Source organism: Streptomyces sp. NPDC014801, from assembly GCF_043082085.1.
Lineage (GTDB): Bacteria > Actinomycetota > Actinomycetes > Streptomycetales > Streptomycetaceae > Streptomyces.
In genome coordinates this window covers 111815-169104 of the sequence record NZ_JBIBXG010000016.1, presented here as the reverse complement: position 1 = coordinate 169104, position 57290 = coordinate 111815, and the positions used below count along the sequence as shown (strand labels likewise).

Sequence of the window (57290 nt, the reverse complement as noted above, 5' to 3'; positions counted from 1 at the left end):
CCGATGGCCAGGCGGAGGCCCAGGTCCACCGCCTCGGAACCGGAGTTGACCAGGAACACGGTGTCCAGCGGATCGGGAAGCAGCCCGGCGAGACGTTCGGTGAACTCCACCACCGAGGCGTAGTGGAACCGGGAGTTGGTGTTGAGCCGCCGCAGTTGCCGGGAGACCGCCTGCTCGACTCGCGGGTGCGCGTGGCCCAGCGGGGTGACGTTGTTGACGATGTCGAGGTACGAGCGGCCGTCGGTGGACACGAGATGGTGGCGCCAGCCTCGTTCGATACGCGGAGGGTCGGCGTAGTAGTGCCCCTGCACGGTGGCGAACGCGGCGGCGCGCCGCTCCAGCAGGTCGTTCGCGCGCGTACGGCCGGAGCCGGCCGGGAGGCCGAGAAGCGGGGCCGGGTCCGCGGTGAGCGGGAGCCAGCCGGCCGCGTACTCGGGCCGGACCAGGCGCGGGGCGGGCGGGCCGTCGGCGGCGCGCAGCGCGACATGGACCGGGGTGCCGGAGTCGAGGTGGACGAGGTCCTCACCCGCCCGCACCGACGCCCCGGTGCCGACCACGGGCTTGACGGAGAGAGGGAAGGACAGCGTCAACGTCCCTGCACCGTAGGTGAGTTCCACGCGGCCCGGCTCCGCCGCGAGCACCCTGCCCGCGGCGGGCGCCTGCACCACGGCGTCGCGGCCGAGCCAGAGGTCGATGCCGGTGGGCACTGTCGCGGGGGACACCGCCGACAGCGCGGGCGTACGGCTGAGCCGGGCATGGGCGTACCGGGTGGCCACCGCGGCCGCTCCGTCCGCGAGCGCGGAGGCCGCCAGCCGGTCCTCGACACCGGCTTCCAGCCAGGCCCCGCCGTCCATGGCGTCGTCGTCGGCGGACAGGTCGAGGAGCGCGATGTCACCGGCGGCGAGGTCCCGCACGAGGGGGCGTACGGGTGCCTCGGCGGCCGCGGGCGCGTCGGCCAGGCCGGTCGCGTCCCGCAGCAGGTGGGTCATCACCGGCAGGGGCAGCGAGGTGGCCTGTTCGAAGATGCGCCATTCGCGGTCGAGGGCGGCCGTGGCGTAGGCGTTGTCCTCGTCGACGGCGGCCTGCTGCCGCCCGCTCACCACCAGGACGGCGGCGCGCAGGACCACCAGCGGCCACAGCGCCTCCACCTCCTCGGGGGAGAGCGGCCGTATCGCATGGAAGGCGCGGACGGCCGGCAGCACGTGGTGCGGCTCGATGCCGTCGTGGTGCAGCATCGAGGACAGGGACACGGCCAGTTCGGCGACCGCCCAGCTCGTGGTCACGTCCCCGAAGTCGATGACCCCGTCCGGCAACGGCGGACGGGTGCCGGGCCGGCAGATCATGTTGTCGTCGGTGAGATCCAGGTGCACGGCCTGCAGCGGCAGCGCGGCGGCGACCTGCTGGACCCGCCTCCAGGCCTCGTCCGTCGCGGCCTGGACGGCGCTGCGCCGGTCGGGCTCGGCGACGTGCTCCGCGAGCTTGGCGACGACGCGATCGGCGTGCTGGGGGTCCCACTGGAGCACCCGGTCGAGGCCCGGGTGCCGGAAGTCCCGCAGGGCGATGCTGACGTCTCCGACGAGGGTGCCCATGGCCGCCACCGTGCCGGGGGAGAGGTGCCGTGGGCCCGAGAGCGTACCGCCGGGCAGATGGCGCAGCAGGCGGGCGACGGCCGGACCGTTCCCGGTGTCCACCACCGCGCGACGCGGGGAACCGTCGGGGCGGCGCAGGACGGTGGCGACGCGCAGGTCGGGGCGGGCCGAGGCGATCAGGTCGGCCGCGGCGTCCTGGGCTTCGACCTCGACCGTGCCGAAGGCCGGGTTGGCGACCTTCAGGATCGCCGTGGGCGTCCCGTCGTCGGCAGTCAGCAGGAAGTTGGCGTCCTGCTGGCTGCCGAGCGACTGCGCGCGGGCGGCGACGTGGAGGTGGCCGGCAGCGATGACCTCCGCCTCGGCCGGTGTCACACGGGGCGCGGGAAGGGCTTCCTCGGCGAAGAAGTCGAGGGTGCGGTACTCGTCGGGCAGCATGCGGGTTCCTAAGGATCTGTGAGCGAGGGAGCTGTGAGGTTCGGATGCCTCAGTCGACGTGCCACAGGAAGCGGTGCGTGTGGATCCCGAAGTAGGGGAAGCTCTCCACGGACGCGACACCCTCGATCGGCCGCACGACGTCGTTGATGAAGTCCAGAAGCTCCCGGGGCCGGGCGCACACCACTTCCGTGAAGAGGTCGAAGCCGCCGGCCGTCAGGACGGTGTACACGACCTCGTCGTGACGGGACAGCTCTTCGGCGACCGCCCGGGGGTCCCCGTCGATGCGCAGGCCCAGAAGTGCCATCGACTGCTGGCCCATGGTCATCGGGTCGGTCACGCCGACGACCTGGACCGCCTTGCTGTCGATCAGCCGCTGCAGCCGGAGCCTGGCGGCCGAGGGCGACAATCCCACCTTCGGGCCCAGCTCGGCGTACGGGATCCGGCCGTCGACCTGTAGTTCCCGCAGGATCGCCCGGTCGGTGTCGTCCATGCAGCGCCTCTCTCTCCTCCGCGAACAGCAGAGTCCACACGTGTTTCCAGCACAATGCCGGACTGGGACGATCGAATCAAGCGCCAGAGCGATCGAATCAAGCGTCGGGATGATCGAATCGCGAAGGTGCTGGAAGTGGATCGGTGGCGAGAGGTGACAAGAACGGGGAGGCCCGCCGGGTGGCGTTCCCGGCGGGCCGGTCGCACCGGGCGGTCACTCACCCGGTGCCAGGGTGCGCGCCAGCAGACGGGCGGCTTCCTCGATCAGGTGGTTGTCGACAGGGGCGTCGGCCGCGGGCTTCGAGGTCAGCACCGCGAGCACGAGGGGCGTGCCCTTCGTCGTCCAGGCGACGCCGACGTCGTGCGCGCTCGCGTAGGCGCCCGTGCCGGTCTTGTCCGCGACCGTCCAGCCGCCCGGCAGCCCCGCGCGGAAGCGTTCGCCGCTCGTGGTGTTGCCCTTCAGCCACGTCACCAGCTGGTGGCGTCCCGCGTCGGACAGCCCGTCGGCCAGCATCAGACGGGCATAGCTGCGGCCGAGCGCGGCCGGAGTGGTGGTGTCGCGCGGGTCGCCGGGCACGGCCGAGTTCAGGTCGGTCTCCCAGCGGTCGAGCCGGCTCACCCGGTCCCCGATCGACCGCAGGAACGCGGTGAGCCCCGCCGGACCGCCGATCTGACGCAACAGCAGATTCCCCGCCGTGTTGTCGCTGTACTGGATCGCCGCCGCGCACAGCTCGCCGACCGTCATCCCGGTCCGCACGTGCTGCTCGGTCCACGGGGAGTTCGGCAGCAGATCGGCAGCGGGATAGGCGATCACCCGGTCCAGCGGCGCACAGTGGCCGTGGTCGCGCAACACCGCCGCGGCGGCGAGCGTCTTGAACGTGGAGCACATCGCGAACGGCTCGTCGGCGCGGTGGGCGACGAACCGGCCGGTGCGGGTGTTGGCGGCGTACACACCGAGCCGGGCGCCGTAGCGCTCCTCCAGATCGCTCAGCCGGCCCTCGGCGTCGCGCAGCCGGGCCGGTCGCGCCTGGGCACCGCCCGCGGTCACCAGCGGGGCGAGCGCGGCGGCCGAGACGACGGCACCGGCCTTGAGCAGGCGGCGCCGCGGCGGAGTGAGGTGGCTGGTCATGGCAGGAATCTCCCGTGGTCCGTCGGATGCGTGCAGGTGGTGCCCGATCGGCCGGCCGGCTCGACGGGGACAGCGAAACAGCTGGAGACCTGCCATGTCCAAGAGGAAACCTTGCACGTCTCATAACGCATTGATATGAAACGGCGGTGGACCTGCTGGCACATCTGGAGGCGTACGTCGCCGCCGTCGAGGAGGAGAGCTTCTCCCGCGCGGCCGACCGGCTCGGCATCGCCCAGCCCCTGCTGAGCCGCCGGATCAAGACCCTGGAGGAACACTTCGGCGGGCGGCTCTTCGACCGCTCGCGCCGGCAGGTGACGACCACCGGTCTCGGCCTGCACCTGCTGCCGTACGCCCAGGACGTCCTGGAGGGCGCCCAGCGGCTGCGGCGCGCGGCGCGTGCCTCCCGGCGGTCCGCGGTGCGCCGGCTCGGCGTGCCCGCGGACTGCGACCCGGCGGCGCTCGCCCGCGTCCTGCGCGCGGGCGCCGAGCACGGCACCCCTCTCGCCGTACACGAGCTGCCGCCCGAGGCGCGGACGGCGGGCCTGGCCGACGGGTCGCTGGAGTACGCGCTGCTGCGGACGCCTCCCGAGGGGGCCGCCCTGCGGGTACCGCTCGGCCTCGCGACCACCCCGGAAACGGACGGCGTGCCGTACCCGGGCCGTCCGAAGGAGCGCCCGGTGCACCGGGACGAGCCGCCTGTCTGCCCGGACGAGTCACCTGCCCGCCGGGACGAGCCATCCGTCCACGCGATGGCGCGGCCCTTCCACCTGGAGGACCTGCGACCCCGGCGGGGACGCGGTGCGCCCCGTCCCGCGCCGCCCCTGCTGGTGCTGACGGAGGATCAGGCGCCCGAGCCGCTGGACCGGCTGGAGCGCGCGGTGGCCCGGGCCGGGCTGCCCGAGACCCTCGTACGGCCCGCCGCGTCGACGGCTGCCGCGCTCGCCGAGGCTCTCGCGGGGACGGCCGTCCTGCTGTGCGCCGCACCCTTCGCGCGTCGGCACGGCGCCGCCTGGGCACCCCTCGCCGACACCTCGCTGCACCGGGGCTACGACCTGCGCGCGGCGCGGCGCAGTCGGCGCCCGGGGCACGTACCGGACTGGCTGGCCGCCGCGCTGGCCGGTTCGGTCGGAGCCGCGCCGACCGCACCGGCCCAGGCCGGGGAAGCGGGCGAAGACGCACGGATCCGGCTGGCGGCCCGCGGATGAGCACACGCGACACCCACCGGCCGGCCCATGTCCTCGGCGGCGGCGCCCTGCGCGAGGTGGCCGAGACGATCGCCTCGGACTGGGCGGAGGCCGGGATCCGCGGGTCGTTCCTCGCCCGCTGCCTCGACACCGGCGACCAGCTCGGCTTCGACGCCGACGAGCCCGTACCGCTCGCCTCGGTGGCCAAGGTGCCGCTCGCCCTGGTCGTACTGGACCGGATCGCCACCGGCCGGCTGGACGCGGCGCGGCCCGTGCGCGTCGACCCGGACACCGGCAGCGTCGGGCCGACCGGGCTGTCCGCGTTCCGCCACCCGGCCACGGTGGCCGTGGGCGACCTGCTCCTGCTGATGCTCTCCGTGAGCGACAACGCGGCCGCCGACGCCCTCTTCGACCTCGTCCCGCCCGACGAGGTCGACGCCCGCCTGCGGGCATGGGACTGCGGCGACATCCGCATACGGCACCGCGTCCAGCGCATGTACGAGTGCGCGGCCGGCGTCTCCGGCAACGACTTCACCCTGGCCCTCGAACTGGCCGTGCGCGACGAGCGGTCCGGCCGCCACACCATCGAGACGCTGGACCCGGCACACGCCAACGCCGGCACCGCCGCAGCCCTGGTCGACCTGCTCGGCCGGGTGTGGCGGGACACGATCGCGCACCCCGAGGCGACCGCCGAACTGCGCCGGCTGCTCGGACTCCAGCTGTTCACGCAGCGCATCGCCGGAGACCTGCGCACGGACACCATCCGGGTCAGCGGGAAGACGGGCACGTTCCTGCACCTGCGGCACGACATCGGCGTGGTGGAGGCCGAGTCCGGGCACCGGGTGGCCATGGCCGCACTCACCCGCTCCCGGCGCCGCGCCCGGCAGGCCCCGGACGTCGACCTCGCCATCGCGACCGCGGCACGCAGGGCCTTCGAGACACTGCGCGGCTGAAACCGGGCCCCGTCACGCCGTCCGCACCGGCCGCCGCCAGGTGAACGGGGCCCGCTGAGCCGGACCCTCCACCTGCCGCCGCCCGGTGAACGGGCGGAATCCGCGGGCCCGTTCACCGGCACCGGCGTGGACGGGCCGACCTCCCGGGCCGGTGCACGGCAACCAACCGCCCTCATTCATCCTCTCTACATACAGTCGGGCCGATCTTCCCGACAGAAATCACGTGCGGCACGAGCGGCACGACAGCACGGCAGTTGTAGGGAGACCGGCACGGTGAAGCGGTACGACAAGCGGGGCAGGCGCTGCGCGGCGCTGGCGGGTGCGGTGGTGGCGGCCCTGGCCGTGGGCGGGTGCGACGCGGGCGGGGACACCGGAGCCCGCTCGTCCGCCGCGCCCGTGCAGCCCACCGCCACCGCCGGCACGACCGCCGCCGCGCGCGCCGCCGAAGCCACGCTCTGGCGCAAGTGGGGTCTGACCCCGTTGCCCTCGGCCCCGCAGCCCCCCGCCGACAAACCCGTGAAGCTCTCCGCCTCCGGCCCGGTTCCGGTCCTCACCCACATACCGACGCCGCAGCGGGTCGTCTTCATCACCATCGACGACGGGCAGGAGAAGGACCCCCGGTTCGTCGAGATGATGCGGGACCTGAAGGTCCCCTTCACGATGTTCCTGACGAACGACGCCATCAAGTCCGACTACGGGTACTTCAAGCAGCTGCAGGCGCTCGGCAACCACGTCCAGAACCACACGCTGCACCACCCGCAGATGAACGCGGTCCCGCAGGCCCGCCAGAAGGAGGAGGTCTGCGGCAACCAGAAGATCCTCACCCGGGAGTACGGCACGGCACCGCTGCTGTTCCGGCCGCCGTACGGCGCGTACAACACCGGCACCAAGACGGCCGTGGCGGAGTGCGGGCCCAAGGCGATCGTCTGGTGGCGGGAGTCCATGCAGATCCACAACATGACCTACCAGGACCCGGGCAAGAAGCTGCGCCCCGGGGACATCATCCTGGCCCACTTCCGCGGTCCCTCGGAGCTCAAGGGCGCCACGATGACGCAGATGTTCGCCGACCTGCTCAAGCACATACAGGAGCAGGGCTTCGCCGTGGCCCGTCTGGAAGACTACATCCAGCCCCCGACGGAGCACTGACCCGCCGGCAGGGCCGACGGGCCTGTGCTCCCTGCGCGCCGGTCACTGCGTCTGGTGGCGGTGCAGCCGTCCGTGGTTGCGCCACCAGGCGACCTTCCCGTCGGGTCCGCGCACGAAGTCGGAGCGGGTGCCGACCGGTCGGCCGTCGGGGTCGAGGTCCAGCGCGAACCCGGGCCGGTAGAAGGCGACTTGGACCTCGCTGGTCTGGTCCTGGACGGAGTCCTCCTCCTCGGAGGAGGCCCCCGGCACGTCGGCCGGTCCCTTGACCGTCTGGGTGCCGCGCAGCCGTCCGTCGTGCCGGGCCAGTTCGATGACGGCGTCCTCGACGGCGCCCTTGTCGTTGATCCGCTGGGCCAGGTAACGGCCCTCGTAGGGGGCCAGCTCCTGGCCGCTCAACGCCTCTTCCGTGGCCGGCAGGTTGGTCACGCCCGCGTACCGGCTCAGGGCCCAGTCGTCGGTGAACAGCTCGTCCCTCAGCCGCGTCCCGCCTTCCGAGTTGGTCAGCAGGGTCAGGGCGAAGCCCCGGCTGGGAACCATCAGGAAGCCCGAGATCTGGCCCGGCCAGGTCCCGCCGTGCTGCACGATCCGTCGCCCTTGGGCCGTCGGGCGCAGCATCCAGGTGACGCCCATGCCGTCGAGTTCCACGACCAGCGTGCCGCCGGGGCCGGGCCTGGAGCGCATCTGCTCCAGCGACGCCCTGCTCAGCAGGCGGGAGCCGTCGGGCGCCGTACCGTCTCCGAGGTGGAAGCGGGCCCAGCTCAGCTGGTCGCGCACGCTGGAGATCAGGCCGCCGGTCGGCGCGAGGCTGCGTGGCTGGGGCCAGAAGGACGGCTCCAGTACGGCCTTGCCGTCGACGACGCTGTGCGAGGCCGCGACGTTGAAGCCCACGATCTCGTCACTGGAGAAGCGGCTGTGGTCGAGCCCCAGCGGATCGATGACGAGGTCGCGCACCGCCGCCTCGTAGGTCGTGCCCGTCACCACCTCGATGATCCGGCCGGCCACGCACAGGGCCGCGTTGTTGTAGGCGAACACCTCGCCCGGGGGCGTGAGTTGGGGAAGGCGGGCCATGGACGCCACGAAACGCGCCAGCGCGTCGTCGCCGGGGCCGAAGTCCTCGTAGTCGTCGCCCAGCCACCCGGCGCTGTGGTTGAGCAGCTGCCGCACGGTCACCTGCGCCGACGCGGAGGGGTCGGCCACCGAGAAGCCGGGGAGGTAGCGGCGCACCGGGGCGTCCAGCTCGACGTCGCCCCGCTCGACCAGCCGCATCATGGCCGTACCGGTGAAGGTCTTGGTGGTCGAGCCGACCCGGAAGACGGTGTCGCCGTCGACGGGGACCGGATGGTCGACGTTGGTGACCCCGTACCCCTTGACGTACTCCTGGCCGTTCAGCAGCACGCCCACCGCCGCCCCGGGAATCGCGTACGCCCGCATGCCCTCCTGGATCTTGGCGTCGAGGGCGCTGAACAGCGAGTTCCCGGTGTCGCCGGTGCCGCCGCCGTGGACGGCGGAGGCCGGGGACGCGGCCGCGCCCGGCGCCTGGCCCAGCGAGACGGCCGCGCAGCCGACGGCCGCCGACGCGCTCAGGAATCCGCGGCGGGACCACCGCGTGCGACCGGGCAGTCCGGGAGGCGCGTGGAGGTCGGTGGCGGAGCCGGCCGCCGGCAGGTCCTCATTCACCGTTACCGGCTCCCTCACTGCCGACCACGAACGGCACCGGCTTGACGGAGCTCACGCACGCCGTGTCGGGGTTGTCCGGATGGTCGAAGAAGGAGGTGATCACCTTGGCCCCGCACGGCTGGTCGAACGTCCCGTGGGCGACACCGGCCAGGGTCACCACGGTGGAACGGGAGAGCGTGCGGGCCACGTACTGCCCCCACTGCTCGCCGGTCTGGGCGTCGAAACTCCCGGAGATGGCAAGGGTGGGAATGCTGCTCCGCGTGACCGCCCGCACCGAGTCTGGTGCCTTCGGGACGTTCCAGGCCTGGCAGGCCTGCCGCAGGAACGGCAGCTGGGGCGCCTGGGCCAGGACCGAGCGGGGGAGCTCGGGGAAGGCCTGCTGCCCCTTGGCGAGCTGCTCCTCGGGGGTCTCGAACGGCACCCATTCGCTGCACCACACGCTCAGCGACAACCCGTGGGCGAACATGCCCTGCGAGCCGGGGAGCCAGGCGGCCGCCCACTGCTCGGCGATGCGCTCGGGGTGGCCGTGGGCCAGCTCGTCCACGGCCTGCGGGAAGGTCGCGGGGGCGTGACTGGCACGGACCATCCAGTTCAGCAGCGCCCCGCCGTCGAGGACCACCTTCACCTTCCCGACCTGCTCGACCGTCACCTGCGTGGTGACCGGATGGGCCTCCAGTCGGCGCACCATGCGCAGGTAGGTGGCGCCGATGTCGGGGTAGCGCTGCCGGCAGGACGCCTGGGCCGCGCAGGCGTTCACGATGTTGTCGAACGCCTCCCGCATGCTGCTCCACGTCCACCCGGGTGTCGCCACGGACGGCGGTACGACGCCGTCGACGGTCACGGAGCGGACGCCTTCGGGGAACAGGCGCATGTAGGTCAGCGCGAGTTGCGTGCCGTAGGAATGCGAGAGGGCGTTCCACTCCCGGATGCCCAGGGCCTTGCGCAGATCCGCCACGTCGGCTGCGTTCTCGCTGGTGTTGTAGGCGGCCGGGTCGATTCCCCGGGCCGTCAGGCGCTCATGGCAGCGTGCCGCCGCCTGGGCGTACAGGTCTCCGGTGGAGGGGGCGTCGTAGAGGAGGTGGACGCGTTCCCCGTAGAACCGGTCGATCTCGGGGCAGGTCAGCGGCTGCTGGGAGGAGAACGTGCCGCGCTGGGAGAGGACGATCAGATCACGGTCGCGGTTCAGTCCGGCCTCGGTGAGCTCCGCTATGTTCCCCAGGGCGTCCGCGCCGGGCCCGCCGGCGAAGAACACGATCGGATCGGGGTGCGGCCTCGGCGACGACGAGCGGACGAGCGCGACGGCCAGCCGAAGGGTCCGCGATGACGGGTGGGCCCGGTTCTCCGGTACGACGAGGTAGCCGCAGCGGGTGTTCTTCAGTTCCCCGTAAGTGGTCGGGCACGGGGCGGGCTCGAACCGCGACGGCGTCCGCGTCTGCGCCGTCGAAGGCTGGGGCAGGGCGAGCACGGTCCCCGGGAAGATCCAGTGCCCCCGGTCGCTGGAGGCGTATCCGTGCCGGCGGGCCGCGTCCTCGATGGTCTTCTCGTTGAGGGCGTAGACGCTGTCCCACCGCAGAGCGCTGCCGAGGGTCTGCCGGGCGATGTCCCACAGCGTGTTCCCGCCGGCGACGGTGTGCGCGGCGGTCTGCGAACGGGCGGGCACGGCCGTCCGCACCGGCGACGGGACGGGCTGTGAGCGGCCGAGCCGCGGGGAGTCGCCCTCCCTCGCCGCGGGCTTCTGACGGGTGGTGGCCACACCGGACGTGCCGTGGGCCGGGGCCGCGCTCAGCACCGTCAGGCCGGCCAGGAACATGGCGGCGGCGGCAGCCGTGCCGCGGTTGCGTATGGGCATGTCGTCCTTCCGAACCGGTACCGGGGGCAACGCACCGGCACCGATCGCACTCGTCACCGAATGACGGGGGTCGTCAGACGCCATGCTGCGAAGACCGCTCGTGCCCCGCACTCCAGCAGGACCAATGGGGTCACGCACGCGCCCGCGGGCAGCGACGGGTGCCCTCGGCGAGCGGGTCCGCGAAGCCCGTCGCCCGCCGGTGGAAGGTCAGCTCCCGTGCCGAGGCGGTGGCGGGGTCCCCGTGGACGGCAGGGCACGGGCGAGTTGGGTACGGGAGCGGATGCCGAGCTTGCGGTAGATGCGGCTGAGCATCGCCTCCACCGTCTTGACGGAGAGGAAGAGCCGGGCCGCCGCCTCCCGGTTCGACGCGCCTTCCGCGACGAGGTCGGCCAGGCGCCGCTCGGTCTCGGTGAGCTCGCCGACGGCCGCGGCGGTGCCGGCGGCGGTGTCGCGGGCGGCGCCGTGCAACCGGTTCAGCAGGTCCTCGACGAGGTGGAGCCAGGGGCGGGCCTGGGCGTCGTGGAAGAGGGTGCGGGCCTCCTGCCAGGCGGAGCGGGCGGCGGCCGGGCGGCGGCGGCGCCGTTCGAGGCGGCCGAGCGAGACGAGGGTGCGGCCGTGGTCCAGCACCAGGCCGAGCGCGGCGAAGTGGGCGGCGGCCTCGCCGAGGAGGGCGACGGCGGTGTCCGTCTCACCGCGATGTGCGGCGCACAGGGCGCGCGCCCGCGTGGCCGCCGCACCCAGGCCACCGGAGAGCATCTGCGGGTCGTGGCACTTTTCGAGCAGTTCGTCGAGGACACGTGTGCCGTCGTCCGGCGCGCCGTCGGCGGCCAGGGCCTCGGCGAGTTCGGGCTGCCAGGGCAGGACGCGCGGGTCGCCGACCTGCCGGCCGGTCTCCAGACGGCCGAGTTCGCGCAGGCTCTCGACGGCGGCGCGGGGGTCGCCCCCGATCCGCTGGGCCACCCCGAGGGCGAAGAGGTTGCGCGAGACGAAGAGCGCGTCCTGCTCGTCGCGGGAGGTCGCGAGGCCCTGGCGTGCGTAGGCGCGGGCCTGGCGGAAGCTGCCGCCCGCGGCCTGGGCGACGGACGCGCTGAACCAGGCGGGCCCCAGGGAGAGCCCGGCCGCCGTACACAGGGAGATGACGCGCTCGCTCCACTCGACGGCCTTGGCGGCCGGGCCGGAGCGGGCCGACACCTCGGCGAGCGTGCGCAGGATCTGCTCCAGGTCCTCGGTGTCGCCGCTGTGCTCGGCGACGGCCAGCAACTCGACGAGCCGTTCCCGCGCCTCCTGCAGACGGTCGTCGTGCACGGCGAACCAGGCGGCCAGGTACTCGGGGGAGGCCCGGACACCGATGTCCTCGACGGGTACGCCCAACGCGAGGGCGCGACCGAGGGTGTCGGTGGCCGCGGGATCGCCGGCGATGCGCTGCGTGCGGGCGAGCTGGGTCAGCGCGGTGGCTCTCATCCGCCGGTCGCCCGCCTGCTCGGCGAACTCGACCGCCGCCGTCGCGGCGTCCCGGGCGGTCGCCGCGCCCAGGCCGCAGATATTGGCCCTGATCGCCGCCCTCAGCTCCACCTGGGCCTGGAGCGCCGGATCCCCCTGGGCCGCCTGGCGGGCGCGCGCCAGGACGTCGTCGAGCTCGCCGAGGGCCTGCCCGCCGACGTCGAGGACGGCGAGCAGGGCGGCGACGCGTTCCCCGGTTCCGGGGCGGGCGGCGGTGATCGCGTGGTGGACGCGGTGGGCGACCCCCGCACGCCCGCCGGCGACGGCGTCGGTGGCGGCGACCGCCAGCCGGCGCAGCCGCTCGGCGCGGTGGCGGGCGGGGGTGTGCTCGGCCGCCAGGAGCAACAGCTCCGCCGCCAGGTCGCGCTCGCCGTTCGACCGGGCCAGGGCGCCGGCCTGCTCCGCCTCCGCGGCGGCGGTCTCGTCGGGTGCGTCGAGGGCGAGGACGCGGTGCCGGGCGGCCTGAACGGGGTCGTCGAGGGCTGCGGCGAGTGTCTCGTGGAGGCGTCGCAGGTCGTCGTGGGCGCAGTCGGCGAGGGCGGCTTCGCGCAGCAGACCGGCGGTGAACACGGGGGCTCCGTCCGCGGCCCTGGTCAGGATGCCCGCGTTCTCGGCCTGGACGAGATGGTCGTCGACGTCCGGGTCGCCGGAGCAGCGCCGCAGCAGAGCGGGGGCGGGCGTGTCGGCGAGCGCCGCGAGGCGCAGCGCCCGGACCGCCGGGGCGGTGACCTCCTGGAACCAATGGGTGGCCGCGCGGGTGGCGAGAGGGTGGACGGCGAGACCGTCCGGGCGGCCGGCGAGATCGGTCAGCAACGCCTGGGTGAGCGCCGGGTTGCCGCCGGTGAGCTGGTGGACGTGCGGGGCGGACCGTACCGGAAGGGAGTGGGCGTCGAGGAGGCCGGCCGTCTGGTCGACGCTCAGGCCGGTGAGCGGCAGCACGGGCGCGTGGTGGCCGCACACGCGCCAGGCGGTGCGGGGGGCCGTGGCCGAGCGTTCGGCGGCGACGAGGTGCAGCGACTGAGGGCCCAGGACGTGGGCCTGGTGGGACAGGGCGTCGACGCTGGCGGGGTCCAGCCACTGGAGGTCGTCGATCAGCAGCAGGACGCTCCCCGTGCGGACGAGGCCGGCGAACAGGGCGGTCAGGGCCGTCCCCACCGCGGCCGGGTCGAGGGGCCGCTCGGGCGCGTTCCACGGCAGCAGACGCTCCAGGTGGATGCGCGGCTGCTCGGCGACGCCGTCCAGCGTGCCGGGCTCCAGCAGGGCGAGCAGGTGGCCGAGGCCGCTGAAGGACCGGCCCGCCCAGTCCCGGTGCGTGTTCAGGAACAGGGTCCGCTGCCCGCGGTCGGCGGCCGCGCGGGCGAGCTTTCGGAGCACGGTGGACTTGCCGCCTCCCCACGGACCGAGGACCACGGCCCGGCCGGACTCGCCCAGGGCCTGGTGCAGCTGATCGCCCGCTTCGGTGAGGGTGGGGGCCTCGATCCTCACCGGGATGCCCGGGCCCGTTCTGTGATCAGGGTCCACCCGACCGACAGTAAGCGGCCACCCGGCCGCGCACAATGCTCGGTACCTGGTCACCGCGGTCCCCGCGAGGGGCTTCGGCGACGACGAGGGTTTCCCCCGATGCCCCTGCGGGCGGCCGCTGATGAGCATGGGCGCATGACGATCAGCCGATGCCAGGCACCACAGGAGTCGACGTGATCACCACCGAGCACCCCACTCCCGTCGCCGCCGACCGCGTCCAGCACGGTGACGCCTCCCCGGCAGCCACCCGAGCGGCGGCGCTGTGCGCCCTGCCGGTGACGCCTCGCAGCGTCCCGGCCGTCCGGCGCTTCGTGCGCGGCGCCGTCCGGTCGTGGGCGGTACCGGCCGATACGGAGGACACGTTGCTCCTGGTCGTCAGCGAGCTGGTCACCAACGTGGTGCTGCACAGCACCAGTGCCGAGGTGACGGTGCTGGTGTCGTTCGACGGGGTTGTCCTGACCGCCGAGGTCAAGGACCAGGGCCGCTGGCTGACCCGTCGTACGCCCCGGCGGGTGGCCGAGGACGACGACGCCGCCTTCGGCCGGGGCCTGGCGCTGGTCACCGCCTGCACGAGCTGGTGGGCCACGGACGTCACGGCCGACGGCACCCGGGTCGTCGCCCACTGCCCCGTCGCGGGGGCGGCACCTGAGAATCCGACTCCTGAAGTCTTCGCACGAGCACGGGCGTTCGTCGACGCCCGTGCTTCGACGTCTCTCCGCGCTCCGTCCACGCGACGCGACGAGTGATCACCCGCGGAGCACGTTCCGCGACCGGCGACGGCGCGGGCTCGCAACACCCCAGCTGCGACTCGCCCGTCGATGCCCCACGCCCCCTTCGGACACCTCTGGTCCGTCACGCAGAACACCGCCCGGCCTCCAGTGAGTTGCTCCCCCAAGGATGGATGATCTTGCCCGGATCCACTGAAGAGAAGCTCTCCGTCTCCGCCCCGCGCCGTGCGGGGACGGTGGCGTCCGCTCACCGTCCGCACGCCGGAGGCCCCATGCCGACGCGAGCCGTGTCCGCAGCGGCGGCGGCAGCCCGGCAGTGGGCGTCGCTCGAAACCCTGCGGGCACAGGCACTGTCGACGGTGGCGAGCGCCCTGGAGACCGCCCGGGCGGAACTCATCGCGATCGCCGCAGCCGAGACCCGTGTCGCCAGACCGCAACTGGAGCGCGAACTGACGCGCACGACACTCCACCTGTCGCTCCACGCGAACCAGATCCTGTCCGGTGGGCGCGTCGACGGCCCGGTCGGCACACAGCAAGAGCACCAGCCGACCGCGGAGGGGCCGGTCCTGGTCTTCGCCTCGGACGAGGTTCCGTTCGCCTTCGGCGTGGCAGGCGCGCACACGGCCTCGGCCTGGGCGGCCGGCTGTCCCGTGGTGGCCGTGGCGCACCCCTCCCACCCCCGTCTGTCCCGTCGCACCGCACAGGTCGTCGCGCGGGCACTGGAGACAGCAGGTGCACCCGAGGGCGCGTTCGCGCTCGTCGAGAACAGGGCGCAGGGAAGGGAGATGCTGCGCCACCCCGCGTTCCGGGCCGCCGCGTTCACCGGCTCGACGGTGGAGACCAAGGCGCTGGCCCGGGTCGCCGCCGAAGGCCTCGGACCCCGGGTGGTGCACGGCGAACTGGGCAGCGTGGACGCGACCGTGGTCACTCCGGCCGAGGCGGAAACCCGTGTCTGGGAGGTCGCCGAGAATTTCGCGGCGTCGCTCAGCCGCGGCGTGGGGCGCTACAGCGCCGACCCCAGCCTGGTGTGCGTTCCGGCACGTCACCGCATCGTCTACGAGATCGCCTGGCGGGTACGCAGCCTGCCCCCGGCCCAGGGGCTGGACGCTGCGACGGCCCAGGGGTTCCTGCGGGAAGTCACGGAACTCGCCAGGCGCACCGGCGCGCTCAGGCTTCTGTGGTCTCCCGACGTCACGCCCCTGGCGCCCCGGCTGCTCGTCCTCCACGGGGCCAAGCTCACCTCGAGCCTGTCCCGGATGGCGAGGGAGGCCTTCGGGCCCCTGGGGCTGGTCGTGCTCTACGAGAGGTGGGAGGACGTGAAGGAGATGGTGCCCGACCTGCCGGACCTCACCACGGGGCTGTACGCGCAACCGTGCCGATCGCGGTGAGCCCGGCTGTCGTGACGTGCCAGGCAGACAAGCGGCTCGCCGAGGACGGGCCGCCGCCTACAGGGCACGAGCCCCGAGAGGAAGCCTGTTCGAGGCGCATTCACTCGTTCATGTGAATCGGCCGAACGCGTGACCGTGGGACCTTCTGCCCTGGGTAACGTGCCGGCTCGACCGGCCAGGGCGCGCCGGACCGGACCAGGACAGGGGGATACGGGGATGACGGGGAGTCCTTCGGACCACAACGGCGGGCTGTCGCGACGCAGGCTGCTCGCGTCGTCGGCGGCCGCGGGCGGCGCGGTCTGGTTGCTGCGCGGGCTGGTCCGCCCGGGAAGCGCCTACGCGGCCTCGGCACCGCCGCCCGGTTTCCCGGCCGGGATCGACCTCCATCAGCGCGCCTACGAGAACTGGGCCGGCGAGATCCGTACCGACCAGCTGTGGACCTGCGTGCCGCGTGATCCGCAGGAGGTGCTGGCCGTCGTCAACTGGGCCTACGGCGCGGGCTGGACGGTCCGCGCGCAAGGGCACCGGCACGGCTGGGCTCCCCTCACGGTGGCCGACGGCACCCCCGCCGCGGCCAAGGTCGTCCTGCTGGACACCACCGCACACCTCACCGCGATGTCGCTGGAGCAGCAGGCCGCCGACGGGTCGGCCGCGATCCGGGCGCAGGCCGGTGCCTCGCTGGAGACGCTGCTCGCGTTCGCCGGCGCGGCCGGATACGGAGTCGCCTCCGCGCCCGCGCCCGGCGATCTCACGGTCGGCGGCGCGCTCGCCGTCGGCGCGCACGGCACGGCCGTCCCCGCCGTCGGCGAGAGCCTTACGCCGGGCCACGGCCACGGCTCACTGAGCAACCTGGTCACCGAACTGACCGCGGTCGTCTGGGACGAGACCGCCGGCCGCTACGCCCTGCGCACGTTCGGCCGGGCCGAGCCCGACTGCGCCGCGCTGCTCACCCACCTCGGCCGCTCACTGGTCACCGAGGCCGTCGTGCGGGTGGGCAGCGACCAGAACCTGCGCTGCCAGTCCTTCCTGGACATCCCCGCCACCGAGCTGTTCGCCGCACCCGGTGCCCCGGCCGGCACGCGGACCCTCGCCGGCTATGTGGACCGCACCGGCCGGGTGGAGGCGATCTGGTTCGCCTTCACCGACCGCCCCTGGCTGAAGGTCTGGAGCGTCGCCCCGCAGCGGCCGCTCGCCGCCCGCGCCGTCGACGAGCCGTACAACTACCCGTTCTCCGACTCCCTCCCGGAACCCGTGGCACGACTGGCCGGGGACCTGGTCTCCGGGGCGTGGGCGAGCGCGCCGCTCTTCGGGCGGGTCCAGTACCTGCTGGCCAAGGTCGCGCTGACGGGCGACATCACCGACGTCCTGCTCTCGGGGAGCGCCGTGCGGGACGTGCTGACCGGCGACGTCCTCACCCACCTGCTGGCGGGCGGCCTGCGCTCGGACCTGTGGGGCGCCTCCCGCAACCTGCTGCAGTACGTACGGCCCACCACACTGCGCGAGACCGCCAACGGCTACGCCGTCCTCACCCGCCGGGCCGATCTGCAGTGGGTGGTCAGCCGGTTCACGGACTTCTACCGCACGCTGCTCGCGCAGTACGCGGCGCGCGGCGAGTACCCGGTCAACGGCCAGGTGGAGATCCGCGTGACGGGACTGGAGGACCCGTCCGTGTGCGGGGTCCCCGGCGCCCGGCCCCCGCTGCTGTCCGCTCTGCGGCCACGGCCCGACCGGCCGGACGTCGACACCGCGGTCTGGATCGACGTTCTCTCCCTGCCGTCCACCCCCGCCCTGCACCGCTTCTACCGCGACCTCGAGCAGTTCCTGCTGTCGCTGGACGGTGACCGCGCGACGGTGCGCGTGGAGTGGTCCAAGGGCTGGGCCTACAGCGACACCGCCGCATGGTCCGACTCCGACGTCCTCACCCGCGCCGTCCCCGCGAGCCACCGCGCCGGCGGCGGCCCCGGCTGGGACGAGGCGGTCACCACGCTCGACCGCCTGGACCCCCACCACGTACTGTCCAGCCCGTTCCTCGACGCGTTGCTGCGCTGAGCGAGGCAGGGGGCTCGACGCCCCGTCAGGCTTTGCGGCCCCCGTCCACCGGTGAACGTGGTCGACGGCTCAGATGCGGTACCCGAGGTGGATGTGGTCGTGATGGGTGGCGTCCGTGAAGTACTGACCCAGGGCTCCGCCGCTCAGCTGGACGGGGCCGCCGACGTTGTAGGAGCCTCCGGCCGCCGCGTCCCGCATGAAGGAGGCGAGCAGGCTGCGGGGCGTGGAGGGGTCGACCACGGCGCGGCCGTCGATCTGCCAGACGTCGAAGGCCCGGCCTTTGGGGTGGTCGCTGGGGCGGGAGGTGCCGAAGACGTCCAGCGGATGGCCGGAACGGATCACGCTCACATACATCCGGTACTTCTCCGCCAGGTGCAGCATCGCCTCGAGGACACCGACGTGGATGTGCCCACTGCGCACGTCGGCCCGCGCGGCAGGCGGGAGCTGAATGCGGGCGTCGTCCAGCACTCTTCGCGCGGCTACGGGCAGGGAGGACGTCGCGGCGCCCGGGCGGGCGGGGTGTAGGGCGGTGACCGTCCACCGCGGCCGTGCGCGGCTGAGCCGTACGTCCACCGTGGTACCGCCCGCCGTGACGACGCCTTCCCGGCGTGTCCACTGCCGGCAGACGACCAGAACGCTCGCGGTGTCCGCCAGGATGCCGCCGTACTGCGCGTCCACCACCTGCACCGTGGCCTCGTCGGCAGGAGCCAGCAGCGGCCCCGCCTGGCCGGCGAGGTCCGGCGGCAGTCCGAGGGCCGACACCCGGCGCCGTGCCGCGCTGATGCCCTGCTGCCCGGGGCGCCAGCTGCCGAGAGCCTCGACGAGTTGTACGGCACGCAGCTTGACCTGGGGCTCCACGTCCCCCTGGCTGGGCCGCCAGGCCGTCGTGCGGGGGAGGGGGCGGGGGCTTCCGGGCGAGGCACCGATCGCCGGCACCGGCGGCGATCCCGGCGTCCGTGTGCTGGAGACAGCCGAGGGCGTGCCGCGAGTACGAGCACCGGAGCATCCCACGACGCCGGCCGCCAGTCCACCCGCGGCCAGCAGTACCGCCCTGCGATCCACCGAGGGCGACGGCTGCGGGTCGTGTGCCATCCGCTGTTTCCCTGATCCGAAGACGTCCCGCGACGCGGTCACCGTCACCCTACGTCCCGTCGGCCTCCGCCGCAGGTGCAGACGCAGGGGCCGGGCCCGTGACGTCGGGCCCGGCCCCTGCGCTCGGCCTGCTCAGGAATTCACGATGCGCCGGACGTTGTCGAGTGAGCCGCAGCCGGCCTTCAGCTGACGCTCGCGCTCCGCAAGGAATGCCGCTCCCAGTTCCTCGCGCCGCTCCATGGCCACGTTCTCGCGCGCGCCGTTGAGAATGGTGCGCTCCTCCTCGTCGGCGTGGTGGGTGACGGCCTTCACCAGCTCCTCCAGCTTGGAGTCCCACTCCTCGGAGCCGACCTCCTCGACCTCCAGGAGGTCCAGCAGAGCCTGGTTGCCCTCGTCGTGCTCGTCCTCGCCGTGCTCGACCTCTTCGTCGTCGATGTTCTTGTACCTCTTGAGGGCCGGATAGACCTTGGCCTCCTCGGCCAGCGCGTGGGCGATCAGCAGGTCCGCGAACTCCTGGAGCGCGGCCGCCCGGTCGGCTTCGACGCTGCGCATCTGGTGGAACAGCTCCTCCATGCGCCGGTGGTCCTGGAGGATGAGCTCGACGACGTCCTGGGTCTCGGCCATTGTGGGGCACCACTTTCGTGCGAATTGATCGGATGCCTCTACCGCATACCCTGACGGCCCGCATTGATGACTTCTTTGTTTTCCGGCGTGGCCTGGCAAACAAAGGAACTGCCGACGAATGCATGTCGCATTGCAGGGCAGACGGAGGTCAGGAGGTTGATAACTATGGTTCCGCTTTTGCTTGTCCTGCTTCTTGCGCTCATCCTTTTCGGCGCCGGCTTCGCCGTGAAGATTCTCTGGTGGGTGGCCCTGATCGTCCTCGCGGTGTGGCTGCTCGGCTTCGTCATGCGCTCCACCAACGCCGGCGGCGGCCGTGGCCGCTGGTACCGATGGTGACCTGACGAACGCACCCCTTCCTCGAGGCCCGGCCGTGACCACGGCCGGGCCTCGAACTGCGCTCCGCCAGACACCGCGAAAGCAGCCGGGACACATGCATCTGCGAGACGCCGACCGACGCGGCGATCAGCTGCTGGGTCTGGTCGTGGAAGAAGCGCAGCACCACGATCCGGCGCTCCCGCTCGGGGAACTGCTTCAACGCGTCGATCAGCGCGACGCGCTCGGCGGCGGTCTCGATCCCGTGATCCCGCCCTCCCATCCCATCGCAGAGCGCGGGCACCGGACGCCTGTTCCAGAGCTTGTCGAGCGGGGTCATGCGGACCTCTGCAAGGGCCAGCTTCCTGGGGCGTCAGAGCATGGGTCCCCCATTCGTTTAGCCTATGCAAACTTCACCCCCTCGCCACATTTCGCCGTCGTACGGATGCGCCCGATGGCGCACCGCTCCCGCAGGTGTGCGCTACGCCGATGTTTACGCCGAGGTCATGGGGGCTATCCCGTTGTGCGTTCGTCACCGAGGCCGACGCGTCGGCGCACCTGGAGGGCGCTCATGTCGAAGTCGCATCCGACCGTGGGGCAGGAGGAGGGCGAGGAGGGCGCCGTCCATGGCCGGCCGCGGGTGAGCGTGGGGGAGAGGATCCGGGACTACCTGACCACGACCGACCACAAGAAGATCGGCAACCTCTACCTGGTCACGTCCTTCGGTTTCTTCCTCGTCGCCGGCCTGATGGCGATGCTGATGCGTGCCGAACTCGCCCGGCCGGGTCTGCAGATCGTCAGCGAGCAGCAGTACAACGAACTGTTCACCATCCACGGCACGATCATGATGCTGCTGTTCGCGACACCCACCTTCACCGGCTTCGCCAACGCCGTCATGCCGTTGCAGATCGGCGCCCCCGACGTCGCCTTCCCCCGGCTCAACGCGCTGACCTACTGGCTGTTCCTCTTCGGCGGACTCACCGTCCTGTCCGGCTTCCTGGTGAGCTCGGGACCCGCGCCCTTCGGCTGGTTCGCCTACTCCCCCCTGAACGACTCGGTGCACAGCCCGGGCCAGGGCGGTGACCTGTGGGCCATGGGGCTGGTCCTGTCCGGGGTCAGCACGACGCTCGGGGCCGTCAACTTCATCGCGACGATCGTCTGCCTGCGCTGCCCGGGCATGACGATGTTCCGGATGCCGATCTTCACCTGGAACGTGCTGTTCACGTCCATCCTGGTGCTGCTGGCTTTCCCCGTCCTGACGGCTGCCCTGCTGGCCCTGGTCGCCGACCGCCGTTACGGCGCGCACATCTTCGACTCGGCCACCGGCGGGGCACTGCTGTGGCAGCACCTGTTCTGGTGGTTCGGCCATCCCGAGGTCTACATCGTCGCGCTGCCGTTCTTCGGTGTCGTCACCGAGATCATCCCGGTCTTCAGCCGCAAACCGGTCTTCGGCTACGTGGGCATGGTCGGCGCCACCATCGCGATCACCATGCTGTCCGCCACCGTGTGGGCCCACCACATGTTCGCCACAGGCGCGGTGCTGCTGCCGTTCTTCTCCCTCATGTCCTTCCTGATCGCGGTGCCCACGGGCGTGAAGTTCTTCAACTGGATCGGCACCATGTGGCACGGCAGCCTCTCCTTCGAGACCCCCATGCTGTGGTCGCTCGGATTCATGGTCACCTTCCTGCTGGGCGGGCTCAGCGGTGTCCTGATCGCGTCCCCCGCGCTGGACTTCCATCTGACCGACAGCTACTTCATCGTCGCCCACCTGCACTACGTGCTCTTCGGGACGGTCGTCTTCGCCATGTTCGGCGGCTTCTACTTCTGGTGGCCCAAACTGACCGGCCGCCTGCTCGACGAACGCCTCGGAAAGATCCACTTCTGGACCCTGTTCGTCGGCTTCCAGACCACGTTCCTCGTCCAGCACTGGCTGGGGGAGAGCGGGATGCCGCGCCGTTACGCGGACTACCTGCCGGCCGACGGGTTCACCGCCCTGAACACGGTGTCCTCGATCGGTGCCTTCCTGCTGGGGCTGTCCACGCTGCCGTTCCTCTACAACATCTGGAAGACCGCCCGGTACGCGCCGAAAGTCGAGGTGGACGACCCGTGGGGGTACGGCCGCTCCCTGGAGTGGGCCACCTCCTGCCCGCCGCCCCGGCACAACTTCACGGCACTGCCCCGGGTCCGTTCCGACTCACCCGCCTTCGACCTGCACCACCCGGAGCTCCGCAAGGAACTGGCCCCGCAGGCCCACGGAACCGTCGAACCGACCCCCGACACGCTAGGGACGCAGAGCGAATGAAGCACGAGGCCTATCTCTTCGCCGGTGTGGCCGGCTTCTTCCTGGTCACCGACATCGCCTACGCCTGGGCCGCGCGTGAGCCCGCCGGCATCGCGGCGCTCACCGTGTCCTTCCTGATGGCGTCGGTGATCGCCTTCTTCTCCTTCATCAACTACCGCCGCAAGGGCATGCGCCCCGAGGACCGCCCGAAGGCGCACATCCAGGAGCGCAGCGGGCGCGTGGACTTCTTCCCGCCGCACAGCCGGCACCCCGTGGTGACCGCCGTCGGCGCCACCGTCGTCGCCAACGGCCTCGTCTACGGCGTATGGCTGATCCTCATGGGCCTGGGCATTCTCGGGCTCGGCGTGTTCGGCATGGTCTTCCAGTACAACGGCCGGGAGAGCGGCTGAGGGCCGAGCCCCGCCGCGTGCCGAGAGAGCCACCGACGACCGAGGCCCGCCCCGCCGGACGGGCCTCACGCATCCCTTGGCCGACCGTCTCGGGCTCCCGTCGGCGTCAGTCGGACTCCTCGTCGTGGCCGATGCCGCCCGACACCGGGTCGGCGGTCCGGCCGGTGGCCTGCAGGCGCTCCTCCGCCGTCGCCGGCATGTCCACGCGATCGCGGTAGTACCAGGAGCTGAGCGCGGCCTGCATCCGGCTGCGCAGCGGCGCCCCGGCACCCGGGTGCTCGAGCGGCCGCGGGACGTCGCGCACCAGCGCCTTGTATCGCTGCTCCCGGTCGACGGGCCGGTGGGACTCGCTCATGCCGCCCGCGAGGTCCTGGAACACCTCCCCGGTCTCCTCACCCTCCGTCAGCAGCTGGCGTCCGTGGCGCTGCAGGGCGAGACACACCCGCTTGGTCACCAGATGGGACACCACCGGCAGGACGAACAACGAGACGCGGAAGATCCAGGTCAGCGTGTTGACGGAGACGTTGAACCATACGGTCATGACGTCGTTGCCCCCCGCCATGAGCAGCACCGCATAGGCGGCGACCGCGGCCACCCCGAGCCCCGTGCGCGTCGGCTTGTCGCGGGGACGGTCGCACAGGTGGTGTTCCACCATGTCCCCGGTGACCCAGCGCTCGAAGAAGGGATACGCGTACAGGATCGTGAACACCAGGGCCGGCAGGACCACGGCGGGCAGGAAGACGTTCCACATGAAGGTGTGCCCGGCGACGTTCCACTCGACGCCGGGCATCAGCCGCAGCGCTCCCTCCAGGAACCCCACGTACCAGTCCGGCTGGGCGTCGGTGGAGACCTGGTCGGGCCGGTAGGGGCCGAAGAGCCAGACCGGGTTGATCTGCGCGACCGCCCCGAGCACCGCGGTGACGCCGGAGACCATCAGCGCCAGTCCCGTCGACTTGGCGACGAACGTGGGGAACATCGGCTGGCCGACGACGTTGCGGTTGGTCTTCCCAAGGCCCGCCCACTGGGTGTGCTTGAGGTAGACCACCAAGATCAGGTGCACGGTGATCAGGGCGATCAGCACGCCCGGGACGAACAGCACGTGCAGGATGTACAACCGGCGCACGATCGCCGTACCGGGGAAGGAACCGCCCCAGAACAGGAAGCTCAGATAGGTGCCGACGACGGGGATCGACAGCACGATCGAGTTGGCGGTGCGCATGCCCGTCCCGGACAGCAGGTCGTCCGGCAGGGAGTAGCCGCAGAAGCCCTCCAGCAGCGCCAGCAGGAACAGGGTCACCCCGATCACCCAGTTCAGTTCCCGGGGCCTGCGGAAGGCGCCCGTGAAGAACACCCTGAGCATGTGGACGCCGATGGCCACCACGAAGATGAGCGCCGCCCAGTGGTGCATCTGGCGGATCAGCAGACCGCCGCGCACGTCGAAGCTGAGCTGCAGCGTCGTGTCGTACGCCTTCGACACCAGCAGGCCCTGCAACGGCTCGTAGGAACCCGTGTAGGGGGCCTCGGCGAGACTCGGGTCGAAGTACAGGGTCAGAAACGACCCGGTGAGCACCAGGACGAGGAAGCTGTAGAGCGCGATCTCCCCGAGGAGGAACGACCAGTGGTCCGGGAACGCCTTGCGCAGCAACTGGGCGGCGAGCTCCGAGACCGGCGAGCGCCGGTCGACCGCGACGTACGCCCGGAAGGCCACCTGCCGTTCCCTTGCCTTCACCCTCTGCCTGCGTCGCCGTAGCAGCACGCCGCACCACGCTCCTCGGTCGGGCCTTCGTCCGCGCCGCACGGCCCGCGGGTCGTAGCTCAATCCGAGCTCGCACGGCGGGCGCACGAATACCCCACCCCCGCGTTTCTCAACCGGGGGCGTCCGGCGGGCACGGGCCACCAGGGGGAATGAAACGGCCGGCTGCCGGGAACCAGTGCCGGGCGCCGGCTGTCCTCGGCGCGAGTGCGGCCGCTGCCCGGGCACCAGCCGGCCGCCGGAACGCACGGACGCCTTCGAGGAGCCTTGAGTGGTCAGCGACAGCGGCATCATCGGCGAGCTCGCGAGGGACCACCACCGGATCCAGGGCCTGCTGGACCGGACACGGTCCGCGCCGCCCGGGAGCGAGGAGCGCACCTCGCTCGTCGAGGAGGCCGGCAAGCGCCTGGTGCGCCATCTGGTGGTCGAGAAGGAGTATCTGCATCCGCTGCTGCGCCGCCACGTGCTGGACGGCGAGGAGTGGGAAGGGAATCTGCTCGCCGTCGACCGCAGCATCGAGGAGACGCTGAAGTCCCTCGAACAGGTGCCGCCGTCCGGTGAACGCCATACGGAGCTGCTGCTGACGCTGATGGCGGACGTCACCCGGCACGTCGTGGAGCAGGAGCAGCGGGTGTTCCCGCGGCTGCAGGCCTTGAGCCCGGCGGCCGAGCTGCGGGACGCGGGCAGCGAGGCGCGCGAGGCCGAGGCGGTCGCGCCCACCCGGCCGCGGCCCGAGGCACCCGACTCACCGGCCCTGACCCGGCTCACCTCGTCCGTCTGGGGGCCGTGGGACCGACTGCGCGACCGGCTGAGCCGCCGCGGCCTGCTGTGACGAAGCCCAATTCGTCGGCCCGGGCCCCGGACAGGCCGACTACGCCGAGGCCCGGCGCAGTACGCCGTGGCCCGGGTGGAAGGGTCGTATGGCGCACCTTGATCCCCCGCTCGACGACACGCCGCCGGCCGACGTCTGAGGGTGTCAGGTGCCCGGTTGGGCGCCCGGTGTGCGGGAGCCGATGGCGCCCGGTGTTCGGGAACCGGTGGCGCCCGGCTTCGCCGGCGCCCATGGCGGCCTGGCCGAGGCGTCGGCGGGGTCGGGCTCGGCGAGCGTCAGCCCCCAGACGTCGTCCTCGCCGATACGGGCCTCGATCTCCTTGATCTGCCCGGTCCTGTCGAAGTACAGCACGACGACCTGCCGTACGGAGCCCTCGTCGTAGAAGTCGGCCGTCACCTCGCCCTTGGCCGCCGTGCCGAACGACTTGACCCAGTTGCGGGCCGTGACGTCGGCGTCCTTGCCGTCGACGCCCAGCGCGGCCAGCCCTTCGGCGTCCCCGTCCGCGAGCCGCCACACGGCCTTCTGCACGGTCTCCAGACTTCCCGCGGAGGGGTAGCCGACGACGTGCAGAGGCTGGTGGTTGGCGTAATCGCTCCGATAGTCGTGGGACTCGTCCGCCGCGCAGCCCGCGAGAAGCCCGCCCAGAACGGCCGTCGCGGCGATGCCGACAGGTCTCGCCTTGCGCACCCATACGCGGACGGGGCTGGCGCCGACTTGGTCGGCACCGCCGACCGGCGGAAGCGGCCCAGTGGGCGACATGGCTGCGCAGGACCAGGGGGACGACGTCATGGGCTCACCTTAAGGACAGACCTGGTGAAGAGCCGCCGCCCGCCGCCGTCACCGGTGCCCTGGCAGCGCTGCGCAGCTGACAACCGTGCAGGCGGGGTCGACGTCGGCGGCGCGCTGGCCCTCACTTGTGGGTGAACACGCACGCGATCCGGGTGTCCGGGTTGCTGCTCAAGCCCACGATCGCGCCGCCGTCCGCCCGGTTCACGCGGGCGTGTGCCCCCGCGAAGCCGCGCGAGGTGAGGAAGACGCCCAGGGCCGCGATGCACTCCTCGACCTTGCCGGTCGCCGGATCGAGGACCGGCTCGGTGCGCGGGGTCACCCGCTCCTGCACCAGGTAACCGCGCTCGGCGGCCGTCTTCAGTGCCTCCCGCCAGGCGGCGTCGGAGCACTCCCAGCCGGCGATGGTGTCCAGGCCTCCGTGGCCCGCGCCCGGTTTGAGGATCAGCTCCTCGCGGCGCTCCTGGCACTCCGTCAGGAGAGCCGCCGGGGTCGCCGGGCCCAGCGTGCGGCTCCACGGCAGCACCCGTTCCACCAACTGGCGCTCCGCGTCGGTGAACACGTGCGCCGAGCGCGGGTCGGACAACATGGCGAGGGCGTTCTTGTGCGCGTACAAGCCGCTCTCCAGCGTGGTGAACAGCACCGTCCGCCCCGCGTCGTGCGCGCGGAACAACTGCTCGGCGACCTCCGGGCCCGCCGGGTCGTCGAGCAGCTGGCTCGCGCCGAAGTTGCGCAGCACCAGGTCGAGGGGCGCGCCGTGCAGGGTCAGCTTTCCGTCGGAACGGGTGCGCAGTTCGCCCACCTCGCCGATCCGCAGGTCGAGGCCCTGCATCGCCATCGCCTCCCGCATCGACCGCATCAGCGGCCCGTACGCGGCGACGCCCCCGTGCCCCTCGATCAAGCCGATCACCGGCTCACCCGCACCGCCCGACAGCACCGGCCTGGCCCGCTCACGCAGATCCTCCGCGAGCCGCGCGGCCGTGTCGACATACTCCAGGCCGTGCGCGGCGGCGAAGGCGGAGAACTCCGGGACGCCGAGCAGCGCGGCATTGCACACGGCCATGTCCAGGCCGCCGATCTCGCTGCCGATGTTGAACTCCAGGAGCCGGTAGCCCCGTCCGTCGTGGTACGCGTCGGCGCGGGCCAGCTGCGCCGGGCGTCCGTCCGCCGAGCGGCGCAGCAGGGCCGCGTGCCGGGGCGGGAGCCCGAGGGCGGCCGTGTACCGCTTCAGGTCCCCGTCGAACAGGCGGACCGGCAGCGAGACGAGGAGCGCGAACAGGCTCTCCAAGTCGCGCGCGAACGCGGCGGTTTCCTCCGCCTCCACGAACCACGGCTGGTGCAGCAGATGCCTGCCCCAGGCGCCGCCGTACACGGGCGGCAGCACGGCCCGCGCGACCACGTCCCGCAGCCCCTGGTTCCCGTTCCGGCACTCGTCCACGTATATGCGGCTCAGCTGAGTCATGGGATCAGTCGATCACGGACCACCGCCCGAGCGGGAGGCCCACGGAACGGGGCGAAGCCCGGAGGGGGAGACAACACCTTGCCTCCCCCTGCCGGCCCCGGGCCGAAGTGGACCTCCCGGCGACGCGTCCGGCGGTAAAGGAACGGCGAGCCGCTCGTCGCGGCTCGCCGTGGGACGGGGTCAAGGACGGCGACCGGTCACGGGAACTGGACCACCTTGGACGGGACGGTGTTCGTGCCCGAGGTGGGCGCGCCGGTGTCGTTGACGACGTGGGCGTACTGGCCCATGCCGCCGAGGGAGATCACCAGCAGGTCGTGCAGCTTGATCCCGCTTTTGACCGGCACCTGGAAGCCGTGGGCCTGCACGATCGAGGGGTCGGCCGTGTAGTTGCAGTAGCTGCCGAGGCCCCATGCCTCGTGGGTGTTGACGGTGTCGGCGACCTTGTAGGCCGCGTAGCCGACGATGCCGTCGTGGGTGATGGCGGCGGCGTTCGGGGCGTCGTAGGCCTTCTCGTTCTGGAAGAAGATCGTGCGGCCGCGCTCTCCGCTCCAGTAGACGTCGTACTTGTTGAAGTGCTCGACGAAGAGCCCGGTGGCGAGGACGTCGTTGCCGTTGACGCGCAGGCCGTAGTCGGCACGGTTGGTGTCCCAGCCGACGCCGCTGCCGTGGTCGGCCCGCCAGATCCAGGTGTGGTCGATCACGGTGTTGTTGCTGTTGACCACCACGGAGTTGGTGGCGAGGCCGGGGCCGGCGCCGCCGATGCGGATGAACACGTCCTGCATGGTGGTCGGGTTGGCGGAGTGGTCGGCGGTGGAGCCGGGGGTGCCGATGCGCAGCAGCGTGTCGGAGTTGACCGGGCCCGCGTCGATGAGGAACCCAGCGAGCTTCACGCCGTCGACGTCGGCCACGTGCAGGGCGTCGATGCCGTTGTCCGGGACGAGGGTGGCGAGCCCGAGACCGAGGACGACGGTGTTCGCGCGGGTGACGTCGATGGTCTGGTCGAGGTGGTAGACGCCGGGGGTGAACAGGAGGTTGAGGCCTTGCGCGAGGGCCGCGTTGATGGTCGCCGCGGTCGCGCCCGGCTTGACGACGTAGAACTGGTCCAGCGGGAGCGAGGTCCCCGCGTTCGCCGGCCAGGAGACCCCGCGGGCGTTGGTGCGCTTGGCCGGGACGAACACCTTGTAGGCGGAGCCGTCCAGGTAGAGGAAGGGCTTCTCGCGCGAGACCGGCGTGGTGTCCAGGGTGGTGTACGGGCCGCTGTCGAAGTTGGTGGCCGGGGCGCCCTGGACGCCGGTGAAGGTCATGTTCCACACGCCGTTGGTCCAGCCGCCGACCGAGCTGTCCCGGGTGTACCACTGCTGCTGGGAGTACGGGCCGACCGTGCCGTCGATCTTCGAGTCGGCGATGTAACCGCCGGAGGCCCAGCCGTAGCCGTTCGGCGCCAGGTTGAGACCGCCCTTGACGTGGATGCGGCGGAACGGGGCGGCCTGCGCCACGGCCCAGCGGTCGGTGCCGTTGGACGGTGTGATGGCGAGGTTCTCCGCCGAGCGCCAGAAGTTCTGGGTGGCGTTGCCGTTGAACCAGCCGGCGTCGACGGTCACGTCACCGTTGATCTGCGTGTCGTCGGGGTTGAGGCCGAGGCCGGAGATGGAGGTGTAGAAGCCGATCTGGGCGTTGATGCCGTTGTAGGTGCCCGGCTTGAGCAGGAACTGGTAGCGGCCGGTGCCGAACTGGTTCGACTCCTGCTTGGCGAAGACGTCGTCGAACTTCTGCTGCAGGTCGGGCGTCGAGGGATCGACGACGATGACGTTCGGGCCGAGGTCGCCGCCGCCCTGGACGGGCGGGACGCCGGTGGTGCCGGTGTGCACCGCGACCTCCCACAGGGAGTATCCGTAGCCGGTGCCGCGTGCGGTGCCGAGGATCCGTACGTACCGGCCGGAGCCGCTGACGTCGTAGGACGCCGTGCCGCCGCTCGCGCCGGTGACACTCTTGAGCGTGTTCCAGCTCTGTCCGTCGGCGGAGGCCTGGATCTGGAAGTCCTTGCCGTAGGCGGCTTCCCAGTTCAGGTCCACCTTGCACAGGTCCTGCACCGAGCCGAGATCGACCTGGAGCCACTGCGGGTCGGCCGGCTGGCTGGACCAGCGGGTGGAGGTGCTGCCGTCGAAGGCGGCCGAGGCGGGGGTCCCGGCATTCTCGGTGGAGGACGCCGAAGCAGGCTTGCCCTGGGCCGCGTTGGCCGTGCCGCAACCCGGCTGCGTGCCGTTCGGGGAGCCGAACACCTGGAACTCCCACAGGGAGTAGCCGTACGGGGTCGCGCGGTGCACGCCGAGCATGCGCACATAACGGCCCTGGCCGGACACGGCCAGCGTGTCGAGGCCTCCGTCCCCTCCGGTGACGGATTTCAGGTCGGTCCAGGTGCCGCCGTCCTGGGAGATCTGGACCTTGTAGTCCTTGCCGTAGGCCGCCTCCCAGTTGAGTACGACCTGGGTGACCGAGGCCGTGGCGCCGAGGTCGACCTGGAGCCACTGGTCGTCGGTGGCGGCCGAGGACCAGCGCGTCGCCGTGTTGCCGTCGACCGCGTAGGCGGCGGGCGTGCCGCCGTTCTCCTGGGACGACGCGGTGACCGTCTTCCCTTGGGACAGGGGCGTCTCGGCGGCGGAGGCCGCGGTGGAGGCGGCGAGGGGCAGGGCGCACAGCGAAGCCGTGGTGGCGAGCGCGACGCCCAGGGATCTGAGTCTCATACGGGTCCCTGCGGGGTGGGGGTGGACGGGGACGGCGACGGGGGCGGTGCCCGCGTGCGCCGAGGCACGCGAACACTGCGGCGAGGCCCGCCGCGTGCTTAGTTCAAGACTTGAGTTAACTAGTGATTTCCGTCGGGTGACAAGCCCCTGTCACGTAAAGGCCGTTGACCTCGCGGACTTGGTCCCGCTGTGCGCGGCACCCGACGGTGCGTCACCTCGGCTGATGCAGGCGGTCGGTTCAGGACTTGAATCAAGACGGAAGAAAAATGGCACGGGCTTCTTGACCGCCCCCTGCCCGCGCGGCATGGTTCGGAGAGCGCTCTCCCACGCCGTCTCCCCGTGCCCCGGCAGCCGTTGCCGGCCGCCCGACGGGGTTCCACCGCGACCGGGACCACCGGAGCCGGCGAAACACACGCCCCCCGCAGCCGCCGTAGTTCCTCCGGCGAACACACCGTCAGGAGCACCCGTGCCCAGACAGTCCGTCACCGCGCCACCACCCGGCCGACGCGCCGGTGGAGCCCTGCTCGCCCTCGGAGCCCTCCTCGCCTCGTCCCTGGCCACCCTCGCGCTCGCCCCGAACGCCCACGCCGCCGACACCCTGCTGTCCCAGGGCCGGCCCGCCACCGCCTCCTCCCAGGAAGGCGACGGCTACGCGGCCGCCGCGGCGGTGGACGGAAACCTCACCACCACCCGCTGGGCCAGCCAATGGAGCGACCAGCAGTGGATCCAGGTCGACCTGGGCCAACAGGCCGCTGTCAGCCGTGTGGTGCTGACCTGGGAGGCCGCCTACGGCAAGGACTACGCGATCCAGACGTCCGACAACGGCACCGACTGGCGCACCCTGAAGACGGTCACCGGCAGCGACGGCGGAACCGACGACCTCTCCGTGTCCGGGACCGGCCGCTACGTGCGCATGCAGGGCATCACCCGGTCCGGCGGATACGGCTACTCGCTCTGGGAGTTCCAGGTGTACGGCTCCACCGGCGACACCACCCCACCGCCGCCCGGCGGTCCCGTCAAGGTCGAGGGCGCCCGGGGCGACTGGCGGCTCACCGTGGGTGGGCAGCCGTACACCGTCAAGGGCGTGACCTGGGGCCCGGCCGCCTCCGCAGGGCCGACCTACCTGCCGGACGTGAAGGCCATGGGCGCCAACACGATCCGCACCTGGGGCACCGACGCCTCCACCAAGCCGCTGCTGGACAGCGCCGCCGCCAACGGCATCCGCGTCATCAACGGCTTCTGGCTCCAACCGGGCGGCGGGCCCGGTGCCGGTGGCTGCGTCGACTACGTCACCGACTCCACGTACAAGACCAACGCGCTCAATGAGTTCGCCAAGTGGGTGGACACCTACAAGAGTCACCCGGCGACGCTGATGTGGAACGTCGGCAACGAGTCCGTGCTCGGACTCCAGAACTGTTACGGCGGCGCCCAGTTGGAGGCGGAGCGCAACGCCTACACGAGCTTCGTCAACGACGTCGCCAAGAAGATCCACAGCATCGACCCCGACCACCCGGTGACCTCCACCGACGCGTGGACCGGCGCCTGGCCCTACTACCAGCGCAACGCGCCCGACCTGGACCTGTACGCCGTGAACTCGTACAGCAACGTCTGCAAGGTCCGCCAGGACTGGATCGACGGCGGCTACACCAAGCCGTACATCATCACCGAGACGGGCCCGGCGGGGGAGTGGGAGGTCCCGAACGACGTCAACGGCGTCCCCGACGAGCCGACCGACGTGCAGAAGGCCGACGGCTACACCAAGGCGTGGAACTGCGTCACCGCGCACCAGGGTGTGGCCCTGGGCGCCACCCTCTTCCACTACGGCACCGAACACGACTTCGGCGGCGTCTGGTTCAACCTCCTGCCCGACGGGCTGAAACGGCTGTCGTACTACGCGGTCAAGCGGGCCTACACCGGCTCGGCCGCCGTCGGCAACACGCCCCCGGTGCTCAGCAACATGACCGTCAGTCCCGCCTCCTCGGCCCCGGCGGGCGGCGAGTTCACCGTGCACGCCGACGTACGCGACCCCGACGGCGACCCGGTGACGTACAAGGTCTTCCTCAGCGGCAACTACGCGAGCGGCGACAAGGCGCTCGTACCCGTGCAGTGGCGCTCCACCGGCACCGGTACCTTCGCCGTCACCGCCCCGCAGAAGCTCGGCGTGTGGAAGGTGTACGTCCAGGCCGAGGACGGGCACGGCAACGCCGGCATCGAGACCAAGTCGGTCAGGGTGGTCGCCCCGCCGGTGAACGGCGCGAACCTGGCGCTGAACCGCCCCGTCACCGCCTCCTCCTTCCAGCCGTCCTACGGCGACTGCCCCTGCACCCCCGAACTGGCCGTCGACGGCCGCACCGACACCCGCTGGGCCAGCGACTGGAGCGACCCCCAGTGGATCCAGGTCGACCTCGGCGCGGCCAAGGCGCTGCGCACCCTGCAGCTGGTCTGGGACCCGGCGTACGGCAAGGCGTACACGGTGCAGGTCTCCGACGACGGCGCCACCTGGCGCTCGGTGTACTCCACCACGACCGGTGACGGAGACGTGGACACCATCGGGCTTGCGGCCACGGCCCGTTACGTCCGTCTGCAGCTCACGGCGCGCGGCACCGGCTGGGGCTACTCGCTGCACGAGATCGGCCTCTACGGCTGACGGGCGGCGTCCGGTGGCGGCGATCCCCGTATCCGGCCTCGGCGCCACCGGACCCGGTCCGTCCCCGCCGCGCGGCGCCCGGGAACGCCACGCGGCCCCCACCCCCTCCCACCCCTCCTCACGGACAGGAGATCCCATGAGATCGAGTCCACGCCGGCTTCCCGCACTCCTCCTCGGCACCGCACTCGTCGCCACGGTCCTCGGCGCCGGCACCATCGCCTCGGCCACCACCGCGCAGTCCGGCCGGGATGCCACCGCGGCCGCGTCCGCCGCTCACACGGGGCACACCATGGCGGTGTCCACCCAGGCGTCCGGCGACGACCCGGACGGCGACGGCTACATCCCGGCGGTCCCCCAGGTCACCGGCGTCACGCCGTCCACGGCCACACCGCCCTCGCGGTACTTCCACGAGTTCCAGGCCAACTGCTCGGTCACCCACACCGCACCCGACGACCCGATCGTCTACCCCGGCCAGCCCGGCAAGTCCCACGACCACACCTTCATGGGCAACACCTCGACCGACGCCAACAGCACCACCGCGTCCCTCACCGGCGGCGCCACCACCTGCAAGGCGCCCGCCGACGCCTCGGGCTACTGGATGCCGTCGCTGTACAACGGCGACCGCAAGATCCTGCCGATAGGTCCCCAGACGATCTACTACAAGGCCGGCGTCACCGACTACACCAGCGTGCGCCCCTTCCCCAAGGGTCTGCGGTTCGTGGTGGGCAACCCGATGCAGAGCGCCGACGAGTTCCGCCACCACCGCGGCTTCGTCGAGGGCTGGGAGTGCGGCGACAGCTACTTCAACGTCGACTTCCCCGCCACCTGCCCGAACCGCCCCGACGTCCAGCTCAACATCCGGTTCCAGGCGCCCAGTTGCTGGGACGGGAAGTACCTCGACACGCCGGACCACAAGAGCCACATGGCGTACCCGGTGGTCAAGCCCGGCACCAACGACAACATGTGCCCGGCCGACCATCCGGTCGCGGTGCCGATGATCGAGTTCAAGATGGCGTTCCCGGTCAACGGCGACATGTCCCAGGTGCGCCTGGCCAGCGGCCGCGGCTACTCCTTCCACTACGACTTCTTCAACGCCTGGGAGGACCGCACGCTCAAGGCCCTGGTCGACCACTGCATCGTGGGCGGCCTGCAGTGCGACGCCCGCGGCTACGACCAGACCCATCCGGAGGCCGGCGCCGCTCTGAACAGCGACTACCGGCTGCCCTGAGCGTGGGCGCGCCCGCTGGAGGGACCCGGCCCTTCCCTGGGAACAGGCGGGGGCCGGGTCCCGTCGAAGCCGCCGGCGCGACGCAGGCTGCCGTGGCGACACGTCACACCGTGCGGACCCTCAGGCCGAGTTCCGTGTGACGAGCTCGGGGGCGAAGACGACGGACGCGGGCTCGATGCGCTCACCACGGATGTGCTCGTCCAGGAGACGGGCCATCTCCTCGGCCATCCGCTCCACCGGCTGCCGGACCGAGGTCAGCGGCGGCTCGCAGGTCACGGCGGCCCCGCTGTCGTCGAAGCCGACCACGGCGACGTCCTCGGGAACCCGCTTCCCCCGCTGCCGGAGCAGCCGGCAGGCGCCCTCAGCCATGAGGTCGTTGGCGGCGAAGACACCGTCGACGTCGGGGTGCCGAGCCAGGAGCGCGGCCATGGCCTCGGCGCCGCTGGTGAGGGTGAAGCATCCTTCGGCGAGAAGCACGTCCGTCACGCCCGCCTCGGCCAGAGCCTCACGGAAACCAGCGAGTCGTTCACGGCTCGCGGGAACGGCCAGCGGCCCGGTGATCGTGGCCGGCCTGCGGCAACCGCGGGTCAGCAGACGCCGGGCCGCGAGCCGCCCACCGGCCCGGTGATCGAGATCGACATGGCTCAGCGGAACCGGCCGTCCCGGACGGGCGAACAACACGGCGGGCAGCTCGGCCTCGGCCAGAAGAGCGGGCAGCGGATCGTCGGGATGCGTGGAGACGACCAGCGCACCATCGGCCCGGCCCTGCCGCAGGTAGCTCAGCACCTCCTGCCGGTCCTGTGCCGACTCGGCGAACATCAGCACCGGATGCATCGAGCGCGGCCGCAGGAAGCCCACGACCCCGCCGACCACCCGGCCGAAGAAGGGGTCGGTGAAGACCCGGGCGGCGAAGTCGTTCCGGGCGTCGTCGTCCGTCGCGTCTCCCACCCCCGAGATCACCAGGGCGACCGTCTCGGCCCGCCGGATCACCAGCGATCGGGCCGCCCGGTTGGGGGCGTATCCGGTCAGTTCGATCGCCCGGTGCACGACCTCCCGAAGTGCAGGGTCGACATTGCGCACGCCGTTGACGACGCGGGAAACCGTCGCTCGCGACACCCCCGCCGCACGGGCGACGTCCTCCAGCGTCGGCGTCTGCCTGCTCATGCCCGCACCCTAACCGCCCCTGAAATCACCGCCTAGAGTGCGTGGAACCCGTCCCCCGGCACACGCCGGTGCGCCCGACGGCCCTGGGAGACGGCACACGTCAACGGTGATCAGGCGGTCCCCGCCGACCGGGTCGTGCCCTGGTCGGCACTGCCTGCCCGAAAGGCCTGGAAGGCTGTCCAGCCCGCCCGGGAATCGTCCGCGAGCAGCTCGCCGGTCGAGCAGTCGAACGGGCGGCAGCCGAGGACTCGGGACATGCGGAAGATCACGGGAAGCACGTCGTCCCCGCCGCCCCGGACGTGAAGCATGACCGACTCGACGGGGTCGTCCTCGCCGATGCCGAGTTCGATCACCCAGGTCGGACCAAGCACTTCGCCCCAAGTGGGATCGGTCAGGTCGATCTCACTCACGGCTGACCTGAGTGCCTCGTGGACGCTGGACCGGCTTCCGATGGGAGGCGGCTCATGCCCTGCGGGAAGGTCGTCGATCGACACGATGTCCGCAGGCAGCGGCAGCAGAAGTACGTCCCAGCTCATGGCACTCCAACCCGAGATTCGCGACAAGGCTATCCGCCAGCACTGACGGTCCCTCCACGGCGAGTTGCCGGTCATCAGGTGTCACTACGCTGCGCGGTGGCCGCGGTCGGCTTGTCTACTGCCGCCCTCGGCCACCGCAGCTGGAGCCGTCGTGGTCGCCCTCGCAGCGGGGTCAAGCCATCGACGACGGGCGGATGTTCTGGTTGAGGCGGAACAGGTTCGTCGGGTCGTAGGCGTCCTTGACCCGCACGAGCCGTTCGTGCACCGCCCCGGGGTACGACGCCCGCACCCGGTCCTCGGACGCGTCCCCGGTGAAGTTGACGTACATCGCTCCCTGGCCGTGGGCGGCGATCTCGTCGCGGGTCTGGCGGGCCCAGGCGACGTGGGCGTCGAAGTCCGCGGCGGCGGGGGAGCGCGCGATCACGTTGACCAGCACGCTCGCGTCACGCTGGCTGAACGCCGAGGCGTCCGCGGGCACACGGGCGAACGCCCCGCCCAACTGGTGCATGTGCAGTTCACTGAACGGCGTGGGAGTCGTCATGTGGCGTCGCAGCACGGCGTCGAGCGTCGCGTCGGTCGGCTCGACGAAGGCCGACGTGAAGTAGTTGTGGGCGCCGGCCGTCCACAGCGGGTCGAGCAGGGACTGCATGCCGATGTACGGCATCGGTCCCATGAGGTCGGCGATGGGCGCGCCCAGCGTCCGCAGCCGCGTGACGGCCGCCTCGCCACTCGCCGGCTCGCCCGCGTACATGCCGGCCAGCACCACGACACGGGTGCCGTGGACCTCCGGCGGCAGGAACGGCAGCGGTGGCGCCGTGGTCAGATTGATCAGCGTCGTCAGTTCGTCCGGCGCGTCCGCGAGGAGCTCACGCCAGCCGGTGATCACCTGCCGGGCCTGTGCCAGGGGGTAGACGATCAGACCGGCCAGGACCTGCGGCCCGACCGGGTGCAGCTGGTATTCGAGCGAGGTCACCACGCCGAAGTTCCCGCCGCCGCCCCGCAGGGCCCAGAACAGCTCGGAGTGCTCCTGCGCGTCCGCGCGCACCACCCGCCCGTCCGCGGTGACGACCTCCGCCGCCACGAGGTTGTCGGAGGCCAGGCCGTGACGGCGCAGCAGCCAGCCCACGCCGCCGCCGAGGGTGAATCCGGAGATCCCGGTGGAGGACACCAGCCCCCCGGTGGTGGCGAGGCCGAAGGCCTGCGTCTCGTGGTCGAGGTCCCCCCAGGTCATGCCGGCCTGGGCGACCACCCGCCGCTGCCGGGGACGGACCACGGCACCCTTCATCGCGGACAGGTCGATGACGATGCCGTCGTCGCAGGTCGAGAACCCGGCGATGCTGTGCGCGCCGCCGCGCACGGCGACCAGCAGGTCCTGGCTGCGGGCGAACTCGACCGCGCGCAGCACATCGGCGGTCCCGGCGCACCGCACGACGAGCGCCGGGTGCTTGTCGTGCGCGCCGTTCCAGACGGCGCGGGCCTGGTCGTAGTCCGGGTCGCCGGGGCGGACCACCGTGCCGCGCAGACCGGCCTGAAGTTCGGCGACGGTGGCGTCCCCCAGGATTCCCCTTGCCGTGTCGATCGACATGATCGGCTCCCTTGGTGTGAGTGTGCACCGACGCTCAGGACGCTAGAAGCCGGCTCTTAGCACTCACTCAGCAGCCGCTTTGCGGCCCGCCGCCGGCACCCGGCACCGCACGCCGCAGTGCGCTCGGCCCGCGGGCATCGCCGAGCCGGGTGAAGAGGGCATCGGCCGAAGCCGCCTCCCTCCTCGCCGCCTCCGTCTCACCGGCGCTCGACAGCGCGTGCGCCAGCATGAGGGCGACCCATCCGGCGGCGGGCGGCGACCCGGGGACGTGCTCCAGCTGCCGGGCCCGTACGAGCAGGTCACGCGCTCGGTCCGCGCGTCCGCCGGCCCGTGCGACGAGGGCGAGGTGCAGCAGGCTGTTGGCCATGCCCGGGATGTCGTCGGTCTCCTCGAAACCGGCCAGCACGCGGGCGATCGTCGCCTGCGCGCCGTCGAGGTCGCCCTCGGCCAGCTGGAGCAGGCCCAGGCAGCCCAGGGTGATGCCCTCCTCCCGGTGGTCGCCGAGCCGCCGCCTGATCGACAGCGCCGCGTCCAGAAACTTGCGTGCGCGGGCGTGATCGCCCCGGCCGCGGTGGACGTTGCCGAGGACGTTCAGCGCCAGCGACTCGCCGTAGGGATCGTCCAGGGTGCGGAAGCAGTCGACACTTTGCTCGGCGGCGTCCACCGCGGCGGAGGCGGCGTGCGGGTCGCCGTCGGCGCGCAGCGCCCAGGCCAGGTTGGCCAGCGCGTAGCCGCGGGCCCGGGACCCGCCGACGGTACGGCCCGCCAGCACCGTCTCCTCGAAGAACAGCGACACCGTGCCCGCGCCGTCCTCCTCCAGCGTGTATCCCGGCGTCATGACCGGGAGGAACGGTGCGCTCCGCGCGGGGACGTCGTCCAGCAGGCGCAGGCACCGACGGCACGCCGCACGCGCCACGGCACCCTCTCCCCGGCAGACGGCCCAGACGCCCTCCAGGTACGCCGCGACGGCCAGGACCCTGGGTTCGCCTGCCTCCCGAGCCAGGGAAGCCGCCCGGTCGAGAGCCGTGCGGGCGCGGTCCCCGACACCCCGCATCCACAGCAGGACCGCCTCCTGGCAGTGGGCGAACGCCGCCGCTGCCGCGTCCGGCGGCCGACGCTCGTGGATCCGGACGATCTGCTCCGCGATGTCCTCCAGCTCGGAGCCGTCCCCGAGGCGGATCGCCAGCACCGCCCGCCCCATCAGCGCCCGGGCGCGTTCCGGGGTGGGATCCGGCGCCGCGGCCAGCGCGGCGTCCAGCCACCGCCGGCCCTCGGCGAGACGGCCCCGCTCGGGCCAGAACGACCGCAGCGCCACGGCCAGCCGCAGCGCCTTGTCCGGCTCGTGCCGCAGCAGGGAACGCAGGGCGGCACGGAGGTTGCCGTAGTCGGCCTCCAGCACCGAGGAGGCCGCCCCGGAGACGCCGGTGGACGGCTCCTGGTCCTGCGCCTCGGCGAGCGCGAGGTAGACGTGCCGGTGCCTGGCCTCGGTCACCTCCGCCTCGCCCGCGGCACGCAACCGGTCCAGGGCGTACTGGCGGATCGTCTCGAGCAGCCGGTAGCGCACCTCGTCCTGGTGCGGTTCGACGCTCACCAGGGACTTGTCGGCCAGCCGGCCGAGGAGGTCCAGGACCGGGGAGGCGCCCAGGTCCGGGACGGGGGAGGTACGGACATCCGGCACCGGGGAGGTAGGCGGATCCGGCGAGGGCGAGCGATGGGAGGGGCGGGGGCCGTCCCCGCACACCTCCTCGGCCGCGGCCAGGGAGAAGCTGCCCAGGAACACCGCCAGCCGGCGCAGCAGACGCCGCTCGTCGGCGTCGAGGAGCCGGTGGCTCCATTCCAGGGTGGCCAGCAGGGTCTCCTGGCGGGTCGCCCCGCGTCTGCCGCCCTGGCCGAGGAGGGCCAGCGCGTCGTCGAGGCGCTCGGCGATCTGCTGCGGAGCCAGCACCCGCACGCGTGCCGCGGCCAGCTCCAGCGCCAGCGGCATCCCGTCGAGCCGGAAGCAGATCTGCGCGACGGCGGCCGCGTTCCCGTCGGAGAGCCGGAAGCCGGGCGCGGCGTCGGCGGCCCGTTCCACGAACAGCCGCACAGAGGCGAACCGGCCCAGTTCTGCCACGGGCGGCAACCGGTGCGGATCCGGCAGGCTCAGCGACGGCACCCGGAAGGTGCGCTCCCCGTACGAGCGCAGCGCCTCCCGGCTGGTCGCGAGGACGAGGACGCCCGGGCACCGGGCGATGATCTGCGAGGCCAGGGCGGCGCACGCGTCGATCAGGTGCTCGCAGTTGTCCAGGACCAGCAGCATCTCCCGCTCGCCGAGCTGGGCGATCAGGGCGTCCCGGCCGCCGCCGTACGGCGGAAGCTGGATGTCCAGCGCCGTCGCGACCGCCTCCGGCACAAGATCCGGCTCCGCCAGACCGGCGAGGTCCACGAAGTACGCCCCGTCCCGGAAGTCGTCACCCCGGCGTGCCGCGACGGCCAGCGCCAGCCGCGTCTTGCCGCAGCCTCCGGCCCCGGTGAGCGTGAACAGACCACTGCGCCCGAGCATCTGCTCCACCTCGGCCGTCTCGCGCTCCCTGCCGATGAGCGGCGTGGCCGGCGCCGGCAGACGGCCCCGCGACGAGCCCGCGTGCCGACGCCCCGGCGACCGGGCCTGCGGTTCCGGAACCTCGACCGAATCGGCCAGCAGCACCCGGTACAGGCGGCGCGTCTGCGGATCGGGATCGGAGCCGGTCTCCTCGCGGAACACGTTCCGCAGACCTTCGTAGACAGCCAGTGCCTCCCCGCGTCGTCCGGCCTCGGCCAGGACCCGCATCAGCGCCCGGTACGCGGGCTCATGCAGCGGGTCGTCGCCGATCAGGGCTCGCAGCACCTCGACGGCCTCGCTCGCGCGACCCTCCCGCTCCAGCGCCTCGCCCCACCCCAGCCGCAGCGTCGTACGCCGGGCCGGCAGCGCCTCGGCCGCCTCGCTCGCCCACGCCTCGTAACGGTCCTCCGGCAGCAGATCCTTCTCACCCAGCGCGAGCGCGGTGCGGTAGTCGGCCGCTTTCCCGCTGTCGTACGCCCGCCGGGCCGCCGTCTCGAAGTCGTCGAGATCGATCCGGACACCGCCGCCGGGAGCGAGCAGGACCAGGTCGTCACGGAGCACGACGGTGTCGCCGGGCGCACCGGCCGCGCCCAGCGCTCGCCGCAGGGCGTACAGCGCCTGGTGCAGGTTGTTGGCCGCCGCCGTCCGGTCGAGGTCGGGCCACAGCAGGTCGTAGAGCTGGTCGCGGTGCAGCCGGTGCCCCGGCGCCAGGCAGAGCAGCTTCAGCAGCGTACGGGCCTTGCGCAACCGCCACGCCCCGGCCGGCACCGGGCGGTCGCCCACCGCCACGCTGAAACCACCGAGGAGCCGGATGCGCACCTGGTCCGTCATGACTGCCTCACAGAGCAGGCTACCGCCGCCGGCGCAACCGGGCCCTGCCTGCCTCGGCTCCGCCGGCCCGTGGCAGCGTCCTGCGCACGCCGTGCCCGGCACGTCCCTGCCGGGACGACAAGCCGGTGTCACCCGGTCGTTCGGGTGGCCATTGCTTCGCCCATGGTCGCGCTGATCACTCCGTACAACGCAGTCCACGACTCCTCGACCTGCGGTGTCCACGCCTCGCCCGCGAAGTGCTGCAGGGTGGCGAGCAGACTGGCCCCGACCGCCGGGAAGTGCTCGGGCAACGCGCCGTAGCCGACGTGCCGTGCGCCGAGGCCGCGCAGGATGCGGGTGACCGTCTCGGTGTCGTGGAGGTTGGCCACGAGGCCGCCGAGGGCCGTCCAGAGCCGGTCCTCCTGCTCTTCCATGTGTGAGGCGAACAGGTGCCTCACCCCTGGGTTGTTGGCGAAGAGATGCTCGTAGAAGTACTTCGTGACGCGGGCACCGTTGGGTTCGACGACGGCGAAGCTGCTCTCGATGAGGGCGGGGTCCAAAGTCATGCCGTGACCGTAGGCACGCTCTGTTTCGGCTGCGTGCCCTGACGATGGTTCGCGCTGGTCCGTTTGCTCTTCCGGCTTCCATGATCGGTGAGAGCCGGATGTATCACGCGTTGACGCACAGGAAACGGTGTCGTGACGAGGACAGGACCACCATCCCGCAGCCCGGGTTGACCCTCGACCTTGTGCAGGGCCCAGAGTGTCGGTGTGGAGAACGACATGCGCAGCATCGGCGAGTTGGCCGCCGACAGCGGTCTGGGGGTGAGCACCCTGCGGTTCTACGACCGTGCCGGGGTGCTGGTCCCGGCCTGGGTGGATCCGGTGAGCGGATACCGCTGGTACGCCCCGGAGCAGCTGGAAGAGGCCCGTGTCCTGGCCCGCTTGCGCCGGGCCGGGATGCCGTTGCCGGACATCCGGCTGATGCTGGCCGGCTGGTCCGGCCCGGACACCGATCTGGTCCGCACACTGCTCACGACCCACCTGAGCCGCCTCGAAAAGGGACTGTCCGACGCCCGCAGCGAGTTCTCCGCGCTCCGAGCCCTACTCGATCACCGGGAGAACGGCATGACGTCCCTCCGCCTCACCACCGCTCAGTTGTCCACCCCGGCCACCGAGTTGGCCGCCGCTCTGGACACGGTCCGTTTCGCGGTGAGCACCGACCCCGAGCTGCCGATGCTCGGCGGGATCCTGTTCGACATCGAGGGCGAGATCCTCCGCTTCGCGGCCACCGACCGGTACCGCATGGCTGTCGCACAGGTCCGTGCCGCCGGGCAGGACGTGAGCCCGGTGCGGGTCATCGTGCCCACCCCGCTCGCCGACGCGATGCGGGCGCTGCTGGAGGGCGAGGGACCCGTGCGGCTCTCCGTGGACGGTGACCGCGTCACCCTGGACGCCGGGGACAGGCAAGCCGCCGGTCAGTGCCTCGACCACGAATTTCCCGACTATCGCCGTCTCCTCCCGCAGGCCACAGGGCGCCGCGCCGTCGTCGACGTGGCGGCCTTCCGCAGGGCCCTGGAAGCCGGTCCGGTGCGTACCACGGAGGCCGGAGCGCCCCGGCTCAGCGTGCTCAGGGTGGACGACGAGGGCACGGTGGTCGTCTGCGCCGACGGCGACGAGGACCCGAACCGGGTCGCCGTCAACCGTGAGTTCCTGCTGGACGCCCTGGCCGCCGGCGCCCGGGACGAGCTGATCCTGGAACTCGGCGCCCCCACAGCGCCGATCGGGATCCGCCGACCCGACGACGAGGACACCTTCTCCATCCTGATGCCCGTCCGTCTGGAAGACTGAGGCCGCCCCGGTTCGTCCGGCGGGCCGTGTGCCGATCCAGGGCGGCACGGGGGCGAGGGCCGGCCGGTGCCCTAATCCTGTTGACCGTTCCCGGCCGGGAATGCTGGAGTCGGCGCGTGGACAGCATCCCCGCCAACCGGCGGCTCTGGAACCAGATCAGCAGCGCCTACCAGCGCGAACACGACCCGCAGATCGGGGCCGCACCCCGGCTGTGGGGCATGTACTCCATTCCCGACGCGCACCTGAACGCCCTGGGCGACGTCACCGGCAAACGCGTCCTCGAACTGGGCTGCGGCGCGGGCCAGTGGTCCAGGGCGCTCGCCGCGGAGGGCGCCACCGTGGTCGGGCTGGACCTGTCCGAAGCCCAACTCACCGCAGCGGCCCGCGCGATGGGCGCGGCCCGCTTTCCGCTGGTGCAGGGCGCCGCGGAACGGCTGCCCTTCGCCTCCGACAGCTTCGACCTGGTGTTCTGCGACTTCGGTGGGCTCAGCTGGGCGCCCCCGCACCTGGCCGTCCCGCAGGCCGCGCGCGTCCTGCGCCCAGGCGGGCGGCTGGTGTTCAACATCGCCAGCCCATGGTTCGAAGTCTGCTACGACGAAGCCGCCGGCCGCGCGACGACGACGCTGCAGAAGGACTACTTCGGGCTGGACACCATCGCCGAAGGCGGCGACGCGACCAGCTACCAGCTCACCTACGGCGACTGGGTCAGGGTCCTGCGCGGCGCGGGTCTCGTCATCGACGACCTCATCGAGCCGCGTCCCGAACCCGGAACACCCAACGGCTACAACGAGACCGACCCACCCGACTGGGGACACCGCTGGCCGGCGGAACTGCTCTGGGTGACCCACAAACCGTAAGCCTTCCGCACGCTGATGCGATCACACCGGAGCTGCGTCGACGCTACGCGGTCATGGAGACGTGGAGCCGAGCAGTGTGCCGACGAGGCGGCGTGCGTAGGAGGCGCCGAGTTCCTGGGGGCGGAAGAGGATGCGGTACATGAGGGGGGCGACGACGCGATCGACGACGGTCTCGGTGTCGGGAGTCTCCTCCCCGCGTTCCCGGGCGCGAGTGAGGACGAGATCGATCTGCTGGGCGGCGTAGGCGGAGCACTGGCCGGCATTGCTGCCGTCGGGGTCACCGAGTAGGGCGTCGCGGATGTAGGCGCGGCCGGCGGGGGAGGACATCTCGTCGAGGAACTGTTCGGCCCAGGCCGTGAGATCGGCCGACAGACTGCCGTGGTCCGCGGGCGCCGTCTCGGGACGCAGGTGCTCGACCGCTACGTCGGAGAGCAGTTCCTGCAGGTCTCCCCAGCGGCGGTAGACGGTCGACGGTGTGACGCCCGCGCGCTGCGCGATCATCGGTACGGTCAGGGCGTCGCGGCCCACTTCCGAGGCGAGTTCGCGTACGGCGGCGTGGACCGACGCCTGGACGCGGGCGCTCCGTCCGCCGGGTCGTACCATCTGCCTGCTCATGGGGACCCATCTTAAAGCGAATGGTTTGCCTCTGGCGGTTGTGTGGCCGGCGCTGCCCGCCCGGCTCGACCGGCCGGCGAGGGCCCGTCGTCGGGGGCTCCCGCCGGCGGATCACGCGGCTGGTGCGAGGGCGGAGACGGGCCGGGTCAGCTCGTAGGCGTGGCCGACCCGGAGGAGCACCTCCTCTTCGAGTGGCCGTCCCAGCAGCTGCATGCCGATCGGCAGTCCTGCGCTGTCGTGCCCCACGGGCAGGGACAGGGACGGCGTTCCGGTGATGTTGGCGGGGGCGGAGAGGCGTACGTACGCGTCGGAGACGCTTTCGACGGTGCCGTCGGCCCAGGTGATCGTCTCCTGCCCGGCTCTGACGGCGGTGGTCGGCACGCTGGGAGCGGCGATGAGGTCGACCTCCTTGAGCAGCCGGGCCCATTCCTGCCGCATGAGGGTGCGGGAGCGCTGGGCCCGCAGGTAGTCACCGGCGGTCATCAGTGCGCCGGCTTCGAGGAGGACGCGGACGTCGGCCTGGTAGAGGTCGGGGACCGTGCGGAGGGTGTTCTCGTGGTAGGCGGTGGCCTCGGGCACCATCAGGCCCCACTGGGTGGCCTGGATGTAGCGCGTCATGGGGATCTCCACCTCGACGAGGCGGGCGCCGAGGTCCCGGAGCTGTTCGATGGCGCGGCGGACGGCGTCTTCGGTCTCGGGGTGGACACGGTCGAAGTAGTAGGTGCGCGGTACGCCGACGCGCAGCCCGGTCAGGTCCGTGTCCGCCCGCGGCCGGTAGTCCTTGGCCGGTGCGGACAGGGAGGCGGGATCGCGCGGGTCGTGCCCGGCCAGGGCATTGAGGACGAGGGCCGCGTCCTCGACGGTGCGTGTGAGGGGGCCGACGTGGTCCAGCGACCAGGACAGCGATGTCACGCCGTGGCGGGGGAGGAGGCCGTACGTCGGTTTGAGGCCGACCACGCCGTTGAGCGCGGCGGGCACTCTGATGGATCCGCCGGTGTCGGTGCCCAGGGCGAAGGTGGCCATGCCGGCGGCGACGGCGACGGCGGATCCGCCGCTGGACCCGCCGGCGACCCGGCCCGTGTCCCAGGCGTTGTGGGTCTGCGGGGTGATGAGGCCGTAGGCGAACTCGTGCGTGTGGGTCTTGCCCAGCAGGACCGCGCCGGCCTGTGCCAGTCGGGCGGCGACCGTGCTGTCGGTGCGCGCCCGGTGGTCGGCGCGGACACGGGAGCCTGCCGCCGTGACCCAACCCGCGACGTCGATCAGGTCTTTGAGGCCCACGGGGATGCCGTGCAGCGGGCCTTGGCGACGGCCGGCCGCGAGGGCGCGTTCGGCGTCCCGCGCGGCGCTGCGTGCGTGCTCGGCGGCGACGGTCACATAGGCCTGAAGGTCCGGTTCTCTCTGCGCGATGCGCTCCAGGACGGAGTCGGTCAGCTCGACGGGGGACAGACGCCGGGTGCGGATCGCGTCGGCGGCCGCGGTCAGCGTGAGTTCATACGGCTGCATCGTGCGTCTCCTCTCCCGCTCGGTAGGCGGAGGCGGGCGGGGTGTCGCCGAAGTCCAGCTCGCGCAGGACGGCGACGACGGCGTGAATGTGATCGGCGGTGGCCGCGACCGCTGCGTGGCGGTCTGCCGGCAGCGTGAGCCCGCCACGGGCGGCCCAGACAGCCGCTTCGGACGGTGTGAGGTGTGCGGGGGGCATGAACTTCCTTCTGTGCGGGCTGCCCGTTTCCTGGGCTTCAGCGGGCTTCCCACTGCGGGGTGGGGATGCTCGACCGGGCGGCCGGAGGGCACGCCCCGGCTGTTAAAGCTAAGCGTTTGCGTTAGCCCACTGTAGGGGTCTACGGTCTCTTAAAGCAAACAAATAGCTTTTACGAGCCGAAGGACAGCACGATGGCGAGCGCCGCACCCGCCCCCCACCCGAACGCCGCCCCCTCCTGGACCGTGGGCGAGGTCACCGTCCATCGCATCGACGAGATCGCCCTGCCGCCCGCCACCGGCCGCTGGCTCCTGCCCGGCGCCACGGCCGACCTCGTCGCCGCGCAGGACTGGCTCCGCCCTCACTTCGCCGACGCCCGCGGCACCCTCCGCCTGGACAGCCACAGCTTCGCCTTCACCCTCGGCGGCCGGCGGATCCTGGTCGACACCGGCATCGGCAACGGCAAGCGGCGCGCCAACCCCGCCTGGCACGACCTGAACACCGGCTACCTCCACAACCTCGCGGCTGCCGGATTCCCCCCGGACTCGATCGACCTGGTGATCCTCACCCATCTGCACGCCGACCACGTCGGCTGGAACACCCGGCAGGCGGGCGGTGACTGGGTGCCGACCTTCCCTCGCGCCCGCTACCTGACCGCCCGCACCGAGCGGGAGTTCTGGGCCGGCTACGACATGGACGAGGCCCGCGCGCAGATGTTCCGGGACTCGGTTCTCCCCGTGGAGAAGGCAGGGCTCCTCGACCTGGTCGATGTCCCCGCCGACGGCGCCGACATCGTTCCCGGGTTGCGTCTGCTTCCCACGCCCGGCCACACCCCGGGACATGTCGCCGTCCAACTGACCAGTCACGGCCGGACCGCGGTGATCACGGGCGACTGCATCCACCACCCCGTCCAGCTCGCCCACCCCGCCATCGGCGCGTGCGTCGACATCGACCCCCAGCAGTCCGAGGCCTCGCGCCGTGCCCTGCTCGCTTCCCTCGCCGGCACGGACACGCTCGTCCTGGGCACCCACTTCGCCCCGCCCACGGCCGGTCACATCGTTCGTCACGGAGACGGCCACCGCCTGTCGCCCTTCACACGGCGGTGAAATCCGCCGACTCACCACGAGGGGGCGGCACTTCAGCGTCGTGGGTACCCCGCCCGTTCCAGCGCCTTCCGGGCAGCGAGGTGGCCTGCGACCTTGAACGCCAGTTCATGAGAGCCGAACGTGTCGGCGCGGGCGCGCCGCAGCACCACCCGAGTGGCGATCACGACCCCGTGTTCGGGCGAGCTCAGCTGCTCCTCGATCCCCACGGCGGTGGCCGCGAAGAAGCGGGACAGGGCCTCGGCGGGTTCGAAGTCCACGGTCAGCCCCTGCGCCACCTCGAAGACGAAGCCCTCGGCCGCGGGCTCGAAATCCACCTCGATCTCCGCGAAATGCGGCGCGCAGTTCTGCCGCTGATGCAGTACCCGTACGCCACGGATCGGATACGGCGGGAACCGGGACGGCGCTGACGTCATGCCGGAACGCTACCGCGCAGCTCTGCCGTCGGCTTCGGACTGCTCCTTTCCCCACCCCCACGGGGGCAGGGAAAGGAGCGCTGAACTGTCTGCGTCCGACCTACACGAAAGGCCAGGGTTCGGACAGCAGCCACGTCGCGGCGGCCGCACCACCGATACCGGCTGTCGCCCAGGCCGCCCAGGGCCGTCCCATCAGGCTCCCGGCCGCGAGCGCGGCTTCCGCGGTGAGGATCACCCCGCAGACGAGCGCCAGACACAGCTCGCCGTAGTCGAAGCCCGGCCTGCCGACTGCGAGCCAGCCGATCGCGCAGGCCCCCAGTCCCACCGCCATGTACGGCCACGGTGAGGGTTTCTCAGGCCCTGAGGGCTTCCGTACGCGCTGCGTCAGGATCATCGCGATCTCCGCGAGGGCCACCGCCAGGGCGATCATTGTTCCCTCCGCATCAGAAGTTGCATGCCTTCTTCAGAGCAGGGATGCCGAGCAGAGCGGCCACCGCCTTGCGATGGGCCGAGGTCATCTTGCGCCGCTTGGCGTAGGTCTGGATCAGCTTCGCGGTCTTCTTCACGCCGATCTTCTTCACCAGCTTCACGGCGGTCAGGACACGCTTGGAGCTGCCGGCAGGAGTGAACGTGAAGATGAAGCCGGCGATCGCCACAGCGCATTTGGCGATCTTCTTCGTGGTCGACCACCAGGAGGGATCGATCACGATCGGGAACGCGCTGTTCGCGTCGAACTCGACGTGCTGCACCAGCTTGTTGCCCACGACCTGGTAGCTGGTCGGTACGTCGTTGCCGTTGGCGTCCTTGGCCCACGGGGCGTCGAAGAAGCCGGCGGCGTCCGTGGCAGGGGCCTGCTCGGCGTTGTCGTCTCCCTCCGCGTAGAGCGAGACCGAGCCGTCGTCATGGGTCACGGCCTTCATGCCGGCCGGAATGGTGAACCCGGTCTCGTAGTCGTGCGGTGCCGTGCTGTTCTTGAGGATGTTCAGCGTGCGGGAACCGCCGTCCACGGTCGGCTGCACCACGGTGTCGACCGCACCGTCCGAGGTGTAGACGACGTTGCCTCCCACCTGAGTGCCCCTGGTGCCGGCCTCGGGGATGCTCAGCTTGTTGGGCATGAGGACGTTCTGGACGTCGATGGCGTTGTTCTTGCCGTCCCAGGGGACGGCCACGACGTTCTCCTCCGTCACCGCGATGGAGGCGTAGGAGGCATCCGAGGACGTGGCGGCGGTGACGTCCGCGGCGTCGGAGTAGGTGTTCGCCAGACCGAGGGCGGTCTCGGCCGCCGTCGGCTTCCACGAGGTGTCGACGGTGAACCGGATCGGATCGGACCAGCCGTTGGCGTAGTGAGTGCCGTCGTACGTGGTGGTGCGGAAGCTGTACGTCCTGCCCGAGACGAGTTTGCCCGCCGGCACCTTCACCTGCGAGGTGCTGTTGGCCGGGACCGGTGACGCGTTGACCGTGGTGACCACGGCGCCGGTCGTCGTGTCGGTGATCTCGTACGTGCCGATCACCTCGTCCTCGCCGTTGGCGTCCACGGTGGAGAACCTGAGGATCGGCGTCGTGGTGGCGACCTTGAAGATGCCGCCCGAGGAGAGGAAGGGGGGACCGGCCTGCAGGTTCACCCCGTTGTAGGGACGGTAGTTGTAGGTGACTTCCAGCGTCGGGATCTGATCCCCGTTGACGGCGTTGGCGGAGTAGAAGCGCTTCCAGCCGAAGGTGTCGGACTCGTCGGCCGCCTTGAGAGCGAGGGAACCGCTCTCTGCCTGCGCGGACGCCCAGGTCTGGGCGAGCTTGGTGATGTCGGCCGTGACCCAGCCCTCGTTGCCGCAGCCGGCCGACTTCGTCTCGGAGGAAGTGGCGATCTTCTCCCTCATCGCCGGCTGCTTGGTCCAGCGTGTGCTCGTGTCGGCGGCATCCGCGGCCCACACTTCCCAGCCGCGGCTCTCGCAGGACCACGAGTGGTAGTTCCACAGCTTCAGCGTCGCCTTCGAGACCAGTGCGTCGGCGAAGTTCGCGGTGCGGAACGTCATGAAGGAACGCGCGACGCGCTTCGTGGTCCCCTCGTAGTCACCGGGCCAGCCCACCTTCAGGTCGGTGCTGGCGGACTGGTCCGTGGTGTCACCGCCTTGGACGAAGGTGTCGAAGAGGACGTCGAGAGCGTCCGTCGCAGGGTCGATCATCACCGGGTACTTCGTGCCGGCGTCGCCCAGCCACGCCGCGTCCGGACGCAGGGTGAGTTCCATGGTGGTGCCGGACTGGGTCACCGACATGGCGACTCTCTTGCTGTTGACATGCTCGCCGGACCGGGGGTCGACCTGGCTGTCCCACATGGTCGGCGCGGGCATGGTGGCGACGGTTTCCCCGGAACCATCCGTGAAGTCGACGCCCCCATGCGCGCCGGCCTTCGCGGTCATCCCCTCGGGCAGCACGACCGGAAGGACGAGCGGGGCGTCGCCCTGGGGCTTCTCCCGCAACTTGAGGTACTGTTCGAATCCGGTACGGGTGGCCTCGACGACCAGATCCCCGCCGGGCACCGCCCCTTCGTACGTGGCCACGTTCGCCGACAGCCGAGGGGCGGGCAAGCCACCCTTCCACTGGACGGCGATCTCCTTGTCGCCGTCCCCCAGGGCGACCAGGTCGCGCGCCTTCTGGCGAGGCGCCGCCGCCGCGCTGCGCAGTGAGGCGGCCGGGGTGCCACCCCCGCCTGCCAGTCTCAGTCCCACGGGGTGGGCCTTGGAGACGACGTCGCCGTCCGCTTCACGCTGGAAGGTGACATCGATGTCCGACCAGCGTCCGTCCTTGAGCATCCTGACGGGGGCCGCGGCGGTTTCGCGGGTGAGCGTGCCGTCGGGGTTGGCGAAGACGGTGTCGGTCTCCGTACGCATCTGCAGGACTTCGACCCTGCGATCCTGCACCTTGGCCGCGGTCAGGGCGGCCTCCACGCTCTCGGCCTCCTTGATCGGATGGCGCTCGAGCTCGTCGACCGCCTTCAGCAGCCCGGAGACTGCTTGCTCGACCTCGGTATCCGCCGCCGGGCCGGCCGAGGCTGTCGCAACGGCCACGTTCGGTGTGGACAGGAGGAGTGCCCCAGTGGTCACCAGGGCTATGCCACCGGCGCGCCAGGTGGGTCTCATGTGTGCTCCCTACGGTCGCGGTCCGCAGCCCACCGAAGACTCGGGCGGCAGGACCGCTCATGATCATTTAGCGGCGCACATGGAACCACGCATTGCCACGAATTGGCCACCTCTTGACCTTCCAGAGGGTTGCTTTCTCGCCACCGATGGCGCAGTCGCCCTCGTTACGCAGTCGGACATCGCACCGTGCACGCTCGATCGCGGCCCGGATTCATTGCACCTGCTCCCGGGCGGCACCCCCCCCGTCCTCGACGCGCCGGCGTCGCGCATGTTCACCGAGGACAGGGGCACACGGGAACGGAACAGGTGTGCGGCCGCCGCACGGCCGCGTCGGGGAGGGGCTTGGCTGTGCGTATATGGCAGGAGAGCACCGAGGTGGGTCCGCGACCGGGCCACATGTCGCCGTTGGGTGCCACCTTCGACGGCGCGGGGACGAACTTCGCCGTCTTCTCCGAAGTGGCGGACCGGGTCGAGCTGTGTCTCTTCGACGAGGGCGGCACCGAGGAGCGCGTCGAGCTCAAGGAGGTGGACGGCTTCGTCCACCACATCTACCTGCCGGACGTCGGCCCGGGCCGACGCTACGGATTCAGGGTGCACGGCCCCTACCGGCCGGAGCGCGGCGAGCGCTGCAACCCGAGCAAGCTGCTGCTCGACCCCTACGCCAAGGCGATCGAGGGCGACGTGCGGTGGGACGAGGCGCTGTTCCCGTACCACTTCGGCGACACCGGCCGGCGCAACGACCTGGACTCCGCGCCGTACGTCCCGAAGTCGGTGGTGGTGAACCCGTACTTCGACTGGGGCAGCGACCATCCGCCACGGACGCCGTACCACGAGACCGTCGTCTACGAAGCCCACGTGAAGGGCATGACCAGGACGCACCCGGCGATACCGGAGGCGATGCGTGGCACATACGCCGCGCTGGCGCACCCGGCGATGGTCGACTACTTCGTCAAGCTCGGTGTCACCGCGGTGGAGCTGATGCCGGTCCACCAGTTCGTCCAGGACCACGCACTGGTCGAGAAGGGCCTGTCGAACTACTGGGGGTACAACACCCTCGGCTTCTTCGCGCCGCACAACGCCTACTGCTCCTCCGGTCAGCGGGGCGAGCAGGTGCAGGAGTTCCGCGCGATGGTCAAGACGCTGCACGAGGCCGGCATCGAGGTCATCCTCGACGTCGTCTACAACCACACCGCCGAGGGGAACCACCTCGGGCCCGTGCTGTCGCTGCGGGGCCTGGACAACGCGGCCTACTACCGCCTCTCCGAGCAGGACCCGCGGTACTACTGGGACACCACCGGCACCGGCAACAGCCTGCGCATGAACCATCCGCACACACTCCAGCTGATCATGGACTCGCTGCGGTACTGGGTCACCGAGATGCATGTCGACGGCTTCCGCTTCGACCTCGCCGCCACACTCGCCCGGCAGTTCCACGAGGTGGACCGGCTGTCGTCGTTCTTCGACCTCGTCCAGCAGGACCCGGTCATCTCGCAGGTGAAGCTCATCGCCGAACCGTGGGACGTGGGTGACGGCGGCTACCAGGTCGGCAACTTCCCGCCGCTGTGGACCGAATGGAACGGCATGTACCGTGACACGGTCCGCGACTTCTGGCGGGGCGAGGGCGGCACCCTGGGCGAGTTCGCCTCCCGCCTGACGGGCTCCTCCGACCTGTACCAGAGCGACGGCCGCCGGCCCTACGCCTCGGTCAACTTCGTCACCGCCCATGACGGCTTCACCCTGCGCGACCTCGTGTCGTACAACGACAAGCACAACGAGGCCAACGGGGAGGACAACCGCGACGGAGAGAGCCACAACCGCTCCTGGAACTGCGGTGCGGAAGGCCCCACCCGCGACCGGGGCGTCCTCGCCCTGCGCGCCCGTCAGCAGCGCAACCTGCTGGCCACCCTGCTGCTCTCCCAGGGCGTGCCCATGCTGCTGCACGGTGACGAGCTCGGCCGCAGCCAGCACGGCAACAACAATGCCTACTGCCAGGACAACGAACTGACCTGGATCGACTGGGCGGAGGCCGCCGAGGGAGGCGAACTGCTCGACTTCACCCGCCGGCTGATCACCCTGCGCCGCGAGCACCCCGTCTTCCGCCGTCGCCGGTTCTTCAAGGGACGGGTTCCGCAGGGAACGCGGACGGGGGAGAAGGACATCTCCTGGTTCACCCCCGCCGGGCAGGAGATGACCGACCGGGACTGGGAGACCGGGTTCGCCCGGTCCTTGATGGTCCACCTCAACGGCAAGGCCATCACCGAACCCGACCTGCGCGGGCTGCGGGTGGAGGACGACTCGTTCCTGCTGCTGTTCAACGCCCACAGCCAGCCCCTCACCTTCGTCGTGCCGGAAGAGCTCGGCCCCTGGTGGGCGGTGGAGGTGGACACGGCCATCCCCTACGTCGAGTACCGGCCGCTGATCAAAGGCGGCAGCGAGGTCGAGGTCGAGGCCCGCGCGATGTTCGTCCTCCGCGGCCACCAAGGGTGACCCTCGCCCGTCAGCTGTGAGACACGTCCGCGGGTCCTGAGGGAGACCCGCGGCACGCTCAAGGGGACCCACCCACCTGCGATCATCGAAAAAGACTCCGGCCCGTCGCCGGGGGAGAAGGCGACGGGCCGGGCAGGGAGAGGGCGAGGGGTCAGGCGGCCAGAACCTGCGGCGTGCCGGTGACCGTTTCCCGGGCTGCTCGCAGGCGTTCCAGCAGGGCGTCGGCAGCGACGAGCGCCTCGTCCACCGTCCGCGTGCCGGTCATCACGCACAGCGTGTACACCGTGTCCTCCAGTTCCCGGCTGGAGCGGCCGGTGGGCTGCAGATCATGACGGAATCGGGCCTCGGCGAACCGGGCCAGCACCGCACGGAGCTCCTTCTCGGCAGGCAGCAACACAGCGACACCCTCTCTGCACAGGCGATTTGTTGCGGGACCTCGCGACGCAAGAGCGCACACCCCGCCGCAGTCACTGCAGTTGAGGGAGGCACACGCCGGATCCGCTGAACCGTGTGCCCCGCTTGCCTCACCCTACGCATCCTGTCTTGCACGCTTCGCAGGCTGTGCCTGGCGCGCCTGGAGTGTGGTTACCGGCCAAACTGCTGCTGAGCCCGACGGCGAAGTGCTTGCAGGCTCACGTCCCGAGGGGTCAGCCGTCGGCGCGTGCAACCTCGTAGGACCGGTATGGGGCGGCCCGGAGCCACTGAAATGGTTGAAGCCTCATCTCTCGCGCCCCGCATTGTGGGCACGCTTGCACTGGTGCTGCGCTCGGGCGCTTGCAAGCGCACGGCTGGCCGAATGTGCGCGCCTTCTCTGTACGCCACCCCTTCACGTATGGAAGCTTCACGTCTTGAACGCGTGAGTGACCATCAGGTGCTCGTGTTTACATACCTATTCGGCTGAGCGAGGAGTTTAACGGTGTATTTTCGAATAAAAGGGATCGCGGTGTCTGCGTCAGTCTTCACAGCCTTGATGTGGCCTCTGGCTGTCGCATCGCCGGCCGCCGCCCAGAGCGATGCATCCGAGCCCGCCCCGGCCTGCGTGGCGATGTACGAGAGCTGGCGCTACACCACCGCCGCCAACAACTGCGCGGACACCGTGAGCGTTTCCGTGGCCTACCAGGACGGGGCAACCGGCCCCTGCGCCACTCTTCCCCCAGGCGCCGTCACCACCGTCGGAGAGGGCTACCTCGGCGAGCACGGCCACCCCGACCACCTGGCACTCTGCCCGTCCTCGTAAAGAGGGACCTCCAGGCGTTCCAGGACCTGTGCCATGCGATCCGGATGGAGGAAGACACCCGGCCGGTGCCGGCGAAACGCCGACGCGGTTCTTCACGGCGCACCCAAGAAGGACGAGCATGCCCTGTCATGGACATCTTGCTCGTCGCGAGCGCGTTCAACAGCCTCTCCCAGCGCCTGTACGCCGAACTGTCGGACCACGGGCACCAGGTGGACGTCGTCCTGGCCGCGCACGGCCCCGACCCGGTCCGGGCGGCCGTGCGCGAGGTGCGCCCGGACCTGATCGTCGCGCCGATGCTCAAGACGGCGCTGCCCGAGGACGTGTGGCGGGAACACACCTGCCTGATCGTCCACCCCGGCCCGCCGGGCGACCGCGGACCCTCCTCGCTGGACCGGGCCGTCTCCGGCCGGGCGGAGCGGTGGGGCGTGACCGTGCTCCAGGCCGAGGCGGTCATGGACGCGGGCCCGATCTGGGCGGCCGAGCCGTTCCCCGTCCCGCCCGTCGGCAAGAGCGACCTGTACCGCAACGAGGCGTCCGACGCCGCCGTCACCGCCGTCATGACCGCCGTAAGGCGCTACGCCGAAGGCGCCCACAAGCCGCTGGCGCAGACCGACGAGTCGGTCACCGTCGTCCGGCGCGACGTCGTCCGGCAGCAACAGCGGCGGATCGACTGGGAACAGGACGACACCGAGACGGTCCTGAGCAAGCTGCGCGGCGCCGACTCCCAGCCCGGCGTCCTGGACGAACTCCTCGGCCACGAGGTGTTCCTGCACGGCGGCCACCCCGAAGACCGGTGGCGCGGCCGTCCCGGCGCCCTGCTCGCCCAGCGCGTCGGCGCCGTCTGCCGCGCCACCCGCGACGGCGCCGTCTGGATCCCGGAACTGCGCCCCCGCAAGAACTCCGGCGACCCCGCACCCTTCCGCCGGCCGGCCGCCTGCGTACTCGCCTCCTGGCACCCCGGTCACGGGCTCCCCGAGGACCCCGCCCCGCTGGAACTGCCGCCCGACCGGCGCACCTGGACCGACATCCGCTACCGGCAGCAGGGCGACGTCGGCTTCCTCTCCTTCTCCTTCCCGGGCGGCGCGATGAGCACCGGCCAGTGCCGCCGACTGCTCGCCGCCTACCAGGAGGCGCTCAGCCGGCCCACCCGCGTCCTCGTCCTCGGCGGGCCGCGGGACTTCTTCTCCAACGGCATCCACCTCAACGTCATCGAGGCGGCCCCCGACCCGGCCCAGGAGTCCTGGGCCAACCTCAACGCGATGGACGACCTGGTCGAGGCCGTGCTGCGCACCACCGACCGGCTGGTGGTGGCCGCGCTCGCCGGCAACGCCGCGGCCGGCGGCGCCATGCTCGCCCTCGCCGCCGACCAGGTGTGGTGCCGCACCGGCGTCGTCCTCAATCCGCACTACCGCCGGATGGGCCTGTACGGCTCGGAGTTCTGGACCTACACCCTGCCGCGCCGCGTCGGCACGGAGCGGGCCGGCCGGCTGACCGCCGAGGCGCTGCCGGCCAGCGCGGCGACCGCCCGGCGGATCGGGCTCGTGGACCGGCTGGTGCCCGCCACACCCCAGGACTTCGCGGCCGAGGCCGGCCGGCTGGCCACCGACCTCGCCGCCACCGCCGGGCTGGACCGCCTGATCGCCGAAAAGGCCGCCGCCCGCACGGCCGACGAACGGCACCGGCCCCTCGCCCGCTACCGGGAGGACGAACTGGCCCGTATGCACACCCTCTTCTTCGACCCCGAGGCCCCCTACCACGTCCTGCGCTCCGCCTTCGTCCGCAAGACGCCGGGCGGCTCCCACCGGCCCCTCGCCCCAGTCGGCGGAGACCTCCGGTGACGCCGCGGCTGCTGGTGGCCGGCGTCGGCAACATCTTCCTCGCCGACGACGCCTTCGGCCCCGAAGTGATCCGCGCCCTCGAAGACCGCCCCCTGCCGCCCGGGGTACGGGTCCGCGACTACGGCATCCGCGGCATGGACCTCGCCTACGACCTGCTGTCCGGCTACGCGACCGCCGTCCTGGTCGACGCGGCCCCGCGCGGTCACCGCCCCGGCACGCTCTCCCTGATCGAGGCCGAACCCCCCGACGGCACCGTCCCGCCCGAGGCCCACGGCATGGACCCGGTGAAGGTGCTGGCCCTGGCCACCCACCTGGGCGACGAGCCACTGCCCAGAGTCCTCGTCCTGGCCTGCGAACCCGCCGTCCTGCCGAGCGACGACGACCTGCTGCCGGGACTCAGCGCGACGGTGCGCGAAGCGGTCGGCCGGGCCGTGGACGCGCTGCACGTGCTGCTGCCCGCCCTGCTGGAGGATCCCGCCGCACCGCTGCCCCCGTTGGGCCACCCGATGGAATCCGGGACCCCGCGCTCGGCTGCGCTGCCCGGCACCGCACCCGGCGGCGCCGAAGATCGGTGAGACCCCGGGCCGTACGGAAGGCGACCCGGCTCCGTCACACATCCGAGGAGCGGTGCCCATGTGCGGGTCCGACGTCAGACAGGCCGTCCTGGCGAAGAACGACGGCCTGGCCGCGACCCTGCGCGGCGAGCTGGCCGCGCAGGGCGTGACCGTGGTCAACCTCCTGTCCAGTCCCGGCAGCGGCAAGACCGAACTGCTCGGCCGGGTCCTGGCCCGCGCGATGGAACAGGGCGTCCCGGTGGCCGCCCTCACCGCCGACCTCGCCACCGAGAACGACGCCACCCGGCTGGCCCGCTCCGGCGCCCCCGTCCGGCAACTGCTCACCGACGGCCTGTGCCACCTGGAGGCCCGCCAGGTGCGGGCCAGGCTCGAGGACTGGCTGCCGCAGGAGACCTCCGTCCTGTTCGTGGAGAACGTCGGCAACCTGGTCTGCCCGGCCTCCTACGACCTCGGGGAGACCCTGCGGATCGTACTGATGGCCGTCACCGAGGGCGAGGACAAGCCGCTGAAGTACCCCACCGCGTTCGGCTCCGCCCATCTCGTCGTCGTCACCAAGACCGACCTCGCCGTGCCGGCCGGATTCGACGAGAGCCTGTTCCGGGAGAACGTGCACCGGGTCAACCCGGGCGTGGAGATCGTCCGTTCCTGCGCCCGCACCGGCGCCGGCGTCGGCACCCTGCTGGAGCGTTGCCTCGCCGCCCGCGACGGCGCCCCCGCGCACCGGCCGCCCCTCGCCCCGCACCCGCACGGTCACCACCACGACGCCCCGGCGGCACCCGTAGCATGACCGCCCCCGCAACCGGCCTGGTCCGCCGTCGGCTCACCGTGCGCGGGACCGTCCAGGGCGTCGGCTTCCGCCCGTACGTGCACCGCCTCGCCGCCGCGATCGGCCTGAGCGGATTCGTCGGCAACACCGGCGACGGCGTGCTCATCGAGATCGAGGGCCCGGCGGACGAGGTGGACCGCTTCTGCGCGGAGCTGGCCGCTTCGCCGCCGCCCCT

At 71.7% G+C, this 57290-nt stretch carries 46 protein-coding genes (2 of these 46 running past the window's edge); 21 read left to right on the top strand and 25 right to left on the bottom strand.

Annotated features, from left to right (window positions below):
* The 3 genes from ACF1AL_RS34415 to bla form a co-directional block, all read right to left on the bottom strand.
* Positions 1–2024 carry the 5' portion of an aminotransferase gene (locus tag ACF1AL_RS34415; RefSeq protein ID WP_391777823.1) on the bottom strand. 961 nt of this gene lie to the left of the window's left edge, so the window shows 2024 of its 2985 coding nt (coding positions 1–2024); the start codon lies at positions 2022–2024; the stop codon falls past the left edge of the window.
* Between the two features lie 49 nt (positions 2025–2073).
* The gene (locus ACF1AL_RS34410; RefSeq protein ID WP_391777824.1) at positions 2074–2514 is read right to left on the bottom strand and encodes an Lrp/AsnC family transcriptional regulator; all 441 of its coding nucleotides are present in this window, start codon (positions 2512–2514) and stop codon (positions 2074–2076) included.
* 213 nt (positions 2515–2727) lie between these two features.
* Entirely contained in the window at positions 2728–3642 is a 915-nt protein-coding gene (bla, locus tag ACF1AL_RS34405; protein WP_391828547.1) for a class A beta-lactamase, read from the bottom strand.
* A gap of 146 nt (positions 3643–3788) precedes the next feature.
* Between bla and ACF1AL_RS34400 the strand changes: the two genes are divergently transcribed.
* The 3 genes from ACF1AL_RS34400 to ACF1AL_RS34390 all read left to right on the top strand — a co-directional run bounded on the left by ACF1AL_RS34400 (position 3789) and on the right by ACF1AL_RS34390 (position 6925).
* Complete coding sequence (locus ACF1AL_RS34400) at positions 3789–4847, top strand: LysR family transcriptional regulator (protein WP_391777826.1); 1059 nt, start codon at positions 3789–3791, stop codon at positions 4845–4847.
* Positions 4844–5779, top strand: a complete 936-nt coding sequence (locus ACF1AL_RS34395) for a serine hydrolase (RefSeq protein ID WP_391777827.1) — start codon at positions 4844–4846, stop codon at positions 5777–5779. The genes ACF1AL_RS34400 and ACF1AL_RS34395 overlap by 4 nt, the downstream gene beginning before the upstream one ends.
* 273 nt (positions 5780–6052) lie before the next feature.
* Entirely contained in the window at positions 6053–6925 is an 873-nt protein-coding gene (locus ACF1AL_RS34390; RefSeq protein ID WP_391698912.1) for a polysaccharide deacetylase family protein, read from the top strand.
* Between the two features lie 42 nt (positions 6926–6967).
* Here ACF1AL_RS34390 and ACF1AL_RS34385 read toward each other — a convergent pair whose 3' ends face one another.
* The 3 genes from ACF1AL_RS34385 to ACF1AL_RS34375 all read right to left on the bottom strand — a co-directional run bounded on the left by ACF1AL_RS34385 (position 6968) and on the right by ACF1AL_RS34375 (position 13472).
* Positions 6968–8602 carry a serine hydrolase domain-containing protein gene (locus ACF1AL_RS34385; RefSeq protein WP_391698914.1) on the bottom strand — a complete coding sequence of 545 codons (1635 nt, stop codon included), beginning with the start codon at positions 8600–8602 and terminating at the stop codon, positions 6968–6970.
* Positions 8595–10451, bottom strand: coding sequence for an alpha/beta fold hydrolase (locus ACF1AL_RS34380; protein ID WP_391777828.1), 1857 nt, complete (start codon positions 10449–10451; stop codon positions 8595–8597). The genes ACF1AL_RS34385 and ACF1AL_RS34380 overlap by 8 nt, the downstream gene beginning before the upstream one ends.
* Before the next feature lie 207 nt (positions 10452–10658).
* Positions 10659–13472, bottom strand: coding sequence for a LuxR C-terminal-related transcriptional regulator (locus ACF1AL_RS34375; protein WP_391777829.1), 2814 nt, complete (start codon positions 13470–13472; stop codon positions 10659–10661).
* A gap of 149 nt (positions 13473–13621) precedes the next feature.
* Between ACF1AL_RS34375 and ACF1AL_RS34370 the strand changes: the two genes are divergently transcribed.
* The 3 genes from ACF1AL_RS34370 (at position 13622) to ACF1AL_RS34360 (ending at position 17637) form a co-directional block, all read left to right on the top strand.
* A complete protein-coding gene (locus ACF1AL_RS34370) occupies positions 13622–14218 on the top strand; it encodes an ATP-binding protein (protein WP_391777830.1) in 597 nt (198 codons plus the stop codon).
* Between the two features lie 155 nt (positions 14219–14373).
* Entirely contained in the window at positions 14374–15588 is a 1215-nt protein-coding gene (locus ACF1AL_RS34365; protein WP_391698922.1) for an aldehyde dehydrogenase family protein, read from the top strand.
* Between the two features lie 216 nt (positions 15589–15804).
* Complete coding sequence (locus ACF1AL_RS34360) at positions 15805–17637, top strand: cholesterol oxidase substrate-binding domain-containing protein (protein ID WP_391698924.1); 1833 nt, start codon at positions 15805–15807, stop codon at positions 17635–17637.
* A gap of 69 nt (positions 17638–17706) precedes the next feature.
* Here the strand turns inward: ACF1AL_RS34360 and ACF1AL_RS34355 are convergent, their stop codons facing one another.
* Together ACF1AL_RS34355 and ACF1AL_RS34350 are read right to left on the bottom strand one after the other, a co-directional pair.
* Positions 17707–18495: a hypothetical protein gene (locus tag ACF1AL_RS34355; protein WP_391698926.1), complete on the bottom strand. Its 789-nt coding sequence runs from the start codon at positions 18493–18495 to the stop codon at positions 17707–17709.
* A 366-nt stretch (positions 18496–18861) separates the two neighbouring features.
* On the bottom strand, positions 18862–19353 hold the full coding sequence (locus ACF1AL_RS34350) for a hemerythrin domain-containing protein (RefSeq protein WP_366839574.1): 492 nt from the start codon (positions 19351–19353) through the stop codon (positions 18862–18864).
* A 165-nt stretch (positions 19354–19518) separates the two neighbouring features.
* Between ACF1AL_RS34350 and ACF1AL_RS34345 the strand changes: the two genes are divergently transcribed.
* Complete coding sequence (locus tag ACF1AL_RS34345) at positions 19519–19689, top strand: hydrophobic protein (protein ID WP_366839594.1); 171 nt, start codon at positions 19519–19521, stop codon at positions 19687–19689.
* Here ACF1AL_RS34345 and ACF1AL_RS34340 read toward each other — a convergent pair.
* On the bottom strand, positions 19637–20005 hold the full coding sequence (locus tag ACF1AL_RS34340; protein WP_391698929.1) for a sigma-70 family RNA polymerase sigma factor: 369 nt from the start codon (positions 20003–20005) through the stop codon (positions 19637–19639). The two genes, ACF1AL_RS34345 and ACF1AL_RS34340, sit on opposite strands and share 53 nt — an antisense overlap.
* 231 nt (positions 20006–20236) lie before the next feature.
* On the opposite strand from ACF1AL_RS34340, the gene ctaD reads away from it, so the two are divergent.
* Positions 20237–21967 carry a cytochrome c oxidase subunit I gene (ctaD, locus tag ACF1AL_RS34335; protein ID WP_391661162.1) on the top strand — a complete coding sequence of 577 codons (1731 nt, stop codon included), beginning with the start codon at positions 20237–20239 and terminating at the stop codon, positions 21965–21967.
* Complete coding sequence (locus ACF1AL_RS34330) at positions 21964–22356, top strand: cytochrome c oxidase subunit 4 (RefSeq protein ID WP_366839572.1); 393 nt, start codon at positions 21964–21966, stop codon at positions 22354–22356. Before ctaD ends, ACF1AL_RS34330 begins: the two co-directional genes overlap by 4 nt.
* 106 nt (positions 22357–22462) lie before the next feature.
* Here the strand turns inward: ACF1AL_RS34330 and ACF1AL_RS34325 are convergent, their stop codons facing one another.
* Positions 22463–24112 (bottom strand): cytochrome bc complex cytochrome b subunit, encoded by a 1650-nt coding sequence (locus tag ACF1AL_RS34325; RefSeq protein ID WP_391828545.1) that lies wholly within the window; start codon positions 24110–24112, stop codon positions 22463–22465.
* A 268-nt stretch (positions 24113–24380) separates the two neighbouring features.
* Between ACF1AL_RS34325 and ACF1AL_RS34320 the strand changes: the two genes are divergently transcribed.
* Positions 24381–24941, top strand: a complete 561-nt coding sequence (locus ACF1AL_RS34320) for a hemerythrin domain-containing protein (RefSeq protein ID WP_391698933.1) — start codon at positions 24381–24383, stop codon at positions 24939–24941.
* A 144-nt stretch (positions 24942–25085) separates the two neighbouring features.
* On the opposite strand, the gene ACF1AL_RS34315 is transcribed toward ACF1AL_RS34320, so the two are convergent.
* The 3 genes from ACF1AL_RS34315 to ACF1AL_RS34305 all read right to left on the bottom strand — a co-directional run bounded on the left by ACF1AL_RS34315 (position 25086) and on the right by ACF1AL_RS34305 (position 29930).
* Positions 25086–25730, bottom strand: coding sequence for a hypothetical protein (locus ACF1AL_RS34315; protein WP_391777832.1), 645 nt, complete (start codon positions 25728–25730; stop codon positions 25086–25088).
* A 121-nt stretch (positions 25731–25851) separates the two neighbouring features.
* Positions 25852–27189 carry a hypothetical protein gene (locus tag ACF1AL_RS34310; RefSeq protein WP_391777833.1) on the bottom strand — a complete coding sequence of 446 codons (1338 nt, stop codon included), beginning with the start codon at positions 27187–27189 and terminating at the stop codon, positions 25852–25854.
* Between the two features lie 197 nt (positions 27190–27386).
* Complete coding sequence (locus ACF1AL_RS34305) at positions 27387–29930, bottom strand: discoidin domain-containing protein (RefSeq protein ID WP_391777834.1); 2544 nt, start codon at positions 29928–29930, stop codon at positions 27387–27389.
* A gap of 466 nt (positions 29931–30396) precedes the next feature.
* On the opposite strand from ACF1AL_RS34305, the gene ACF1AL_RS34300 reads away from it, so the two are divergent.
* The gene (locus ACF1AL_RS34300) at positions 30397–32577 is read left to right on the top strand and encodes a discoidin domain-containing protein (RefSeq protein ID WP_391777835.1); all 2181 of its coding nucleotides are present in this window, start codon (positions 30397–30399) and stop codon (positions 32575–32577) included.
* A 136-nt stretch (positions 32578–32713) separates the two neighbouring features.
* Positions 32714–33805, top strand: coding sequence for a DUF1996 domain-containing protein (locus ACF1AL_RS34295; RefSeq protein WP_386583951.1), 1092 nt, complete (start codon positions 32714–32716; stop codon positions 33803–33805).
* Positions 33806–33925: 120 nt separating this feature from the next.
* On the opposite strand, the gene ACF1AL_RS34290 is transcribed toward ACF1AL_RS34295, so the two are convergent.
* The 5 genes from ACF1AL_RS34290 to ACF1AL_RS34270 all read right to left on the bottom strand — a co-directional run bounded on the left by ACF1AL_RS34290 (position 33926) and on the right by ACF1AL_RS34270 (position 41047).
* The gene (locus ACF1AL_RS34290) at positions 33926–34969 is read right to left on the bottom strand and encodes a LacI family DNA-binding transcriptional regulator (protein WP_391777836.1); all 1044 of its coding nucleotides are present in this window, start codon (positions 34967–34969) and stop codon (positions 33926–33928) included.
* Positions 34970–35079: 110 nt separating this feature from the next.
* Positions 35080–35505 carry a hypothetical protein gene (locus ACF1AL_RS34285; RefSeq protein WP_391698949.1) on the bottom strand — a complete coding sequence of 142 codons (426 nt, stop codon included), beginning with the start codon at positions 35503–35505 and terminating at the stop codon, positions 35080–35082.
* Positions 35506–35677: 172 nt separating this feature from the next.
* The gene (locus tag ACF1AL_RS34280) at positions 35678–37090 is read right to left on the bottom strand and encodes an FAD-binding oxidoreductase (RefSeq protein ID WP_391777837.1); all 1413 of its coding nucleotides are present in this window, start codon (positions 37088–37090) and stop codon (positions 35678–35680) included.
* A gap of 67 nt (positions 37091–37157) precedes the next feature.
* Positions 37158–40502 carry a BTAD domain-containing putative transcriptional regulator gene (locus tag ACF1AL_RS34275; RefSeq protein WP_391777838.1) on the bottom strand — a complete coding sequence of 1115 codons (3345 nt, stop codon included), beginning with the start codon at positions 40500–40502 and terminating at the stop codon, positions 37158–37160.
* Between the two features lie 128 nt (positions 40503–40630).
* Positions 40631–41047: a globin domain-containing protein gene (locus ACF1AL_RS34270; protein ID WP_386912528.1), complete on the bottom strand. Its 417-nt coding sequence runs from the start codon at positions 41045–41047 to the stop codon at positions 40631–40633.
* A 216-nt stretch (positions 41048–41263) separates the two neighbouring features.
* On the opposite strand from ACF1AL_RS34270, the gene ACF1AL_RS34265 reads away from it, so the two are divergent.
* Both ACF1AL_RS34265 and ACF1AL_RS34260 read left to right on the top strand, forming a co-directional pair.
* The gene (locus tag ACF1AL_RS34265; protein WP_391777839.1) at positions 41264–42331 is read left to right on the top strand and encodes a MerR family transcriptional regulator; all 1068 of its coding nucleotides are present in this window, start codon (positions 41264–41266) and stop codon (positions 42329–42331) included.
* A gap of 116 nt (positions 42332–42447) precedes the next feature.
* The gene (locus ACF1AL_RS34260; protein WP_391777840.1) at positions 42448–43188 is read left to right on the top strand and encodes a class I SAM-dependent methyltransferase; all 741 of its coding nucleotides are present in this window, start codon (positions 42448–42450) and stop codon (positions 43186–43188) included.
* A 51-nt stretch (positions 43189–43239) separates the two neighbouring features.
* Here ACF1AL_RS34260 and ACF1AL_RS34255 read toward each other — a convergent pair whose 3' ends face one another.
* The 3 genes from ACF1AL_RS34255 to ACF1AL_RS34245 all read right to left on the bottom strand — a co-directional run bounded on the left by ACF1AL_RS34255 (position 43240) and on the right by ACF1AL_RS34245 (position 45502).
* Positions 43240–43803: a TetR/AcrR family transcriptional regulator gene (locus ACF1AL_RS34255; RefSeq protein WP_391777841.1), complete on the bottom strand. Its 564-nt coding sequence runs from the start codon at positions 43801–43803 to the stop codon at positions 43240–43242.
* A gap of 111 nt (positions 43804–43914) precedes the next feature.
* Positions 43915–45306 carry an amidase gene (locus tag ACF1AL_RS34250; protein ID WP_391777842.1) on the bottom strand — a complete coding sequence of 464 codons (1392 nt, stop codon included), beginning with the start codon at positions 45304–45306 and terminating at the stop codon, positions 43915–43917.
* Complete coding sequence (locus ACF1AL_RS34245; RefSeq protein WP_391777843.1) at positions 45293–45502, bottom strand: hypothetical protein; 210 nt, start codon at positions 45500–45502, stop codon at positions 45293–45295. Before ACF1AL_RS34245 ends, ACF1AL_RS34250 begins: the two co-directional genes overlap by 14 nt.
* Before the next feature lie 191 nt (positions 45503–45693).
* On the opposite strand from ACF1AL_RS34245, the gene ACF1AL_RS34240 reads away from it, so the two are divergent.
* On the top strand, positions 45694–46605 hold the full coding sequence (locus ACF1AL_RS34240) for an MBL fold metallo-hydrolase (RefSeq protein WP_391777844.1): 912 nt from the start codon (positions 45694–45696) through the stop codon (positions 46603–46605).
* 32 nt (positions 46606–46637) lie between these two features.
* On the opposite strand, the gene ACF1AL_RS34235 is transcribed toward ACF1AL_RS34240, so the two are convergent.
* From ACF1AL_RS34235 to ACF1AL_RS34225, 3 genes are all read right to left on the bottom strand, one after another.
* Positions 46638–47018, bottom strand: coding sequence for a hypothetical protein (locus tag ACF1AL_RS34235; RefSeq protein ID WP_391661144.1), 381 nt, complete (start codon positions 47016–47018; stop codon positions 46638–46640).
* 100 nt (positions 47019–47118) lie between these two features.
* Positions 47119–47448 (bottom strand): hypothetical protein, encoded by a 330-nt coding sequence (locus tag ACF1AL_RS34230; protein ID WP_391777845.1) that lies wholly within the window; start codon positions 47446–47448, stop codon positions 47119–47121.
* Between the two features lie 13 nt (positions 47449–47461).
* On the bottom strand, positions 47462–50152 hold the full coding sequence (locus ACF1AL_RS34225) for a DNRLRE domain-containing protein (RefSeq protein ID WP_391777846.1): 2691 nt from the start codon (positions 50150–50152) through the stop codon (positions 47462–47464).
* Positions 50153–50548: 396 nt separating this feature from the next.
* Between ACF1AL_RS34225 and glgX the strand changes: the two genes are divergently transcribed.
* Entirely contained in the window at positions 50549–52639 is a 2091-nt protein-coding gene (gene glgX, locus ACF1AL_RS34220) for a glycogen debranching protein GlgX (RefSeq protein WP_391777943.1), read from the top strand.
* Between the two features lie 151 nt (positions 52640–52790).
* On the opposite strand, the gene ACF1AL_RS34215 is transcribed toward glgX, so the two are convergent.
* Positions 52791–53036 (bottom strand): DUF5133 domain-containing protein, encoded by a 246-nt coding sequence (locus ACF1AL_RS34215; RefSeq protein ID WP_391698973.1) that lies wholly within the window; start codon positions 53034–53036, stop codon positions 52791–52793.
* A gap of 573 nt (positions 53037–53609) precedes the next feature.
* Here ACF1AL_RS34215 and ACF1AL_RS34210 point away from each other — a divergent pair.
* The 5 genes from ACF1AL_RS34210 to hypF all read left to right on the top strand — a co-directional run.
* Positions 53610–53876, top strand: a complete 267-nt coding sequence (locus ACF1AL_RS34210) for an alpha-amylase (RefSeq protein ID WP_391698975.1) — start codon at positions 53610–53612, stop codon at positions 53874–53876.
* A 128-nt stretch (positions 53877–54004) separates the two neighbouring features.
* Positions 54005–55714, top strand: coding sequence for a hydrogenase maturation protein (locus ACF1AL_RS34205; protein WP_391777847.1), 1710 nt, complete (start codon positions 54005–54007; stop codon positions 55712–55714).
* Entirely contained in the window at positions 55711–56289 is a 579-nt protein-coding gene (locus ACF1AL_RS34200) for a hydrogenase maturation protease (protein ID WP_391777848.1), read from the top strand. Before ACF1AL_RS34205 ends, ACF1AL_RS34200 begins: the two co-directional genes overlap by 4 nt.
* A gap of 58 nt (positions 56290–56347) precedes the next feature.
* Entirely contained in the window at positions 56348–57076 is a 729-nt protein-coding gene (gene hypB / locus ACF1AL_RS34195) for a hydrogenase nickel incorporation protein HypB (RefSeq protein WP_391777849.1), read from the top strand.
* On the top strand, positions 57073–57290 hold the start of the coding sequence (gene hypF / locus ACF1AL_RS34190) for a carbamoyltransferase HypF (RefSeq protein WP_391777850.1). Its footprint extends 2137 nt past the window's final position; 218 of the gene's 2355 nt are visible here — the first part of the coding sequence; it begins with the start codon at positions 57073–57075; its stop codon lies off the right edge, out of view. The genes hypB and hypF overlap by 4 nt, the downstream gene beginning before the upstream one ends.

What these genes read in the sequence shown, in the direction of transcription:
- ACF1AL_RS34410 (WP_391777824.1), bottom strand. Translation starts at nt 2,514, where the DNA reads ATGGACGACACCGACCGGGCGATCCTGCGGGAACTACAGGTCGACGGC.
- bla (WP_391828547.1), bottom strand. Translation starts at nt 3,642, where the DNA reads ATGACCAGCCACCTCACTCCGCCGCGGCGCCGCCTGCTCAAGGCCGGT.
- ACF1AL_RS34395 (WP_391777827.1), top strand. Translation starts at nt 4,844, where the DNA reads ATGAGCACACGCGACACCCACCGGCCGGCCCATGTCCTCGGCGGCGGC.
- ACF1AL_RS34380 (WP_391777828.1), bottom strand. Translation starts at nt 10,451, where the DNA reads ATGCCCATACGCAACCGCGGCACGGCTGCCGCCGCCGCCATGTTCCTG.
- ACF1AL_RS34370 (WP_391777830.1), top strand. Translation starts at nt 13,622, where the DNA reads ATGCCAGGCACCACAGGAGTCGACGTGATCACCACCGAGCACCCCACT.
- ACF1AL_RS34365 (WP_391698922.1), top strand. Translation starts at nt 14,374, where the DNA reads ATGATCTTGCCCGGATCCACTGAAGAGAAGCTCTCCGTCTCCGCCCCG.
- ACF1AL_RS34360 (WP_391698924.1), top strand. Translation starts at nt 15,805, where the DNA reads ATGACGGGGAGTCCTTCGGACCACAACGGCGGGCTGTCGCGACGCAGG.
- ACF1AL_RS34350 (WP_366839574.1), bottom strand. Translation starts at nt 19,353, where the DNA reads ATGGCCGAGACCCAGGACGTCGTCGAGCTCATCCTCCAGGACCACCGG.
- ACF1AL_RS34345 (WP_366839594.1), top strand. Translation starts at nt 19,519, where the DNA reads ATGGTTCCGCTTTTGCTTGTCCTGCTTCTTGCGCTCATCCTTTTCGGC.
- ACF1AL_RS34340 (WP_391698929.1), bottom strand. Translation starts at nt 20,005, where the DNA reads ATGACCCCGCTCGACAAGCTCTGGAACAGGCGTCCGGTGCCCGCGCTC.
- ctaD (WP_391661162.1), top strand. Translation starts at nt 20,237, where the DNA reads ATGTCGAAGTCGCATCCGACCGTGGGGCAGGAGGAGGGCGAGGAGGGC.
- ACF1AL_RS34330 (WP_366839572.1), top strand. Translation starts at nt 21,964, where the DNA reads ATGAAGCACGAGGCCTATCTCTTCGCCGGTGTGGCCGGCTTCTTCCTG.
- ACF1AL_RS34315 (WP_391777832.1), bottom strand. Translation starts at nt 25,730, where the DNA reads ATGACGTCGTCCCCCTGGTCCTGCGCAGCCATGTCGCCCACTGGGCCG.
- ACF1AL_RS34310 (WP_391777833.1), bottom strand. Translation starts at nt 27,189, where the DNA reads ATGACTCAGCTGAGCCGCATATACGTGGACGAGTGCCGGAACGGGAAC.
- ACF1AL_RS34305 (WP_391777834.1), bottom strand. Translation starts at nt 29,930, where the DNA reads ATGAGACTCAGATCCCTGGGCGTCGCGCTCGCCACCACGGCTTCGCTG.
- ACF1AL_RS34295 (WP_386583951.1), top strand. Translation starts at nt 32,714, where the DNA reads ATGAGATCGAGTCCACGCCGGCTTCCCGCACTCCTCCTCGGCACCGCA.
- ACF1AL_RS34290 (WP_391777836.1), bottom strand. Translation starts at nt 34,969, where the DNA reads ATGAGCAGGCAGACGCCGACGCTGGAGGACGTCGCCCGTGCGGCGGGG.
- ACF1AL_RS34285 (WP_391698949.1), bottom strand. Translation starts at nt 35,505, where the DNA reads ATGAGCTGGGACGTACTTCTGCTGCCGCTGCCTGCGGACATCGTGTCG.
- ACF1AL_RS34280 (WP_391777837.1), bottom strand. Translation starts at nt 37,090, where the DNA reads ATGTCGATCGACACGGCAAGGGGAATCCTGGGGGACGCCACCGTCGCC.
- ACF1AL_RS34275 (WP_391777838.1), bottom strand. Translation starts at nt 40,502, where the DNA reads ATGACGGACCAGGTGCGCATCCGGCTCCTCGGTGGTTTCAGCGTGGCG.
- ACF1AL_RS34270 (WP_386912528.1), bottom strand. Translation starts at nt 41,047, where the DNA reads ATGACTTTGGACCCCGCCCTCATCGAGAGCAGCTTCGCCGTCGTCGAA.
- ACF1AL_RS34265 (WP_391777839.1), top strand. Translation starts at nt 41,264, where the DNA reads ATGCGCAGCATCGGCGAGTTGGCCGCCGACAGCGGTCTGGGGGTGAGC.
- ACF1AL_RS34255 (WP_391777841.1), bottom strand. Translation starts at nt 43,803, where the DNA reads ATGAGCAGGCAGATGGTACGACCCGGCGGACGGAGCGCCCGCGTCCAG.
- ACF1AL_RS34250 (WP_391777842.1), bottom strand. Translation starts at nt 45,306, where the DNA reads ATGCAGCCGTATGAACTCACGCTGACCGCGGCCGCCGACGCGATCCGC.
- ACF1AL_RS34245 (WP_391777843.1), bottom strand. Translation starts at nt 45,502, where the DNA reads ATGCCCCCCGCACACCTCACACCGTCCGAAGCGGCTGTCTGGGCCGCC.
- ACF1AL_RS34240 (WP_391777844.1), top strand. Translation starts at nt 45,694, where the DNA reads ATGGCGAGCGCCGCACCCGCCCCCCACCCGAACGCCGCCCCCTCCTGG.
- ACF1AL_RS34235 (WP_391661144.1), bottom strand. Translation starts at nt 47,018, where the DNA reads ATGACGTCAGCGCCGTCCCGGTTCCCGCCGTATCCGATCCGTGGCGTA.
- ACF1AL_RS34230 (WP_391777845.1), bottom strand. Translation starts at nt 47,448, where the DNA reads ATGATCGCCCTGGCGGTGGCCCTCGCGGAGATCGCGATGATCCTGACG.
- ACF1AL_RS34225 (WP_391777846.1), bottom strand. Translation starts at nt 50,152, where the DNA reads ATGAGACCCACCTGGCGCGCCGGTGGCATAGCCCTGGTGACCACTGGG.
- glgX (WP_391777943.1), top strand. Translation starts at nt 50,549, where the DNA reads ATGTCGCCGTTGGGTGCCACCTTCGACGGCGCGGGGACGAACTTCGCC.
- ACF1AL_RS34210 (WP_391698975.1), top strand. Translation starts at nt 53,610, where the DNA reads ATGTGGCCTCTGGCTGTCGCATCGCCGGCCGCCGCCCAGAGCGATGCA.
- ACF1AL_RS34205 (WP_391777847.1), top strand. Translation starts at nt 54,005, where the DNA reads ATGGACATCTTGCTCGTCGCGAGCGCGTTCAACAGCCTCTCCCAGCGC.
- hypB (WP_391777849.1), top strand. Translation starts at nt 56,348, where the DNA reads ATGTGCGGGTCCGACGTCAGACAGGCCGTCCTGGCGAAGAACGACGGC.